Origin of the sequence: Bacillus sp. cl96, from assembly GCF_900100505.1 — a bacterium.
Taxonomy (GTDB): domain Bacteria; phylum Bacillota; class Bacilli; order Bacillales; family Bacillaceae_G; genus Bacillus_A; species Bacillus_A cereus.
Window position 1 is genome coordinate 514,889 of sequence record NZ_FNDM01000001.1, and the last position, 57,671, is coordinate 572,559.

Consider the following 57,671-nt stretch of genomic DNA (forward strand, 5'->3'; position numbering starts at 1 on the left):
GGATTTGATTTTCGTCAATATGCTCGCACATCTATTTATAGAAGGATTTGTAATCGAATGCAGCTCTCTAATATCCCAACCATTTCAAAATTGATTGAAAAAGTAATTCACGAGGAAGGGGTTTTAGAACAGTTATTAAATGATTTCTCGATTAATGTAACTGAGATGTTCCGTAACCCTGCCTTTTTTAAAGCGCTTAGAGAGCATGTTATTCCTGAATTGAAAAAGCAACCTGAAATTAGAATTTGGCATGCTGGATGCGCAACTGGTGAAGAAGTATTATCAATGTCCATCTTACTTCACGAAGAAGGATTAAGTGAAAAGTCGGTTATTTACGCAACAGATATGAATACAAATGTGTTAGAAAAAGCAAAACAAGGTATCCTCCCGTTAAATAAAATGCAAACTTATACGAAAAACTATTTACAAGCTGGCGGTACACAAGCGTTTTCTAACTATTATTCAACAGATAATCGTTTTGCTTATTTTAATCCATCACTTTTACAAAACATTATTTTTGCACAGCATAATTTAGTAACCGATCAATCTTTTAACGAGTTTCATATTATACTTTGTCGTAACGTTTTAATTTACTTTACAAGTAAACTTCAAAATCAAGTGCAGCAACTATTTTATGAAAGCTTAGGTCACAATGGATTTCTATGTTTAGGAAATAAAGAAACTCTTCGTTTTTCAAATATAATGCCGCATTATACGCAATTTAATCCTAGTGAACAAATTTATCAAAAAATACAATAAAAAGCGTATGAAATCCTCTGTTTGGATTTCATACGCTTTTTATTTCGCATTCGTTTGTATCATAATGAGACACATATCATCTGATTGCGCTTTCTTTTGTTCTTCCTTATAAAACCCTTCTATCTCGCCTTCTAAATCTCCCCATTTTCTTTCTGTAAAAGTACGTAATTTCTCTTCAGACTCAAATTCATCATTTGCAATTGCTTCAAGAACACCATCTGTAAACAATAGTATTTGAGCGTTCTTCTCAAAAGGTATAACTGTCTTTTTAACTTTTATTTCATCAAAAAATCCTACCGCACAACTCCCGCGATCTAGTTCAACTACATTTGTTTCATCAACTAAAACATATCCAGAAGGATGCCCTGCATTTACATATTCAACTGTTCTATCTTCTGTATTAACAACTAAGTATATGGCCGTAAAATAATAGGGAATATTATCATTTTCATTATGTAAAAGGGTCATATATTTATTTAATTCTTTAATAACGAGTTCTGGATCAATTAAACATTTAATTGTTTCACGTAATACAGACGAAATAAACATACAAACTAATGAAGCAGATACACCATGTCCCATCACATCTAATAATATAATACCGTAGCGATTTTCATCGATTTTATACCAATAATACATATCTCCAGCTAGTTTAAATGAAGGTAAGTAACTTGCTTCAATTTTTATATGATCTTCTCTTAATGGGCTACTTAATAAGTTTCTTTGTACTTGCGTAGCTAAATCTAGTTCATTCCGAAGATTTTCTTCTTGTTCTTTATGCCAATTTAATTCTGATTTCAAGCGTAACGCTACACGCATACGTGCTAATAATTCAACTTTATTTATAGGTTTCGTAATATAATCCATTGCCCCCATATCAAGAGCTTCGGCCAATTTATTTGCATCCTCTAAAGCTGTAACAAAAATAATAGGAATATCTTTAAACTTCTCCTCTTTTTGTAATCGCCTACAAACTTCAAGTCCATCAATTTCAGGCATCATAATATCTAATAGTATTAAATCAATTTCATTATACCTGGAAGAATCTTCTCCAAATTGAATGTATTCGAAAAGCTCTTGTGCAGAATTCAGCGATACAAGATCCTGATATCCGGCTTGTTTTAAAATTTTTTCAATTACAAAGATGTTAACCGGATTATCATCGACAATTAAAATGGACACAAGTTATTTCCCCTTTTCTTATTTAAAATGTAAATCTATTATCATTTTCTATTTTTCTAGTATTGCATACTCAGTTACAAAATGAAAATTTCCTACTCTAACATAATTTTTATACAGCAAAAGAACAAACCCCCAGAAATGAGAGTTTGTTCTTTCATTCTATAAATTTCCACTATTAATTTAATACCATTGCTTTATCATTTAAAAGACGATCTAATTCTTCCATATGATTTGTTTCATCGGCAATCATATCTTCTAGTTTTACAACTAACTCTGTCATATTTAATTTCGCTGCCTGTTCTTTTCGCTTTTCATAACGCTTAATTGTTTCATATTCTGACTTCCTAGCTTCTTCTAACATTTCTCTAACGTCTTCTACTTGTTTCACTCGTAAAGGGATCGTAGTAGGTGTACCACCTAGCGTCTTAATTTTCTCCGCTAAATATAGGGCATGTCCTTGTTCATCACTAATTTCAGATTCAAAGAAAGGCTTTAACACTTGTCTATATATACCAGAAACTGTAGCTGCACTATGGTTATACATAATAATTGCTGCGTATTCTCCTGCTAAATCTTCATTCAATCCTTCGATTAGTTCTTTCACATCGTGTGACATTTTCATATCTCCTCCTATACTTAATAAGTACCCCTTTTCTCATGTTTTAAACATCATTATTTTAAATTTTTTATGTATCTAAAAATGCGGCTTGCTTCAATTTACTTATCGCTTGTCTTTTAATACGAGAAACGTGCATTTGTGAAATACCTAACCGTTCCCCTGTATCTTTTTGATTTAAATTTTCTCCAAATATATAATGAATAACACTCTTTTCCGTATCATTTAATACGTTAAAAATATCCTTTAAAACGAGACGCCTTTCTGTCTCTTCATATCCTTGCTCTACTTCACCTACAGATTCAATTCTCGCTACCGAACTTCCATCAGATGAATTTTCAACTACATCATCTAAGGAAGATACTCGATAATTATTTTTAGCATCCATAATCTCTAGAACTTCCTCTTCCGATAGTCCTAAATGATTTGCAATTTCTATTATCTTCGGTGAACGTTGCAGATGATCTGTTAACTCCTCTATCGCAAGTTTAATTTTTCCGCCTAAATCTTTAATCCGCCTTGGAACGTGAATGCCCCAAGTTTTATCACGTAAATACTTCTTTATTTCGCCTACTATTGTAGGTATTGCAAAAGGCTCAAAGGCATTCCCTATCGAATAATCATACCTTCTTATTGCGCCTAAGAGCCCTAACATGCCTACTTGTATAATATCCTCATGCATCGGTCCGCCTTTTGAATAGCGATATGCAATGGAATAGACAAGATTTTTATAATGCTCAACTAACCTTTCCTGCGCTTCATCACATTGGTTTTGTTGGAAGTCTGCAATTAGTTTAATAACGTCTTCTTTAGTAAGATTCGTAGGTTGAGATTGGATTTCCATCATTCTCCACCTGCTCTCTTTGTATATATTTTGTCATTAAAACTGTCATGCCCTCATCATGCATGATTTGTATATCATCCATTAACGTATTAATTAAATATAAACCTAAACCATTTTCCGGCAAATGTTCTACTGGTTTACTAATATCATACGGACCAACTTTCCTTTTTAAGTTATTAAAATCAAAGCTAACCCCATTATCCGCAACCATAATTTCTAATCGATTTTCATATAGTCCAAAGACAATTGCAATTTCTCCAACGTCTTCTTTATATGCATGTTGTACAATATTTGTACATGCTTCACTAATAGCAATTTTCATATCTTCTATATCGTCATAAGCAAAGCCCATTCGATTCGCAACACCAGCCATTGTTAAACGAATAATAGCCACATATTCTGCCTTTGCAGGAATTTTCATTTCTATCTTTTCAAATCTCTCCATCATCCCTAGTCACCTTCTTTCTACTTTTTCAAAATCAGAATTCAAATTTAATATTTCCGTTAATCCTGTAATATCGAATAATCTTTTTAATCTTTTAGATACACCGATAAACTCTAGTTTCCCATCATTTTTCTTAACCGCTTTTAATAGCGCTATAAAAACACCTAAACCGGTGCTATCCATATAATCTACGTTATGAAAATCTACTACAATATGAACCTCTTTTTCGCTTGTAATAGGCATAATCTTATTTTTTAAATCTGATGCCGTATATGCATCAATTTCACCATTAAGTTGTACCATATAACCTACATCATTTTGCAAAATATTTATTGCCAAATTCATCATTTCCGCCCCCTTATCTCGAACTAATACTATGTTAATTACCCATAAAAATTAGTTTTAAACATATTTTTTTATTTTTATTATAAATAAATTTTCTACAGCTTTCTCGGCTTAACACGTAAAAAATACTACCAAATGTTTAAACCTTATAAATTTGTGTATATATAATGTATAAACATTATTTTTAGGGGGATCTATCTATGGAAGAGCACAGCTTTAAAAAGGGAGATTTTGTTCAATTTTCTTATCGACACGATCATGCTACAAAATTAGTTGGTTCCATTATTAATATACTAACGAATACAATTGTAGTGGATATAGGTAATAACGAGGACTTATCTCATATAGAACCAAGGCAGGTCGTAAGAATAAATAATTGTAAAAAAGTAACGATGGTTTAATACATAATAGAAATTGTAATTTCAATGAGCGGGGGCCTTCATCCCCCGCTTATTCCTATGTAGATTACATTAAAAAAGCATCCAAATTAGTTTAATTGGATGCTTTTTTATGTATATTTATCACTCTATTAACCTTATAGCTATATATAAAAAACTTAAGATTACTATTCATGATCATACTTACGCTTTCCGCAGCATTCTAGAGAAAAATGTTACGATTAAAATAAAGACGATTGCACCTAATAACGCTGGAAGAACAAAGATGCCTCCCCATTCAGGACCCCAATGACCAAATAATGCACTACCTACCCAAGATCCGATTAATCCGGCAATTACATTACCAACTATACCTAAAGGAAAGTCTTTTCCCGTAATCATTCCAGCTAACGCACCAATAAGTCCACCTACAATACACGTAATAATAAGTCCCACAATTAACCCTCCTATATTCGTTTTATATTGTGTTTATCAAGCTTTGGTATGTAACCAAAGCTTGATAAACATGTATTATTCTTTATTATCCAACCCATCACTTATCTTTCGTTTCACTTTTCCGACTTTTTCTTTTATCGTTCCCTTCGTCTTGTCCCACTTCCCTTCATTTTTCAACTTTCTATCTTCTGTAACCTCACCAATTCCTTCTTTTACTTGTCCCTTTGTCTTTTCCACTTTACCCGTAATTTGTTCTTTTAGTCCGTTCTCACTCATATTTCCCATCTCCTTTTCGTAATAGATTTATAGATTTACAGGATACAAATTTAAATAGAATACATGCATCTTCTTTCTTGTAACCATTCACCGACTCTTTCTAAATCTTTAACGAATAACAAGATTTTTCCTTCATCTAGCTTTTCTTCGTAGAAGTTCGCTTCTTCCTCATTAAGCCCTAACTCCTGCATCTTATTTCTTAACTGATCTCCCGTTTTTTGAAAGACGTTAATAATACTTGTCCCAAGTCCCTCCTCTTGTATACCAATTGTATTCAAGTCTGCATTGTCTGCGATTCTATCTGTCCTTTCTTTCTCGTGTGTTAATACGTAAATATCTTTTTGGTCTATCCCTTTCTTCACTAGATCATTCGCCGCATTCATGACCTCTTTCTCCGTAATAAATTCATATACAAAAGGTTTACTATACTTCGTTTCCATCTTTAACTTCCTCCTTTAAAATGAATTATTTGTTATATTATATGTAGTACACCTATTTTCGAAATGTTAAACATAAAATATGAAAAAAATTATGTGAATTTTAATTTTAATAGAAAATGAACAACATCATTTACCACTTTAAAACATCTTCTCCTTACAATAACTACCTAAATTAACAGAAAATTGTTATAATTAATCTTAAGGAGGGATACTATGAAAAAAATCATATCTATATGCGCACTAACCGCTCTATCTTTCACTTTAATAGGTTGTACAAGCACCTCAGCTACAGATAAAGCTTCACAAGTTAAGCAAGAACATGCACAATATACCTTTCAATTAAACTCCGCAAATATTTCAGACATTGAAATACTGAAAACAACAAATCATACTACTTCCAAATCTCAAACAGATAACGAAGAAATGATACAATCTATCGTTTCAGCAGTTCAAAATGGAACACCTACAACAATTACTTTAGATCAAAAAAAGAGAGAATCTGCACATTCTACTATTACCGTTACATATAAAGATGACTCCAAAGAAGAGTTTCTTGTTTGGGTTGATAATAAGGAACAAATTACAATTGCTAAAGATGAGAAGAAAGATAAGGTAGAAGGTGTGATAGTAAATATTAAAGATGCTAAAATGATGAAGGATTTCTTTTAAAATTCTAGTTAACGTTAAAAAAAGAGTAGGATTACACCCTACTCTTTTGTTTAATCATGCTCAATAAATAGACCTTTATAAAATCTATTTAAGGTCTAATTTTGCTAAATCATGTTGTAAAACATTATTTCCTTCTTGTGGGTTAAATACGATTGCACTAAGACCAAAAACATTTGTAACAACATCTCTATCTTTCGGACGAATGATTCTTACTTCATAAGCAAAGAGTGCTGGAGGAAGAGCTGCTGAACGAAAAGTAACATATCGATTAGGTGGCAATGTTTGTGTTGAAGGGTCTATTAATGGTAACAATACCGGAGAACCCGATGACCAATCAAACATTTCAACTGTTACTCTACGAGTATCATCTGGATCAACATTCATAGCTTCAACAGTAAGAAATAACGTAGCGGAATGTCTACGTAATACACCCGTTGATAAAGTTTCATTATGATGTTCAAAGCATTTTTTTGGAGGGTGACCATAGCCATAACTCATACCAATTCCCCCCTTTCATTTACAATTAAGGACAAGTATTCCTTATAATATATAATGCTAGTATTCTTTTATTGAAAGGTATAAAAGCGGATTTCTATCTATATTTTTGGATATTTTATTTTTCATTTATTCGCTCTTAAATAATAAAGTGAAACTTTATTCCAAACAATATCGCTATTGCACCAAAGTAAAACAAACTGGACAACCTAGATTTCAAACTGTAAGATTAGATGTTGGTGAAATTGGGCAGCAAAGCATATATAGAAAATAGGTGTTAATGTTGAAAATCAATAAAAAATTTGAACCATTAATTTTTAATATCTTTATGATTTTAGGCATATCTAGCATTATCTCTTTCGTCATGGTTTCAATGAATGTTGGATATACAGCTTTATTTCTCAAATCATGGATGAAAACATGGGGAATTGCTTTCGTACTTGCATTTTTAGCTTCTAAATTATTACCCTTTGTAGTTAAAAAGATAATGAAAATCTTCACTTTTGTTGAGAATGATGCTTAAGAATAAAGTGATGTACTGCGTAGGTTCATTCCAATTAAAAGAGTTTATTATCACAAAAACTTAACCTAGTAAAATGTTTCAAATCGAAGGAAGACACCTTAAAGGTTGTCTTTTCTTTATAAGTAAAAAAAGCCCGCCTATTTCCGTAGGCGGGCTTTATCTTTATTACACAATACGAAAGTATACTCTCTTTTTCACTGAAATTTTATGTAATTATACATATTCATGAAAATAGCAGAATTAAAATATGCCAAAATAAAAAATGAGCTAAATCCCCTAAATAGCTATATAGAGATGAAGTTGTTATGACAACATATTTTCCACTTTCAACTTAGTTATCATTAGAATGTTTTTCTACAAAATCAAGGATCCTAGCATTAACTTCGTTAGAGAACTCACCATTGATTGCGTGAGATGCATTTTTCCAATTAACTATATCAATATCTTTAACGTATTTTTTTCCAGTTTCAACTGCTTTTACCGAATTGTGCATTGTACTTTTTTCAGCTATAAGTGCAAGCACTGGAATATCAATATTTTTTAAGTCTTCTTTACTAAATAAATCAGGCGCTGGCGTTTTCAGTTTATAGTTACGCATACCCGACTCGATTAACTTAGCGATAGGCTCATCGTCACTTGCTTCTGCTCCTCCAGAAACATAGCTTAACATCTTTTCTCTTAAAAACTTAGGGACAATAGGAACAGAAGCTGGAATAGATGCCAGAATCATTTTTATGGATATTTGCGCAAATACAAAGACTGGATCTAATAAACTAGCCGTAGCAATATGCTCAGGATTATATCTGGCCAAGTTCATTGTTGTCCACCCTCCAATGGAGACACCTACGATATGCACTCTTTCTAAACCTAATCCTTCAATTACTTCATTTAACCATTCTGCTTGTTGTTTTTGATTTTCAATCACCTTCGTTTGCACACTCATCCCAGGTTCACCTAGTAAATCTATCGTATAAACAGGCCTTTTTTCTCTTAGACCTTCTAAATTAGGTACCCACATTGGAGTAGATGCACCACGTCCAGGGAGTAAGAGTATTGGTTCCTTATGTTTGTTTTCCTCTTTAGTAAAATAATAAGCACGAATTGTGCCATATTTCGTTTTTATATTTTTCGTATCGTTAGGTTTTGGAAGGAGTGCCATTGATTCATCGTAGGCAATTTGAAAGTCTTCCTTTCCTTTTTCAGATGTAAAGTGACCAACCTTATTATCATGTCTCTTCATTTGAATGCCTCCTTTCTACAAATATATGGATGAACTTTATCTATATATTCATGGTAATTATCCATTGAATTTTTATCTTCTTTAAGGCAAGACTCTCATTTAGAAAAAAGAAAATCGTACGTTTAGATACAATTTGGCAACAAACTAACTGTTTTTTGTACATTAATAGACAACTACTGCAAGAATTATAGTTTTTATGTTTTCATTTATCTTTTTAATCAGATGAATGCTTTTTTAGTACATAATAAAGTGAAACTTTAATCAGTGGGGGGTTCATCGACCACTGATTATTAGCTCACACCAATCGGGCTTTTACGGTCAGCCCGCCCCCCACCTAACTTCTTTGCTTCCGCTGAATTTTGAGGTGGGGGTCTTACTACCCGTTAATGCGAGATAAAAAATATAAAAAAATATCCAGAAAAACTGTCACAAAATCCGTTTTTCTGGTTTCTCTATAATACAGGTATCAAATTGAAAGTGAGGTTTAAACGAACATGTTAACCATAGAAAATGAAGAAAGTCATGCTTCTAATATGACCTTTGAAGATTTATTTAAGCAGTACTATGCTTATGCTGTGAAACAGATTATATGGATTGTTAAAGATCAATCTATCGCTGAAGAGTTAGCACAAGAAGTATTTTTACAATTATATCGTAGCGATTGGAAAGGAATTAAAAATATACCTGGATGGTTGATTAAATCTTCTACTTATGTAGCTTATAACCATTTTCGATTTGAAAAAAGGCAGCAAGCGAAGATTGATAAGGAAATACAATACCATGAAGTACAAAATGTATCATCATTAGACGATGATTGGATAAGAAAAGAAGAAATTACAAAGGTCCAAACGACACTAAATAAAATGAATGATCGAGAACGAACCCTTTTACTAATGAAATTCTCTGGTTTTCAATATAAAGAAATTGCAGAAGTACTTCAAATTGAAATATCTTCTATAGGAACATTATTAGTCCGAGCCAAAATGAAATTCCGCAAGATTTATAAACAAATAGAGGAGGCATAACAAATGAAATGTTATGATATCGGGTTTATTCAAACATATATTGATGGAGAACTTTCTCATGATATAAGAAAGGAATTTACAAAGCACCTAGATACATGTGAAGCATGCCAAGATTTATTAGTAGAAATTAGTAAATTAAATCAATGGGAAAACGTAATGCTAGATGAAGAATCTGCAAATTCACCACAAGAAATCAAAATTGATATAGAACAAGCATGGAAAACATTTGAAAGTCGTTCCAAGTTAGACAACGTTTCTAATATAAATTACAAAAAACAACAAAAGAAAGGCATCTTTACAAACATGAGTAAAAAATCAAAATGTTTCATTTATACAGCAGTAGCTGCAGCTGCACTTTTCACAACAGCAATGATTCCACAAGTACAAGTGGCGGCTACAAATGTCGCTTCATATTTTTCTGATGCAATTACAAATGATAAAGTTGTAAATGAAGGAATAAAAGATGAAAATGGTATCACACAAGATATGATGAAGAATGGTAAATATATTCCTATTGATGAAAAAATTACAGATCAAGGTATTACTGTACATCTCAAAGAATTATTTATCGCAGATTCACGTATATCAGTTCATTATAGAATGGAAAAAGCTGACGGAAGTTTAGTACCATTTGAATTTGATACATCAGGATTAGATCTCCAAAGTGATGGTATAATTAATGGACAACAAGAGGAAAACCCTGAGATTAAACATGATGGGAGACTATCATTTATCCATGATGCAGATGATCGTCTTCCTTTTGAACTTGTGGCAGCAGGTCAAAAGTTAGATAAAATAGGCATCCGTGATAATGATAGACCCGAAGGTGTTGCTACATTTGTTATAACTAATGAAGAAAAAGACGTTTTTAAACAGCCTCTTACTTTAGACGTAAATATAACTAGAATTGGAAAAGTAAATGGATCTTGGAAAGCTCAAATTCCAATTGATACTTCACATTTGAAAAATAATATGAATTAACATGAAAAAAAGAATAGAACAATATGTATCTAATTCTCAGTTTATATGTTTTCTTGTTTTCGTTACATTTATTTCGTATATAGTTTTTACTCTATCTTTTATTTATGATTTAAGACCATTATAAGAAAAAGCCCTCTAAAAAAGTAGGAAAATAAATAACCGGTTTCTTAACGTATAAGGAATCGGTTATTTTGTATTTAAAATGCGTCTAAACGTACAAATTTCTTTTTATAAAAAAGAATAGACACCCTAAGGTGCCTTCCTCCGACTCGAACCATCTTAATTTTAATAATATGTATTGGACTCCCGTCCAACTATTATTTTACCACGTTAAGTTGTTTTGTTTATTGAGAAATACAATGTTTTATTTATGCTAATCTTCTGTATTAGTTCATTTTGTAGTCCGTGCAGCGGTTAACAAGAAAATAATAGCATTGATGACACCTAAAAGTCCCTGCTTAATCCACATAGATAATGCAGCATTTGTGCCAATGGCTAGAAAAATAAGCATTACTGTGTATCTATTGAATCTCAGTATAGACAACCTCCCGATGGGACTATATTTAAGGAAATTTCATTATTTTTTTGTTCCGTAAAACATTGTACTTCCTAGTGAAGAGAAATTCAGTTTTACTTCTATAACTCGCCCTGTTTCCACTCTTTATTATGGATATCTAATCCTTCTTGACCAAAGAAATGGAGAATAAATTCTTTTTCATCACTATCAATTTTTTTAGCTAGTTTAGATCCCTCCATACTTTGCTTTTTTCCTGAACTTAAATAATGAATTTCTTCAAAGTCTTTAACTACAGATTCGAACTCTCCATCATACCATTTGTTCAGAATAGATTCATATTTTGGTCTTTCATCATTATTAATAACATTTAAGTTGTTTTTTAAGTATTGAATGTTTTCTTTCGTCATTTGAAATCGCCCTACATCACGGGTACCGGAAACATGAAGATTATTCCCATTGAATGTGAGTTTTTGTAAAGACATATGTATCATCATATCATTTATAGTTTGCTCGTTTTGGATTTCACCAATCGACTGTGCCGCTTTAGAGAGCTCATCTTCACTTACTACATAACTATCTTTTTGCTGCTTTTGAATGGTTTGAACTTTCGGTTTTTCCTGAACCTTTTCTTCTTGTTTAGGTTTTGATTCAGTTGTAGTCTTCTCATTTGAGCTACAAGCAGCCATTCCCATAAGCAATGTACCGCATGTTAAAGCCATTAGTAACTTTCGGTTCATTTTTTTCCGCCTATCTGCATTAGTTATTTTAAACAGTTTTTTAATGTAAGATTTCTCATCTCATAGTAGCAAAGAATGTATCTATATATTGTCATGTTTTGTCGAAGAATAATAAAAAAGCAACCTAGATCCCATAGGATCTAGGTTGCTTTTAATACGTAAACGTAATCGTCACTAAAGAATACCCTTCTTTCGCATTGTAAGGCTCCGCTTTATAAGAAACTCGATTTGCCCCTTGCGGATAATCGATTTCACCAATTGCCTTTTTCACATCTTGCAGTGCACCATTCATTGATTGCTTGTATAGCACTTCAATTTTCTCTGGTTTTGCACTATAGCGTTGCTGCATTTTATTTTTTAATTCGGTATAGTTATTTGCGATATATTCATTTCCTAAATAGTTTAACTTTGTATCTTTTAATATTTGTTGATATGCAGGCGTTTTCGTACTACCTGCCGCAATTTTGTTTGTCAGTGTACTATAATAATTCGTTGTAGCTTGCGGGTAGTCTCCGCGGTTCCACTCATGATTTCTTGCGATTTGTTCATCTGATAAATTGAAATACGAATACGTTACGCGGCCCTGCTCATCTGGAACCGGATCATCAAATGTTGTATCAAGATGATACCATTTGTTTTCGATTTTCACTAAATTCCAAGCATGAGGTTGTCCGTCCCCAGTTCCTGTCACGAAATGATTTTCAATTCCTGCTTCTTTTAATAATTGATACGTTAATAGTGCGTAACCTTGGCAAACCGCAGAACGATTTACAAGTGCTTCATATGCTGTGTAAGCTTTATAAGACGTATCATAAGAAACATGTTTTACTACGTAATCATGAATCGCCTTCACTTTTTCGTGATCATCCATTCCAACTTGAGTAATAGAAGAAACGATTGCTTTCGCTTGTTTCATGACATATTCCGTCTGTTCTTTCGTTTCACGATATGTAATCTTAAGCGTAAATGTATAATTTCCAGGTGATCCAGAAAGTCCATATGAAACATTCGATCTATTATTATTTGTATACTCATTTTTACTTGCAACTTCTTTATATGCGTTAAAAAGTGTATTCATCACTTCGTTTGTATTATTGTTTTTCGTTTTATATGGAAGTGTAATATTTGTCTCGTATGTATTAATACGCTTTTGTACTTCCTCTTTAAACGCTGTTAATAATGCAGCATCTCCTGTATCTTTCACATCGGCATTTTTATATTTTAAAGTTTTATATAAAAACTGCGCATACTGTTCACGTGTTACTGTGCCATACGGTTCAAAATTCCCGTTCCCTGTGCCATCTGCGATTCCATTTGACTGCACTGCACTAATTGCGTTTTCTGCCCAAAATGGATTTGGAACATCCTTAAAGGTATGTTTTTGTTTTGCCGCAAGATGGAAAGCATTTGTAAGAATTTGTGCCATTTCCGCACGACTCACAGAAGCTTTCGGTCTAAATTGGCCATTTTCATCACCTTTAAAAACTCCTAAATTCGTTAAAGTTAATACCTCTTCTGGAAACATTGTAGAACTTTGATTAATATCACCGTAAGGATTTTTAAACGTAGACCCATCCTTTAATACGTAACGAGTTCCATCATTACTAAACGAACCGCCTTGTTTATTCGGTACTAACACTCGATAAATTAAAGCCGCAACTTGCTCCCTTGTCGCAACATCTCCAAAACCAAATATCCCATTCCCATAACCGGAAATAATATTTTTACTCGCTAAATCTTTAATCGCAGGATATGACCAATGTGATGTCGGCACATCAGAAAAAACACCCACTTCAGCAGCCTTCACACCACTGCCATTTGTATATAACAACGCACCACCAATCAGTGATAATGATGTAATTGATTTTAATAGTTTTGTATACATAATGTCTTCTCCCAATACGTTCTCTATTTTTGTTGGTTTATGTCGAAAAATCTAAAAATATGACAAAATATATTATACAATTAAAAGTTTTTGAGGGATATATTGAATTTTAAAATATGCAAAAATTCATATTGTTATAAGGATTCATAGTGATATTATGTTATTTTACTTGCGAATATATAAATAAAAAAACGCTCATCTGAGCGTTTCATCTATATACTTATTAGTTACTTCTTCTTCACTTAGAACTCTTCTTCGGTAATCATCCTTCGATCTAACAACTCTTTATACTTCAATATTTCTTCAGCCCCACGGCTCTCCATGCGTATATTGTATAACACTTGTTGTATTGACCTTTGATTGGTCCGTTGAAACATTTACTCCATTTAGAGATAATTCTATTGAATTTTTCACTACTAATCACAAAAATATCTTATAATCTTTATATAACAAATTAATGTATTAGGAGTAGATAAAATGCCAGTTACACTCGAACTTATTCTTTTCATTCTTATAGCAATTAGTGCTGTTGGCTATTTAATAAAAGAATTTCAAAAAACTAGGAAACGAACACTTGGAATTTCACTAGAATTTTTAGTTCTTTTCTGGTCAATATGGAGAATATCAACTATCATAATCTAATTTATAAAACATAAATTCCTTCGAATGAAGTGAAACTCTAATCAGCGGGGGGGGTTTATAGGATAAATTTACCGGTATTTTTACCACAACATTCATGTTAAAATCCCTTGTGAGTACGACATAACTCGACCTTATGAAGCTCCGCAGCTTTTATCGCGGAGCTTTTTTTATTTAAAATAACTATTTTGTTCATTTTTTTGATACATTTACGAAACATTCATATGTTACGTTATATAAGTCCTTTTTTAAATCTTATTCATTCTAGCAAAAAGTCCTAGTCCCCCTAGGGCTTTTTTGCATTCAAACAATGAGTTGTATTTTTTCTCAATAATCGAAACTACTTAACATAGTAAAATAATAATCGGACTGGCATTCAATACCATATTACAATGGATCAAATCGCAAAAAGGCACCTTAGGGTGTCTTTTTTATAGAGAATCAGTTTAAAAACTAAAAATAAAAGAACCTCAATAAATGAGGTTCAAAAAATCTACTATTTTAAATTACCTTCGTAAAAAGCAACTCCATGTTGAACATGTTTTAAATACCACGTAATCGTCCCGCCACAAACATTTTCATTAAAACTATTAGCATATACTCCATTTGAGTAATAAAGAGTTCTTTTGAATTTACCATTAGAATACTCATAAGGAATGGAGCAGGCTGCTTGCTTCGGAGAGCTCACAGCTTTTTGTGTATCAGCTGAAGCTGCACCCATTCCTCCTGTTAATGCAATACCTGTTGCTAACGCTCCTACTACTAATTTCTTGAACATAATAAATCCCCCTTTAATAGTTTTTATAGATTACAACTTAAATGTATCACCTTTGTAATTTATGTAAATATCTTGAATATGTAGAAATATTTATTTAATTATTAGTAATATTAGGATTTTATTTTATCAAATGGAAAATAGAGGAATTAGAGAAGCATGTGAAAATACAGATAGGTTTATATTAAACGAATGTGGTCCAAGTCGGCGTAAGGCACCTTAGGGTGTCTTTTTTGTACATAAAAAAATCTCACCATCTTATAGAAACGATAAGCCCTTTAAAACAATAATTGCAACTATATTAATTTTACATTACATTAAGGTTAGAGAATGTTCTTATATTAATAAAGTGCTAAATAGTAGGTGGCAAAATGGAATTTAACGATTTGGGTATTACCATTAAAGAACTTAGAATTAAAAAAAATATATCACAATCCGAATTATGTCATGGAATATGTTCACAAAGTCAAATTAGCAAGATTGAAAAAGGTATGATTTATCCATCTAGTATATTGTTATATCAATTATCAGAAAGACTTGGTATTGATCCGAATAACATATTTGCACTAACTCAAAACAAAAGATTAAAATATGTAGAAAACGTAAAATACGTAATAAAAGATTGCTTAAAGCAAAAACAATATAAAGAACTTTATGAAATAGTAAAAAAAGAGAAAAACTTAAATAATTTTCAAACAAAAGATGAGAAACAATTTCTAATGTGGCATGAAGCAATTGCTATATTTATGGTGGATAAATCAATAAAAACTGCTTTAGATTTTTTAAATAATGCATTAAAACTGACTTTAACTAATTCTGATTTTTTATCAGAAAGAGAAATAGATATTATGCAAACAATGGCTATATTTTATGCAGAAAATAAAGAATATGAAAAAAGTATTAATATATTCAAAAGATGTTTAACTAATTTTAATAAATTAGATTTTCCTAGAGATAAAGAAATTAAATTAAAACTCATGTTAAATTTAGCAAAATGTTTCGACTTCACATATCAACATGAAGAGGCAATAAAGTATATTGATAAGGGTATCAAATTAGCAATTAATCTAAATACTTTATACTTACTAGGTGAACTATTCTATTTAAAAGGTCAGTGTTTATTAAAAATGAAACAACATAATGTAGAAGATGTTATTTATAACTGGAAAAAAGCATTATTTATATTTGAACTAACAGAAAAAGAATATTATACAAAAATGCTACCAGATGAACTTATTGAATTACAAAATAAAAAACACTCATAATTTCGTAAAAACTACTTACAAATCCTACAGAAAAAATTCTTATAGCTTTTAAACTTAGATCGATAATATTAAAATTAATTTAAGTCGGCGAAAGGCACCTTTTGGTGTCTTTTCTTTATTTTTACAAGGACCTGCTCAATTAATTCTTAAGAACATACTGAGAAGCATTGTTTTATTTATCTCATTTTCATTCATGCTATATATAAAATTCTTTAATAAATCCACCTCAAACATACTTATATGCATAGGAGTATGTTTGAGGTGGAACTTCTTCAAATACTAGTTCCTTTTATAAACCGTTTTTTGATGTAGATGACATTATTCTCAATACAATAGAATGAATTATGGGAACATATTTAGCAATATATATCAAAAAATAATATTAAAAACCCCCTCCACCTTAAGGTAGAAGGGATCTTCTAATTTCTATTTCAAACTACCCGAAATCTCCGTAAAGGTACCCCAAGCGCATGTGCACCTGCATCTGAATATCCTAAACTTCTTTCACCAACTACCGCTCCTCTGCCGAATGATCTTTCACCGATAGATTATATGCCTTGAAGTGCTGTTTGCAACATTTCAATTCAGATATACGACAGTAAAGAATACATCATCACTGTGTCAGCAAGCAAAAGTGTATTCTGCATTTCTGAAAACAGTAGATGGCAGATTATGACCTACTGAATCTGCTAAGAAAGAATATACAAGAACATCCTTAACATCCTCTCTATTTCCACTAATGATGACATCAAGGAAATCTTCTACTTGGAATTCTGGAGTAAACAACACAATCTTAGTTGTTCTGTTTGGTTCTAAAGAAACAAAAGTACGAGAGATTTCAACTAATTCATTTTGAGTTGGGAAAAAGGTGTTTCGACTTCTCTTAACAGTTACCGTTACATTACTAGTATGACAGCGTGAATCATTGTTTAACATAATGTTGAGAGCAGTTGGAATAATCCCATTTTCAGAAACTGGAACTCGAAACACTCCAGTAGATTTATGAGCCATATAATCACATCCTTCCAAAATAAAATATATTTACAATATATTAAATGCAAAAAACGTTCATTTTGATATGGACAAATTACATGATTAATATATCTATAATAACCCTCGGTATTACTAAGCCAATGTTTTAAAAGATTAACAAATATCGCGAGAACCAATCGAATGTATATTAAAAGTAAAAAGAATAAGTTGTCTAAAAGACCCCCTATTTTGAGCCAATAATGAGACATTATGTTAATCTTATATGTATAGTTGCACAAAATTGAGAAACTTAAGGAGACAGATAAATTTTATGAGAAAATTATCTATATTACTTACTTTCATTCTAGTATTAGTCAGTGTTACGGCTGCTTGCACACAAGATAAAACAGATAGTGCCGTTGAAAATGGTCCAATAGAAGAACCAACCGCAAAAAATGAAAATGAAGAATTAATAAATTTTGAAGAAAAAGAAGATATGAGCCGCTTGGAACAAGGTATTTTATTAGTTGGTGAGAGTGTTAAGGGAGGCTATTACTTGACCGCTGTTCAAAGTGCCTATTTAAATGCTAGCAACGATTCCGTAGTTGTTAATGTCTCTGTAAAAAATGTACGAGGTCAAACGATTGGACTATCAGAATTAAAATATAACTTAAAAGATGAAAAAGACGGAAAGATCTATAAAGGAAAGGTGCTTGATCAAAACCCTTCTGATATACAAGTTAAACCAAATGAAACGGTAGAATTGAAAATAGCTTTTGAAGTACCACGTACCGCAGATGAATATATGTTTTATATTGAAAGCTCTTTAGACCCTCTACAAACATACTGGAAAATTGATAAGCTGCAATCACAAACAAACTAAGTCTAAAATAAGCAAAAAACAATGAAAAATTTAATATAGATACAAATGAATACTATATAAACGTAAGACCATCGATTTAATGAATCGTTGGTCTTTTTCAAAAAATGCCCCATTAAAAACTAAGAGATAAAAAAGAACTAATCTCGAGAAGAGATTAGCTCAATATATCCAAAGCTATTATGGTACATAGTTTTATGAGCAAACGTTATATAATGTTGTATGGGATACATAACCTGTCATCCCTTTATATGTAACTTTTAACCACTGTTTAGAATTACTGTAATGACCTTGAACATATTCACCAGTTACCCATGTTCCAGTAATTTTCGTACCATCATTAAATGTATGTAAGACAGGTGAATCGACAGTATAACCACTGCGCATCTTTGCACCATATACACCTACCGTACCTCCCTTTGCACAAGCTGCTACTACATTTTGATTTTCAGTAGCATTCGTAGCCGCGAAAGCAGAGCCGTTAAATGTAAATAAAGTAAATATAAAAGCTGTTAGTACTGTACAAATAGATAAACGACGTAACAAAATAAATTCCCCCTTTTTTTATAATTTACTTCTTCACAAATGATTATCTTAAATATTCTAACTATTTTCAATATATTAATGTTGAGAAATATTAGTTGTATTTTTGAAATAAGATTTTATCAAAAATAGTAACAAACTCATATTTTACTGAGAAAGAACCGAAAGAAGTCTTCTACATATCAACTATATAAAAATCCCTCCACCTTAAGGCAGAGGGACTTTCCAATTACTATTTCAAACTACCTGCAATCTCCGTAAAGATAACCCCAAGTGCATGTGCACCTGCATCTGGATATCCTAAGCTTCTTTCGCCAACTGTACCAGCGCGGCCCATGCGAGCTACGATTTCTTTCGTGTACTCTGCTCCTTTGACCGCTGCTTCTGCTCCTTTTTCAAAGGCAGTTTTTACGTCTACTTCGTTTGAGGCGCTATCTAACCAAGAGTCTACACATGGAGCAAGTGCGTCAACAAGTGTTTTGTCACCAACTACTGCTCCTCTGCCGAATGATCTTTCACCGATCGATTGTATGCCTTGCAATGCTGCTTGCAGCATTTCAGCGAATTCTTTCACTGTTAACTCACGTTTTTCGCCCGCAGCTTTACTAGCAGCGCGGAATGCACCGCCCCAAATTGGACCAGATGCGCCGCCGCAATGTTCCATAATAATCATCGAACAGCCATCAAGGAATGATCCGATCGTTACGTTTTCTTGTTCTACAATAGAGTGCCACTCACGTTTTAATTGCTTAAATCCTTTTGCCACACTCATTCCGAAGTCGCCATCACCAGCATGCGTATCTAGCTCACAGAACGGTACTTCATTTTTAATAATAATATCGCTCATTTTATCAACGAGATAAATCATGTTGTTTAATGTAATAACATTATCTTTAATAACAGCGTGCTCTTCCGCAGTTTCTAGTTCAAATGAAACTTCCTTCTCTTCTGTCTCTTCAAGTACATTTACGTACTCTACACTTTCAACTGGACCGTCTACTTTAAACGCTGGTGTATTACATTCTTTTGATAGTAATGTTTTTAGCTCTTCATCTAACTTCATTACCGTTAAAGACATACCAGCCATATCAATACTTGTCATATAGTTACCGACGAATACTCTATTAATTTTAATGTTTCTTGCAGCTAGTTCTCTCGTAACTGCGTTGTTAAATAAGTAAAGTTCTTGCAGTGGTGTTCCGCCAAAACCGTTAACTAGAATTGCGATTTCCTCGCCATCTTTTACTCCTAAATCTTTTACAAGGTCATTTGTCATACGGTTCGCTAGTTCATCTGCTGACAGCATTTTTTCACGCTTAATTCCTGGTTCGCCGTGAATACCTACACCGTATTCCATTTCATCTTCCGCAAGTGTGAAAGTAGGTGATCCACTCGCTGGAACTGTACAAGACGTTAATGCTAAACCGATTGTGCGCACGTTAGCCGCTGCTTTTTCTGCTACAGCTTTCACCGCTCCTAAATCCATACCTGCTTCCGCTGCTGCGCCGGCAATTTTATGAACTAAAATAACGCCCGCAACGCCGCGGCGTCCTACTGTGTACAGGCTATCTTCTACCGCAATATCATCGTCCACCTTTACGTAGTCGACTTCAATTCCATCTTCCGTCGCTAAATGCGCACCGTTTTTGAAATTCATAATATCGCCGCTATAATTTTTAATAATTAATAACGTACCTTTTTTACTAGCTGTCTCTTTAATCGCTTGGTATACCTGAATTTGTGAAGGTGACGCAAACACATCTCCGCACACTGCCGCATCTAACATTCCTTTTCCGACTAATCCTGCATGTGCCGGCTCGTGACCACTACCGCCTCCACTAATTAACGTTACTTTATTTTCGTTCATTTCTTTCTTCTTAATCACTTTATATTTTTTCAAAAGCTCAAGCTCTGGATGAGCCATAACCATTCCGTTGCACATTTCCATTACTAATGTTTCTGGTTTGTTTATAATCTTTTTCATTGTAGTTCTCCCTCAATTCCTTTAATATATTGTGATATATTTGAAATCTTCTTCTTACTAACCATGTTAAAATGAAAGCGTTTTATAGTAAACGGACAAAATGGACAATCTGTCTAAAGACACCGCTCTCATTTATAGATAGGATTTTCATATTAATAACATTCTAGGGATGATTCAGATGACCTCTTCTATAATTTCTAAAAAGATAATCGCGAACTCATTGAAGTATTTAATGGAAACAGAGTCGTTTCATAAAATATCAGTGAGCGATATTATGTTACACTGTCAAATGCGTAGGCAAACTTTTTATTATCATTTTAAAGATAAATTTGAACTATTAAGCTGGATTTATAGAGAAGAAACGAAGGAAAACATTATCGACTTTCTCGATTATGAAACGTGGGAAAACATTTTCGATTTATTATTTGATTACTTTTATGAAAATCAAAAATTTTACCGAAATGCTTTTAAAGTCATTGAGCAAAACTCGTTTAATCACTATTTATTTGAGCATACGAAAAACTTATATATGAAGATTATCGATGAACTATCTGTGAGCTGTGGATTCAGCCTTTCTGATGAGACAAAAAATACGATTGCCTCCTTTTATAGTCACGGCTTCGTTGGAACGATAAAAGATTGGATTGAAAGTAAGTGCGAAGTAGATCCTTCCATTATGTCTTCTCTTATGAAAAATATGATAAACAATCAATTACTACTATTACTGGAGCAATCAGCAAAGTAATTAAAGGGTGGCAAAAGCAATGAAAAAGATTATGAATGATGTACAAAATATCGTTCAAGATATGCTGCACGGCTTTTATTTTGAACATAACGACAAAGTAAATTACGATGAAACGAATAACATCATTTATGTAAAAGATATCGAAAAAATGAAGCAAGACGTCGCTATTATAAGTGGCGGTGGTAGCGGACATGAACCTGCTGATATTGGCTATGTAGGAAAAGGTATGCTTACAGCGGCAGTAAACGGAAGCATCTTCACTCCGCCTACAGTGGAACAAATTGCGGCGGCAACTCGCCTTATGCCAAAAGATAAAAGTATACTATTCATTATTAAAAACTTTAAAGATGACGTTGAGAACTTTCTTGCGGCAAAGCAGATCGCTAAAGAAGAAGGAAGAAAAATTGACCACATCATCGTAAATGACGACGTTTCAATTGAAGATGATGCTTCTTTTAATAAAAGAAGACGCGGCGTCGCTGGTACTGTTTTCATTCAAAAAATACTTGGTGCGGCCGCTCTTGAAGGCCATTCTCTAGAAGAACTAACAACACTTGGCCGCTCTATCACTAAAAACTTACACACATTAGGAGTTGCTCTTTCCCCTGTCAACGATCCAGTAAAAGGAAAAGCTTCATTCACATTAAATGACGATGAAGTGTTTTATGGCGTAGGCATTCACGGAGAAAAAGGTTACCGTAAAGAAGCACTATCCTCTTCTGAAATATTAGCGATCGAACTAATGAACAAACTAAAAAGCATTTATCGCTGGAGAAAAGGAGACAACTTCGCTATCCTCATTAATGGACTCGGCGCAACTCCATTAATGGAACAATACATTTTCGCAAACGACATTCGCCGTTTGTGTGAACTTGAAGGATTGCAAGTGACATTCGTAAAGGTTGGTACACTGTTAACTTCTTTAGATATGAAGGGTGTTTCGCTTAGTTTGCTTAAGGTAGAGGATTTTGATTGGGTGAAGTGGTTGAAGGCGGATGTTAGAGTGGGTAATTGGTAAGTAAAAATTATGATGATAAAAGCCTTTAACTATAACAAGTTAAAGGCTTTTTGCAAATTGAAATATCGTACGGGCATTAACAAGAAATTCGTAATTGCCTCACTGAATGATGACAGGTCTTCCAAATAAAGCTGGATGATAAATTAACATCGCTCCTACAAATGAACATACTAAACAAAAAATAGCCTCGTATTTTATAACTAGAGAAGAGCTGGTATCAAGCTTTTCCCCCTCTCTTTTAAATATCATTTTTAAAGCTCTATATAATAAATACCCAATAATCGCCCCGAGGGTGTTCGTAAATAAATCATCAATATCTGTAATTCTATTATTTAACAATTGATTTAACTCAATTGCCAATGAAAAAAAGAATCCTGCACATACCGTGTTTTTTATTTTTCTAAAATACGGCCAAATCATCGGTAATAAAAAACCGAGCGGCATAAACAGTACGATGTTCAAAAGATACGTAGTACTACCTGCCGTATCAAATAGAGTCAAGTTGATTTGATTTACACGAATCCACGTTTCGTATCTACTTATATCCCATACAGTCGCGATTTGCGTCACCTTATACACAAGCGAAAGGTAAAATAGAAAAACATACACCCATAGAAAATGCCGAATAGATATATTGTTTTTCACTTTAAAATAACATCCAATTTGAAATACAATACAAAACATAATTGTAAAAAAATACGTATACAAATAACTCATCAAAACTTCTGTATGCATGTGGAATCCCCTAACTTTACATTTTCATCTATTATTTAGAACATAGTTTAAGAACCAGTACTTTGTTCATATATTTAATCTTTTACTTTGTCTTCGAATATAGGGAATATATTAAAAATATAAAATCCCCACTTCTTCATTTTCAGTCTCCTCCTTGATGTAACTTGTTTATAGGATAGGAAAAACTTTTAAAATAAAAAGTGGGGGAAATATAAAATTTTCCTTAAATTTTATGTTAGATTTTATTATTACTCTAATTACTAATCCGCTATTCGTTGTTAGGCAACAGTATGCTTAAACTTAGGTTTCACTTTATCCCTTCTCATCCCTCATACTGTAATACCCTAAATTAATAATAACCAAGAAATACCCACCCATAATTCCAGCAGCGAATGTCCACATGAATTCATGGTGTTCAATTTCATACATAATAATCGCGCCGAGTATTGCGGCTGCGAACCGATTTATCATTCCAAGCATCGGTGCTTTTGCTTTTTTTACAATGCTATCTCCGAACTTTTCAATACGCCTTCCTAAAATCCAGGCGCAGTACATACTCACCAAAAGGCCAATGCTTATCCCTACGAACTGTGCTGAAAAAGGTGTCACAAGCCATCCCAATAACATTATGCCTAGCAAACAATACATTTGTATGTTGAATGATCTTAATGCCATACGAATCATGTTATTCTCCTTTATCTTTCTCATTGTAATCTCGTATCATCAATCCAATCTTCCAGGCTTCAAGCTTTCAGCTATATCTTTTTTAAAATGAGGGAATTTGATTTTGCTTACCATTAAATAAGCGAGTACGCATGTACCAAACGCCACGGAAACTGGATTCTTTAAAAAACATAAAATGAGGAGACACATTGCCGCAAATGGAATCGGCATGCCGATAAAGGTTGGGAGTTTGCTTTGCTTTGTGTTAAATCTTGCAAGCCGAAGCATGCCGCAAATACTGTAAGCAAGCGCGCATATCATCCCGATAGACTGCAAATCTTTTAACGAGGCACTATATGCCAGAATAGACGGTGCCACACCAAAAGTAACTAAATCCGCAAATGAGTCCAACTCTCCACCAATTTCCGAAACAGAATCAAGTTTCCGAGCGACCATACCATCTAAAAAGTCAAACAACATACCTGTAATAATAAAAACTGCTCCCAAATAAATATCGTGAACGAAAACAGCGTAAATAGCTAAAAGCCCACATACAAAATTTGCTATCGTAATCATATTTGGTATGAAACTCATAATACACTTCTCCTCCTTTCTACTAATTGCTTCATCTACGTTCTTACTCATTACAATCAAGATCTTTCTGTTTTTCTTCCAATATGACTTTATTTATTTTCGTTAACGTATCTGTCATTTGCTCTAGGGCGTTTATATCGATTTTAGAAAAATATTTCTCAATTAATACATCATCTAACTCCGACAACCGCTCTATATACTTACTACCGTTTGGACCAAGTGTAAGAAAATACTCCCGTTTATTATTAGGGTTTACTTGTTTTGAAATCATCTTCTGTTTCTCCAATTTAGATAAAACTTGACTAACGGCACTTTTTGATATATTAAAAGTAGTCGCAATGTGATTTGCTGTCGTGTTTTCATTTAAATTAATATGAAATAGCATGCTCTCTTGCTGTCCTGTAAGACCGAACTCATCTTTTAACTCCTGGAATAGTAAAATGTAGAATTCATTATAAGCTCGGTTCATTTCATTAATTACTTCTTTATACGTTCTAGTCATAGCGTTATTCCTCCATGCTTTTATTTCGTTTTGTTTAATAGTTAAGTTTACTTAACTTAACTATATTATACCGTTATGTTCGTGTAAAGGGAAATATAACTCTACACTTTACTCACAATGATACAAAAAAGAAGACACTCTTCTAAAACAAGTTAAGTCCCTTCTTCCTCACTGCTGCCTTCATCCAAATACCCAATTAATCGTTCTGAATAATCAAAAAGAAAATCAATTAAATTCCATATAGACCCATTACTGGTTAAAATGTTATAATGGAATCACCCTACATAGTTACTCATAGCCAGACTGAGGAACTAGCGTCTTATTAAGTAATGCGCATAACTAAAATAAAAAAGACACTTTACGGTGTCTTTTTTATTTATATTCCTAGGAATTATCTCTTTTATAAACAGACTCTATCAAACAGTAAAGGAGACAAACAGATGGAACATCCTGTTGCAAGAGAATTACGTTTTATACGGGTATGTCTTATCATTTTGATTATTGTCATTGCATTCTGGGATCGTGAGAAAACTGTGGAAATTACTGATCACGGTAGCGATCCTATTTTAAACACCAGCAATATGACCCAAGTTGGTGAGAATACATTTGCATACAAAGATGAATCGAATCAAATTAAAATATTTAAGTTTAATCCAGATACAAATGAAATAAAATTAATAAAAGAGTTTTATGCTAACGAATATTAATTACATGAATTAAATAATTCAAATCTGTAGAAGACACTTTAAAGTGTCTTTTCTTTATGAACTACAAAGTATGAAGTTCAAAGCCTTTAGCCATAATTACGACTAAAGGCTTTTTGTATGTAAGTAAATGAAAAAGGAGCTAATTTTATGGAACATAATAAAAATGGAGTGCTTGCTTTAATTGTTTTATTTGTAGGACTAGCATTTTTTGTTATCGGTATGGTTTATCATTTATGGGGAACGGTTTAAAAATAAATAATAATTCATTTAAGAAAAAGTACTCGTATGAGTACTTTTTTAATGTCATATAAAAACATTCCAAACTTACTTACATGCATACAATTATCAAAGATAGTTATATAATTGAGAAGGTTTTAAATTATCAATCTATATTTATGTTGATTAGGAAAGGAGCTAAAAATGTTAGAAATCATTTTTGTTGCTGCATTACTTTTATCTAGTATCATTCCCATCTTTATCAAAAGAGGTTTGACGAAAAAAAATGGAGTCATTTTACTAATAAATTATACATTATTACTTGCCACCATCATTGTAATTGGTGCAAACTGGCGCATGATTCCCGCCTATTTCTTATTGTTCGTTTTAACATTACAAGTTTTTTTGAAACCAAAAACTACAGCCGTTTCTAAAAAGTTAGTGATGAAAGTTTTAAAAGGTTTAGGAATTATCGTAACTGCTATCGTAATGTTTACATTACCTTTACTTTTTCCGATCATAACACTCCCAGAGCCTACTGGAAAATATACAGTAGGCACGAAAGCTTTTCATTTAATTGATACAAATCGAAAAGAAACAACTGTACCAAATAATCATGGAAATCGTGAATTAATGATACAAGTATACTATCCTGCCGCAAAAGGATCAGGGAATCCTTCTGCCTATTTTGAGAACATAAACGAACTGGGTGAACAATTGGCAGTAACAAACGGTGCTCCGTATATCGTAACGACACATTTAGGGCTGACAAAAACACATTCTTATCAAAATGCTAAGCCACTTCAAGCTAAAGAAAAATTCCCCCTCCTTTTATTCGGCCATGGGATGGGATTATATGGTCAACAAAATACATTCCAGTTAGAGGAATTAGCTAGTCAAGGCTATGTAGTAATCGCTCTTAATTTCACGGGATATGCAGCAACAACGATTTTCCCTAACGGAAACCGTGTAGACTCTATACCAATTGAAAATACACCTACGGCCTTAAATACCATAGTTCAAAAATGGGAACAGGATACTACTTTTGTTTTAAACGAAGTAATAAAAGGTAATTTCGATAAAAGTTTTAAAACGATTGCAGACTTAATTAACTATGACAAAATTGGAATGTTCGGTCACTCTTTTGGCGGAGCAACTGCCGCACAGATGCTAGTAAAGGATACGCGTATTAAAGCTGCAATTGATATGGATGGCGGATTGTTTGGCGACCCAATGCCTAAAGACGGTCCTCAGAAACCATTCATGTTGATGAATGCTGAGGCGACGATTCATTATATGAAAGAAGCCGAGAATCAAAAGACAACCGGAATCCAAAATGAATTATTGGAAATATCCTATTTAAGAAATAAAACGATTGAAAAACCGGGCGTGTACACAGTGGTAATTCCAAAAACAAACCATACCAGTTTTACAGATTTAGCAGCATTTTCACCTATTATTAATGAACCAGACGAAGATGTAGCCGCAAATTATACACTCATTAATAAACTAGTAACTAGCTTCTTTGATCAAAATTTAAAAGGGATAAACGAAAATCATTTAGAAGAAATTCAGAAGCAATATCCTGAACTTCGGCTCATGAAACACTAATAATCATTCATTTCCCTAGTCATGTAACCCCTCACTACGCTTGAGGGGTTTCTACTTTAACACAATTATAAAAAAGGCCTCATTACTGGGGCTCTCAAAAAATAATACGAATAAATGAATTAAAACAAATAATAGATAACTAAAATAGGAGTCGACAATCGTTATTTTCTTCTTATTTCTAAAGCAATATGGATATATCTTCTTAACTTCATTTGGATTGTACAAGCAAAAGAAGACATCTTAATTGATGTCTTCTTTTTTTATAGTTTTATGAATTTTTTTGAGCAGCTGCTCTCCAATCACGAAAAGATGTTGGGCGTCCAGAAAAAGCTCTTTGCTTTGTAACAGATGGTTTTTCTTCAGGAGTCATTGTTTTTTCTTTAAGAGTCGCTGGTTTTTCTTTAAGCGTCACTGATTTTTCTTCAAGAATAGTCACAGTTGTTTGCATTTTCTCTAACTGTTCTTTCAACAATTGTTGTTCAATCTTTAAATCCGTAAGTAAACGTAAAATCATCTCAGAATTAGCCATAAGATCCTCCTTCCCCCAATACACAGAATAAAATACAATATGTAGAAGACAAAATTCCGGTGACAAAAATAAGATCGTCAACTCTTTTTAACTTCCAAAATCCTTTTATTTTTTAAGGACCTGCTCCATTCACCCTTAAAAACATAAATTAAATTAAATCCATTAATAAATGGTCTTTATGGAAGGAGGAGTTAATATGGGCTATGGAGGTAGTTGTGGTGGAGGCTGTGGTTTCGGCGGCGGATTTGCCTTACTTGTTGTGCTCTTCATCTTATTAATCATCGTTGGCGCTAGCTGTTGGGGCGGCGGATTCGGCTGCTAAGGAGAGGCACTCTTGAGAGTGTCTTTTTTTGATATGTGGCTCGTATACATATTGTTCAAATCTATATATTTTTTAAAAATATAGATTTAAAGCATATTTCTCAATGAATAAAACAATTTAACATGGTAAAATAATAGTTGGATGGGAGTCCAATATATTATTAAAATTAAGATGGTTCAAGTCGAAGGAAGGCACCTTAGGGTGTCTTTTCTTTATGACTTCTATCATCAACAAAGGGTGATACAAACTATTACATATGTTTGTACCACCCTTTATTGATGCGTTTAGACTTCACAGTTGTTGAAGTTTTAGACTTCTCCCTTAGTGTACCCATATTATTAGAACATCCTGTAATCTGTAGACAAAATGTAGCTAATAAAAACAATATTAATAATTTCTTCAATAAATCCTCCTACATGCATAAAACACGATATATTACAAAACAAACATAACATCAACCCTTTATAAAAACAATATAATCCTCGGTCCTTAAGCTATCTCTTAACATAGGAGTACCGCTACATATTCATCAAGCTAAGATTTTAAAATATCCTTTACTTAAGGAATTTGTAAGTATCAAGTAAGAAAAACGAGAGCTTTGTTTCGTATAATCAAAATATAAAGTGAAGGAAGAAAGATTATTTCTGGGATTAATATGCATGTGACAAGAGAAGAAAGCTACGTTTTTTTAGAATAATAATATGAGTATGTCCAAGTTTTGGAGATTGCTTGCAAATATTTTGAAGTTTTCGCACCAGAATTCTAATTACCATACCTGTTTTGTACCATCACGTATTGGAGGTTAAAACATGAATAAAAAAAAGAAAATACAAAGATCAGTACTTACCTTTCCCCTACTCTTTTCTTTAGGCGTTTCATCTTTCCCGCTTACAACAACTATTCACGCAGATACACGCGAAGAACAATCTGCTGAAACGAAACTAGTCTCTTTAACGGAGCGTACATCATTATTTTTTGAATATCTCCAGCAAGGTAAGTATGCAGAGGCGCTACAGTTGACGTCTACTGCTTTTCAATCCAAGTTTACAGCAACCACATTACAAAACTGGTGGACACAAAGTGGCTGGAGCGGGATAAAAAGCATGGGAACCCCCGTGATAAAAGAACGAAACTTGGTCCATCAGACGGTAGAAATTCCAGCAGCTACCGAAGGAACTACCATACCGCTACTCCTTAAATTCACACCTGGCGGGAAAGTAGATGAAATTGGAGAAAGGCCACCCGAAGAATCTTATACCATCCCACATCCTAGCTATGATCAACCTGACTCCTATCAAGAACGTGAAATCGTCATTGGAAATTCTACCTATCCGTTACCAGCGACATTAACAGTTCCGAAGCATCAGCGTGGTGAAAAGGTACCCGTCGTTGTTCTTGTGCATGGTGCTGGCATCCATGATCGCGATGCTACCTATTTGGGAACAAAAATCTTACGAGACCTTGCGGTGGGCCTTTCATCCAACGGAATTGCAGTGTTGCGCTATGAAAAACGTACCTTAGAACATGCATTAAAGATGAGTGCAGAACCTGTTACATTAGACCGTGATACTACAGATGATGCCATATATGCAGCAAAGTCAGCAGCGCAGCAGGAAGGCATTGATCCAAATAATATTTTCATTCTCGGACATAGCCAAGGAGCTGGCACAATGCCGCGTATACTGAGCAAAGCGCCTTCCTCACTTGTTCGAGGAAGTATCTTACTCGCACCACCTGCACGCCCTTTGACTGACATTGCCATTGATCAGTATGAATACCTTGGGGCATCAAAGGAAGAAATCGATGAACTAAAAAGACAGGCTGCTTTTATTCAGGACCCTACTTTCAATCCTGACCATCCTCCAGCTGGCTACAATTTTGGGTCACCTCATTTTATGTATGATGTTTCTAGGTGGCGTCCAGTTGAAGAGGCAAAATCACGAAAAGAGCCTTTACTCATTCTGCAAGGAGCACGTGATTATCAAGTAACAGTAAAAAATGAATATACAAAATGGCAAGAAGGGCTTGCAAACCGCAGGAATGTTCAGTTCAAAAAATACCCGAAATTGAATCATTTCTTCACGGAGGGTGACGGGGAATTAAGTCTTCCTAGTGAATATGAAATCCCTGCTAATATTCCCGAGTACGTCATCCAGGACATTATTACATGGGTTAACGAGACAAAAAAATAAGAAAACATCAAAAGCCTTCATGCAATTATCATTGCGTGAAGGCTTTTTGAAACTAGTGATTCAGAGATAGCTATTATAATGCATCAAAACGAAAATTATATTTTTCTACGTACTAAATAAAACGCTAAGGAACCCATAATAACAGGTGCAACGAAGTCAAAGAAATATGAAAAAGAAAAATTAAAAAGAAAAAGAAATGGTATAAGTGTATAGATAACTGCTAGTCCTATAAATAAAGGAATTCCAAATTGAAACTCTCGACATCGTTTAATTTTCCTATATAAAACTTCCCCAATTAGACAAGCTATAAGAGCTGGTATACTACCATAAGTGACGATAGTTTTTATGAACCCCTGTAAAACGTCTGGGTGAATAAAGCTAGGATTAAAAATATATGAAATTAAGAACCATCCAAAAATAAAAGCAAATAGACTTGCAGCATAACTAACTACAAATTTTATCAAAGTAAGCAACGTAATCATCCCCATAATTCCCTAATATTATCTTCATTGTATCATTTTCTCTTAAAAAGACTCCAAAAGGATATACTTGCCCTTCAGTTGTCTTTTTTAACGCTTGTTCAAGACGTATTTTTTGATGTTATGTTGTATAAAAAACTTTTGGGAGCAACCTGTTCGAAAAATTGATAAAGAATAAGCGATTGAAGGATGAAAACAGAAGACTACAAGGAAAACTGTATGAACAAATATAATGAAACAAGGCTCTTACTTTGTAGCGGTATCCACGAAGTAAGAGCCTTGTTTTTTCTACTCATTTTTTATATCAGCCTTGATTTTCCGATGGAAAGGCACAGAAAATCTACTACAGAAGGTGTGATACCTCTAGGATTAACAAATTCTTTAAATTTCTGTATATCCCTCTACTTTTGGAATGTGCCTCTAATTCAGCGCGAACTTGTATTGTATCCGGATCCATTTTTTCTAAAGCATGTTCAGAATATTTACGAACATTGATTTCAAGTTTTTAAAACTCATTTATTGTAACTGTAAAATGTGGCTTGAATTTTACTTCGATTGTTTTGTTTTCTTCTGTACCTAGAATGTATAGTGAATCATTACGAGTATATATTTCTTTCACTGATTCCATCTTGGTTTCTATGATACGTTTGTCTTCGTATAGCATTATTAATTCAACTGTTGCATCATAATAGAACATATTCATAACCAGTTCAAATCCAAGTTTATCAATTTTACTATATCGATACGCACCTGCACCTGGAATATAGTAATCTTCTGGTTCGCTTTCGAAAATTTCTAGTAACTCATACTTATCATGTTTAATATCCAATATTCCTCAACCTTTTTTTCATAGATTACTTACTATGCTATTCATTCTATTCTTTTTTCTTTGCGGGAACAACTGTGATAACATCACCTTTATCATTTATAACTACGTAGCCTTCGTTTCTAACGTATTTCCAAGTACCAGGAGTGTCTCCTGGTTTGCGAGTGCCTGTTTTTATAATATCTTCAACTACATTTGGAGTCATTCCCCGAGGATCAACTTTTTTAATTCTTCCATGTATTTATCTGATCCGAATGCATACCCTTTTCTTTCAGCTCGCTCACGTGCTCGTTTTGTAAGCTCCGCTCGAACTTGAACGGTATCAGGTACCATTCTTTCAAGTGCATGTTCAGAGTACTTACGTCCATCAATGACGCCGCCAGCATTCCGAAAAAATCACGCTAAGCAAAAAATATAATAAGCTGTCGATATAGACAGCCCTTTACATAATTATCGTTATTGGAATCAAAATAAGCTTACACATCCAAGCTGTTGATGATAGCTAATATTTGATGATCTGTCCATTTGCCATTAATCCTTATATTTTCTTTCGCTATACCTTCTTTTTTTAATCCCACTTTTTCTAATACACGAATAGATGCTAAATTAGCAAGCATCGCTCCTGCTTCAATTCTATGTAGCTGTAATTCCCTAAAAGCAAAATCTACAACAAGTTGAAGAGCCTCTGTTGTATAGCCCTTTGTATTATGCTCCTTATCCAAAGTAAAACCCATATAACAACTTTGGAGGTCTCCCCTAACAATTTGAGTTAATGAAATGTCTCCGATAAGTTTATCATTTTCTCTTAAAAAGATTCCAAAAGGATATACTTGCCCTTCAGCTGTCTTTTTTAACGCTTGTTCAAGACGTATTTTTTGATGTTCTTCTGTATAAAAAACTTCTGGGAGCAATGGACAAACTCGCTGAAAAAATTCGCGATTTCTAATATGTAAGTTAGCTAACTCGTTAGCATCATCAGTTTTATAAAGCCGAATATAAATGTGCTTTCCTACTAGTTTCATAACATCCCTCCAACCTTTTTATATGTCTAATGAGGAAAAAGTATACCGTATACTATATACAGTTGGATAATATCAGGAAGCATTTTGCACGAAAGAAAAGACACTCTATATGAGTGTCTTTTCCAATAGTTTTTAGCAGAAGCAAGAAGCTCCAACGATGATTAATAAAATGAATAACACAACTAATAAAGCAAAGCCTCCCGAGAAGCCACAACCGCCACAACTACCACCATAACCCATAATAGTTCCTCCTTTAGATAAGAGGGGAAAACTAAGGTTCACTCATGTATTTTAATGGATTCGTTTCATCTTATGTTTTTCCGCATTGATTGAGCAGGTCCTTTCGAAAACTATTCACATATTAACTATATTTTAAAAAATGAATAATTTAACTATATCAATAAATAGATTAATTAATATAATGTATTAATTCTAAAAGAAGGGAGGAATAGCCATGCAAGTAGTTTGTTTTAAAATAGTAAGTGGTCAGTATTTCTTATTTGTAGAAGGCATTCAAATTCCTGTACCAATTCCAGCAGTTGCTGCAGCTTTATTAATTGGTTTAGGAGTAATTCCACTTTGTTCTTAATGTAAGGAATTCGGATCATTCCTATCTTTCCATTAGAAAAGCCTCAAGTATATGAATACTTGAGGCTTTCTTTATATTAAAGAAAAAACACCTTACAACGCTTGAAGATCTTCTGATTTAACTAATGCAGCCGTTACATCATCACCGAAAGTATTGAGACAGAATACTTGCTCGTCTACCGTATCCATTACTGTAGCTTCACCTATCTTGCCACCTTGAAGTTTAATAAAATAGTTATGTTCTTCTAAAATTTTACTAAAATCTCTATTTGCCCATCTTTCAGTAATTGCTAATAGCTCTTCTTTGTTCTTGAAATTGTTTCCGTTTAGAATGTTTCTTACTTTCTCTGCATTCTTTTTGGACATAGGGGTTGCTCCCTTTCCTTCACACGCTTTTACTTTTTGATGAGTCATGCTATGCATAGCTGAAATCACTTCTTCTTCAGTAGAAGTTACTGTAATGTGAAGTTGTGCATTTGAGCCTTTCACTTCTGCTTCATTCGATAGTGTGTCTTCTTTATTAACCTCTGCAAAAACATGGTCCTCACTCCCAAGCGGGACTTCAGCAAACTGTAACATTCCATAAGTCATACCAGTTGCAAGTACTACTCCCCCTATAATAGATGCTAGCCAATACGTTAGCTTCTTGTCCATCTTCATTTCCCCTGTCTTCGTTTAAATATATTAACTAAAGAATATCATATTTAATTCCTTTTTATTGAAGAGTCTCTAATTTTTACTACAAAAAAGGATAAATCTTTTAATATAAATATAACAACTTCATAATCATGACTATTCTCATAACAGAATCTATATACGATGTCACTAAATCATCTGGTGAACTATTAGTTATTAGTACGGCTTTGCATCGTTATTCTCAAAAAGGATAATTATTGTACATACCAATTCTTATGTATGAAGACACCCAAAACAAGTGTTACAAAAAAATATAAAAAAGACATCTTTTCTAGGGAAAGATGTCTTTTTTATATAAACCTTAATGTTCGTTCTGTAAAACCCTCGCTGCCTTTACTCCTTCTTTCTCTTCTTTTAAGAATAACGATACGATAAATGCAACAATAATAAAGATTAACCCAAGTGCAAATGCACCTTGGAACCCTGACGTTAAACCGTTTAACTTCTCTACTGGATCCAGTGGATTTGCGGAGCTTTCCATATACTTAGTTGTTCCTGAAGACATTTTCGAAATAAAGATAGCTGTACCAATTGCACCAGCTACTTGTTGCAACGTACTAAATAGTGCTGTTCCGTGCGGATATAAATCTGGTGTTAATTGATTTAAACCGTATGTTTGTGCTGTCATGACAAACATGAGTCCAACCATTAATACGCTATGCATGACAATAATTTGTACCATTGATGTATCAGGAGTAATGCCTTTAAATAAGAACATTGCAATTCCTACTAAGACAATGCCGGGAACGATAATAACTTTCGGACTAAATTTATCAAATAGTTTACCTGCGATTGGTCCCATTATGGCGCTAATAACACTTCCCGGAAGCATGATAATTCCTGATTTAAAAGCTGTAACGAGTAAAACGGTTTGCAAGAACATCGGTAATAAAGTCATCGTTGAAAATAACGACATCATCACAATGACAATTAATCCAACTGATAATGTAAACATCGGAACTTTAAATGCTCGTAATTCTAAAATTGGATTCTCAATTTTCAATTGTCGAACGGCAAAAATACATAATGAGATAAGCCCAACAATTAAAGTGCCATACACTTTTGCATCGGACCATCCTAAATCACCCGATGCACTAAAGCTATACACAAGCCCGCCAAATCCTAATGTCGATAAAAGGATAGATGGGTAATCTACTTTTGGCCTTGTTAACTCTGAAACATTTTGAATGTACTTCATCCCAATCATAATGGAAATGATCACGATAGGAATAACAATATAGAATAACCAGCGCCAATTTAATGAATCCACAATTACTCCAGATAATGTAGGGCCAATTGCCGGAGCTGCCATCATCACGAGTGCGATTAATCCCATTGTCGCACCACGTTTTTCAGGTGGACAAATGATTAAAATCGTATTCATTAATAACGGTGTAATTAACCCCGTCGCTACAGCTTGGACGATACGGCCAATTAATAAAACGGAAAATGTCGGTGCGAATCCCGCAATTAATGTACCGACTAAAAACGTTACCATAGCGATCAAAAACATTTGTCTCGTTGTGAGCCATTGCTGAAGTAACGCTGTAATTGGAACTAAAACCCCAACTACTAACATGTATGCTGTAGAAAGCCATTGAATCGTTGAAGCCGTTACGTCAAATTCTTTCATTAATACCGTTAACGCATTTCCAAGTAATGTTTCATTTAATAATGCAACCATTGCACCTAAAAGTAATGCAATTAAAATGGGGGTATGTTTCAAATTAGAAGTATCAAATTTGCCACTTGCTGGGCTCTTAGTTGTCATATTCATTTACAGATTCTCCTCCTGTTTCTTACTTAAAAAACTTTAAATACACCGGAACACATGTAACATAATATACATATGTAGATTAAAAAGGGAGAATCAATTTTCAGCCACTGTATATTTAATCTACAAAAAAGGAGAATTGTAGATGAACGATAATGAAAAACAACTTGATTTACGTATTAGACGTACACATAAATTACTGTGGGATTCCTTATTTGAATTAATGACGCAATCAAAACAGAAATATAGTACGATTACGATTAACCAAATATGTGACCGTGCAATGGTACACCGAACAACCTTTTATAAACACTTTGAAGATAAAGATGCTTTATTAGCATTTGGATTTAAACGATATAGCAAGATGATTGCTGAAATACCGGTTTCAGATCGATTAAGTAAACCATTTCAAGTAATGGAACAATTTCTACACCATGAAGAAATCGGTAAAATATTAGAAACGCAAATGTCTGATGAACAATTTATTAACCGAACACAATATTTAAGTCACGAAACGAGAAAACAAGAAATAGAAGCGTTAAATCAACTGCACAAAAATCATACGATGCCCAATGATTTAATCATTGAATTTTATTCAGGGGCAATCACCTCATTAAGCGCATGGTGGTTTAAAAATAAAAAAAGCGTTTCTGCTGCTGAAATGGATAGGTATCTCCACCAACTTATTAACCGGGATATTTTTCAGTTTGAAGAGGAATAAGACTGCACCTTTTCAATCATGCAATCAAATTGACCATAAAATAGGAATATGATATATTTTCGGTAGAGTACTATATAAGTATGACATCCACTAAAATGGCATATAATAAAAGAAGAGATGCGCTAACATCTCTTCCCTAACTGCTACCGTATGGGTGGTAGTTATTATAAGCTATTTCTTTTTACGAAACCCACCCTTCTGCTTCCTACGGCGCGGAGTGGGTTTTTTGTTGTCCTTATCTAGAAGTTGCTTCCGCAAAAAATACGCTGAAACTTCGCGCACAGTCGCTTTGACAAACTCTTTTACAAGATCAAACAAAAAGTCCATATTATCACCTCCTTTCCTTCCAAATAGAAAGAAGGGATAACCACCCACCCTCACAATATGCAGTTGACTTTATTTTATCAAATAATTGTAAAGATATTATGTGAACAAAATAAAAGGAGGTGAAAAAGATGGCAAGATCTTTCATTATAAAGAACAAATGTAGTTTGAATGGTGAAACAACAACACCAGTAATTGTAACAATTAAATCATGGCAAAGGTTAGTAGACGCTTTAGAAGGTAAGTATTACAATTTTAAAGATACTTACCTAGAAGACATTGTGAAGTTAATGTCCTACGAAGAACGAATTGCAGATGAAGAGGGATTTGTTGCAAAAGCAAAGCCATCTGTTTCACTGAAAATGAAAAAAATTGTAGATGAAATAAGTGCATTTGATAAAAACGAAGGCAGAAAACATAAGCTATACGGTATTACAAATGCTGATTTAGAAGTATTTCTATTTCTTCATAAAAAATGTAATACATATGGTGAGCTTTCACATGTATCGATCCACATGCTTAAGGGTTACAGCAGTTTCCAATAAAATATTACTTGTTTTAAAAATGTGAAACGTTATAGCTATATGATGGCTACAACTTTCACTTTAAAACTTACAACACCCTATATGTACCAGGGGTTACAGCAGTTTTCAATAAAATATTACTTGTTTTAAAAACATGAAACGTTATAGCTATATGATGGCTACAACTTTCACTTTAAAACTTACAACACCCTATATGTACCAGGGGTTACAGCAGTTTTCAATAAAATATTACTTGTTTTAAAAACATGAAACGTTATAGCTATATGATGGCTACAACGTTCAAATGAAAAATGTTAAAAGGAATTTCCTCCTAATATCTTCTTATATTTTATGTAATCTACATATTTGACCTTTTCTACGTCCTTTGATTACTTACTGCACATAGTCATACAGATTTTTCGCTAACAACAAACAAGTTACTGTAATGAAAAGGGCGCGAACATACCCGCTGCCTTTTTTTATAGCAAATTTGGAGCCGGCGATTCCTCCAGCAATTTGAGCAATCCCCATTATAAAACCATACACATAGTTTACTTGCCCTACATACATAAACATCAACAATGCACCAACGTTACTTCCTAAATTAAGAAACTTCGCAGTACCTGCTGCTTTTAAAAAATCATACCCAATAAATAAAAGAGAAAACATTAAAAATGAACCTGTACCAGGACCTAAAAATCCATCATAAAAACCAATAGCAAAAATAAAAAAGGTAAAAATAATGACGTGTCGGCCAGACAATTTTTTATGAGTGGAAATACTTCCCCAATCCTTCTTGAATATCGTATAAATAGCGACCACACCAAGCATGATCAGCATTAATGGCTTCAATACTTCTGGATTCATTAAATGAACGGTCCATGCCCCTATTATGGAACCTATGAAAGTGATTGGAAATAATTTAAACGCCGATTTCAAATTAAGATTACCAGAACGATAAAACACAATATTACTAGTTGCACTTCCCATTGTCGATGCCAATTTATTCGTGGCTACTGCACTTGCTGGATTCAATCCTGTAAATAATAAAGCTGGTAAGGCGATTAATCCACCACCACCTACAACTGAATCAATAAATGCAGCTACAAATCCAAAAACAATCAAAATCATTAATACAGATGGGTCTAAATAAAAATCCATACTAGTAGCCTCCCCTTTAGTCACTATTGTAATAGTAACTATCAATTTGCTAAATGTAAAGAGTTATTGTAACGTTGAAATATAAAAGCAAACATCGGAGGACGAAAAAAGTGGACTACATAGTGCAACAGCTTAAAAAAATTGGTTTCAATGAATATGAAGCTAAATCTTATGTATCTCTTGTTAAACAAGGGCCTGTCACAGCCTACCAAGTGAGTAAAGATTCGGGTGTCCCAAGAGCGCGAATTTATGAGATTTTAGGTAACCTTGTAGAAAAAGGCATTGTCATGAAAGAAGAAATAAATGACACCACTCGCTATTCACCTCTACCTGTTGAAATCTTTTTACAGAAGGCGCAATCAGAATGGCAGTCTACATATGAAGGAATAAGTGATTCATTAAAAAAACTAGAAACTTCCGAGGAAAAAACGGATAATCGAGTCATTACTTTAAAAGACAATCAAACAATCATTAGCTATTCTCAGGCATTAATAAAAAAAGCAGAACGACGTATTGTCATTTCAATGTGGGATGAGATGTATGAAGCATTAAAAGAAGATCTATCTGAAGTAGCTGATAAAGTTACAATACAAGGTATTACCCTACATGTTGAAAATCCCATTAAAAATCTAGAAGCCCATCGCATAACACCTTATACAGAAACCTTGTCTACAGAACATTGGTTTATTGTATCGATAGATTCTAAAGAAATGATTTATGGACCATCACTTGCAGAGCGTAATATTGCTTTTTATACAGATGACCCCGTCCATATATACTTATTAGAGGATTATGTATGGCATGATGTGTTAGTAAATCGACTTGTCCGACGTAACCAAGATGATTTGCAGCAGTGGATTACGGCAGAGAGAAAGACTTTCTTTATGGGGAAATAAGAAGCATATTCAAGAGCAAATAAAAAATTTTGCGTATTAAACCTAACAACTTCTCCGTACAAAAATAGCCGACTATTATATAGTAAATATTCGGCTATTTTTGTATAAATTTATACAGACGCTGCCATTACCCCAGCGATTAATGAGATAAACGCTTCTCCCACTCTTTTACCTTTTCAATTGTTACATCTAATTTTTTAGCTATTTCTTCTACACTCATTCCTTTAAAGAGCATTCCAGCTGCCGAAAGTGCTTTATCAATTTCTTCTTGCTTCTCTTGCTCATATAAACGACCTACTTTTGTCATCCGTAACCACTCCTTTACCTTTTTATATGCCTTCTTCTATTTTATCATCCAATCTCCACAAACCGCCCAAACTCCTTCAAAAACCTCAGCTTAAAACTCCCCACAGGCCCATTCCGGTGCTTCGCCACATGAATCTCCGTCATCTCTTTCTGCACTGTTTCCTTATCGTAATAATCCTCTCGATACATAAGCATAATGACATCCGCATCTTGCTCAATTTGTCCGGTCTCTCTTAAATCTGATAAAAGCGGACGCTTATCTTGCCGCGACTCTACAGAACGAGATAACTGTGACAGTGCTACTACACAAACATTTAATTCACGTGCTAATAACTTAAGCTTACGAGAAATCTCACTAATCTCTTGAAATCGATTGCCCTTATGCTTCGGATCGCCCGTAATGAGCTGCAAATAATCTACAATGACTAAAAGCTTTTTATCACCGTGTTTCCGCTTTAACTTACGGGTTTGCATCCAAATATCTTGTACCGTAACGCCTGCATTATCGTAAATCTCAAATGGCAACTCACCAATCTCCGCAAACGCCTTACTTACCTTCTCCCAATCTTCCATCGCAAAACGATGCTTCGGATTTTTCAGCCTGCCTCCTGACACTTCACCTACACAAGAAGCCATCCTTTTTAACAATTGCTTACTACTCATTTCTAACGAAAACAATCCAACTGCCGCTCCAGACTTCGCCGCATGTAGTCCAACATTAAGCGCAAACGCAGTCTTCCCCATAGAAGGACGCGCACCAAGAACGACAAAATCACCTTCCTGAAGTCCACACGTCATTTTATTTAACGATGTATAACCAGACTCAATACCAGTAATCTCTTTCACATCTTGATGAAGCTCCTCATACAAATCAACTAACGCATCCTTCAAATCAAACTCACATACAGAGTCTTTTTCCTCTAACTCACAAAGTGCCGTAATCGTCTCACCAATAATTTCCTCATTCTTCTCCGCAATAAGGCGCTCTCCCATCTTGTGCCCGAGAACACCCGCCTGATACATTTTCCAAGCACCTCGAACAAGCCCCTCATAATAAGAGAAATTGCTAGTAGTAGGCACACCATCCATTAACCCTATAAAATACTCCATTCCCCCGATACCCTCTAAAAACTTCGGATCTACCCGAGAAATGAACGTCACAAGATCAATCGGTTGCCCCTCTCCTTCCATCTTTCGCATTAACTGAAATATAGACTTATGTACTGGCATAGAAAAATACTGCTCCGTCAAACGGCACTCCTTAATAAGCTCTCCATCAATTAATAGAGAACCTAGCACCGTCTTTTCCGCCTCCACATTTTGAATACTCATGGCCGCCACCCGCGCTCCGCTAAAAAGCGCTGCAACTCTTCCTCAGATGGCGCATTCTTCTCCCACTCCTCACACCTCGCCAAAAACTCCTCCGTCTCCCCCGTACTAACAGACGACTCCTTCTTCCGAAACTTAGCCGTATCTGCCTCAACCTCACACACTTTCGTAAACCCTTTCCCGTGCCAGCCTCTCAAAATGCCCTTCACATAAGCAACCGTCCGCTTATTATTCTCAAACGCAATTTGAAGCGCCTTCAACACAAGCTCCTCTGACAAATCTTCCATCCACGCACTCAGTTCCTCCACCGCAAAAGGAGACAAACTACCGAAATGTTGCTCATAAAAAGAAAACACACGACTTCCCGTTTCTTCCTCTATAACCTCTTCTTCCACCTCTGTCTCCTCACAAACTGGCTCAACATCATCTACAGCCAAATCACTCGGCATACCGAAATGCGCTAAAAGCATTGGAACATTCAGCTCCTCCTCTACGCACTTCTGAAGAAACATATGTATAAACTCCTTATTCTTCACACCCTTAAGCTCACGAAGCACACACTTCTCCACATTCGTATTCGTCACAGGATTATAACGAAGCCAATTCAAAACGAATAACTCCCGCGTATCCGCATCATAAAGAATCTTCCCATAATCAATGAAGCGCTGCACAAGCTTATCAACAGTCTCCCGATTATAACCCGTCTCCATCTCAGCTAACCGCTTCGGAAAAGGAAAAATCCCACACTGCGTCGTCTTCGAACAAGTTAACAAATAAACATAAAAATACCGCTCCTCCGGCGTCAAATCCAAAACAAAATCATCCTGCCAAAAATTCACCTGCACATTACGATAGACCGCCATCAAAGTTCCTCCCGTCCCCATTCAAAATGTAAAAGCCCCTTTGTAATATATATAGGCGGGAGGGCCGGGTTTTTGGCGTGTTATTTCAAAATTTTTTTTGACTACTACTACGGTGTTTGTTGGTGTTTTTGTTTTGTTATGTTTTTTCTTAGTGATTTATTACTTGGTAGGGGCTTGGAAGGGGCTTAGGAGGGGTTAGTTATCGGTTACTTCAATTAGAAAGACTCGATCTGAGAAGCCACCTCTTTCTTTTGCTTTCTTTTTACGGATGTTGTTGATTTCTTCTAGTGTTGTGCCTTCGTGTTCGGCTAGGGCGTTTATTAGTTCTAGTAGGTCGGATAGTTCTTCTAGTTTATCGGGTTTTGTTTTTGCTTCGATATATTCTGTTAGTTCTTCTTGTGTTTTCTTGCAGAGTTCTTCTATATATTCATCTTCGTTTAGGATTCTTGTTGTGGGTGTTTTTCCGTTGGATTTTATTATTTGTGGGATTTTGTTTCTGATTAGTTTGTTGTAGGTTGGCATGGGATTTTTCCTCCGTTTGGTTTTTCTTCTATTATAATGGAAAAGCAGTTTAACTAGGTGTTAAACTGCTGGATTGCTTCTTTTATATAGTTTTCTTCTTTGGTTGTAAAGAGGGTTGGGAATTCAGATAGTGAGAAGTTTGATTTTTGGATTATATTCTCTATATCACTTTGAGGTATATCAAGATAGTTCGTTACTCCTTCTATTAAATTGAAAAATTCCTTCAAAGTAACTTGAACGTCATGATGACTCGGATCCTTCTCTTCTTCCTTATACTTTTTCAACTTCCCTATCACATCCATAAAACGCCGATCAAACTTTTCTTTTAATTCCTTATTATTATAAAACGCTTGAATACTCTCCGTTGAAAAGTGTTCCTCTAACCATTCTTTATTTTCTTTCTCCCATATGAAGGTTTGCAAAAACGAAGAAAACAAAGCGACATCCACTCGTTCTTCCTTTTGAAACTTCTTCGTCATCTCATCCATATGCGAAAGCACCTTCGCAATTCTTTCTTGCTCTGCCAAAAGCAATTCCCTTTGAAAATGCATTTGCCTTAAAAATTCTTCCGTCTCTATATCACGCTGCAATATAATATTTTGAATTTCCCCCAGCGAAAAACCAAGATGCTTAAACGATTGAATTTGCTGCAGCACATACAAATCATCTTTCGTATATAACCGATGCCCACCCTCAGTATAATCGCTCGGCTTTAATAAATTAATCTTGTCATAATAACGAAGCGTCCGCACCGTAACATCTCCAACACTTGCAAACTCACTAATCATCCACGCCATATCCTCACCTACTCCGACAACTTATCTTTCACATACTGAAGCATATGAGAAAAACTCATCTCATTCTGCCGACAATATTGAAACAAACCCACAGCAAGCAGTAAAAAAGGAACATGCCCTCTATAACGATTTTCATACTCGCTAATACCATCATAAAAGTACTCATACTTTCTTTTTCGTAAAACAATATAAATCGCAATAAACAACACTGCAACCATAACAAAAAATTGCTTCTCCTTTATCTCCACTTCTTTTTTCATCACCTATTCTCCTTCCACTATATACTTATCTTCTTTAAATAACGGAATTCGAATGAAATAACAATATGGTTCATCGCGTATTACTTTCCACGCAACAATGAGCACTTGAATTACCTCAAAAATAAATACAATCCAAAACAAAACATCACTAATACGCGAACTAATATTAAATAGAAGAAAAATTAACAAGTGAAAGTTGAACGCCTTTCGGTAATGATATTTGTACACTTCATTTTTACGTGCCAGTGTGATGTACATGAGTATTGGTGAAAAGATTCCAATTGCGGCTGAAAGTAGTAGCATAATGATGGTGTTTCTTTTTTCTTTTGTGGTGGTTTTCATGAGTGGTTTGGTCCCCCTTTTTTATTTTGTCTTCTTTAGATTAGGGGGTGACGTTGGGGGAGGTGCAAGGGATACGTGTATCTTTTAAATAGACAGGCAACGCATATTTTTATACCCTAACATATATATAAATAAATTAAATATCTATCTAAATTTATACATAACACCATTTCATCAATAACCGCCCTTTTTAATCTTTCCTCTAGCTTTTTCTATATTCACCTTTCTTTTTCAAGCAATATAACATTTTCATCCTTTATAGAACTCATAATTTACTTTCCATACATGAGAAACTAGCCCTCTCCTTAGTAAATTTGCATAAGTCCTTTAAATGTAATTTAATTTTTATTCTTCTAAAAAAGAAAAAGCTCTAATTCAATCAAGTGAATAGAGCCTCTTTTCATTACCCATATAAAATATATTATACTTGCACAAATCCTCAAAAATAACTTAATCTTACTTCCCCTTAAGTTATGTATCTATCCCTAATATTGTTACAGATTATAGTTATATACTTTACTCAAATTCTACTTTGTGTTCCCATTCTATGTCCTCAAAATCAATATTATTATGAGAAATGGATATTGGGGGAAGTTCTATTACCGAATCTTCATTAAATTTATTTATTTCTATTTTTCCGTATTCAACATATGTTGTTCCTTCGCTTGTTCTAAAATAGCAATAAACCTCAATTTCATCATAGTTAGAAATATTCACTTCCATCTCTGTATGATTCTCTTCTAATGGATTTTCAAAATCAATAAAATAAATATTATAGTTATACCCCGTCGGATAAAACGGACTAGAAAACATACCTATATTATTTCTAGGAGAAGGGTTGAGTTTATCTCCAATTCGAATTATTCCTGTAATACTTTCTTTAAATGATTCTGCTTCATCTATGACTATAACTTTCTTTTGAAATTGGCTTGTATATGCAAATTTCACTTTCTCCTCTTTTGGAAAGTAAGGAGTACATAAAAGATCCATAGCCTTAATACTTTTCTCTTTTTTTGTTTTATCATAGCTGATTCCATAGAGAAGTGGTAGTATCTCTACATTAGTAATTGGTAAATTTACATTAAGATTACCCAATAAAATATTATTTTCTTTCTTGAAAATTAAGCTACTAGAACCTGCACATAAGTCTTTAGTTTTTATTTTACTTAACTTATTCCCATTTAATATATTCTTTGGGACGTCTAAATTCCCTGTAATTCTAACACTAATTAATGTAAACATTAAAGAGGTAAAAAGCGTAAGTAACACTACACCAGCAAACGTTATCTCAGCTATGTCTTCTCCTAAAAAATAACCAATACTAAGCCAAATTCTAATTGTAGCAAGTAAAAAAAGAACTGTAAGAATTATCGCCCAGTTATTAAAGTTAATAAATATTGGTTTAAATCTTAGTAAAACGGGCTCACTTAGTAGCCTTTCATATAAAGTAAATTTACTTTTCAAATTCGATTTATTATAAGCCTTTTCATCTCCATTAATAATGTCTTCCATTTCCCATGAAAGTGTTTTACACTTTTGGATTATTTGTTGCTTGTTCAATGAAATAAATATAGTCACAAGAGCACTGACTGTTAATAATCCTGCTGCAATAGCAACTGCAAATGTTAAATTTTGATTAAGACTATCATTACTAAACTCGCCAACAAGTAATTTACCAAAATTATATATGTTTCCCATAAATCCCCCACAAAGATATACTTTATCTCGCCTTATTTGTTATTTTTTCTACTTAATATAAAAAACTTATATTAACAACTAAAAATTAATATACTAAACTCCCTTTGTACTAAATACAAATTTGAAAACCAAATGGAGAATTTCCTCACGAATAACACTTATTCCATTACAATACTAGAAAATTTCATAAGCACTATTTGATTCTTCCTTTTATCAATTTAATCGGGTAATTTTTCTAAAGTTTAACCCCCTCTATCTAACAAGACCTAATAAAATTAACTTTATTGCCCCGTAAATATTAACAAAACTAATAAATGAAAAAATAAATGGTAAGAATATTTTTATTCCATCCCCTATTAAATCCTCTACTACATTCATAAATTTTAAAATAATTATATATACACATTATAATACTGTATTCTTTATTAACTTCTTTCTATTTTAAAAATATTTTATTTCATCACTCCTTTATCATATAAACAAGATAATTAAATAAAAAAACTGTTTCTATACTTTTATATTTACTGTAGATAATGAGAAGTAAAATTTCTTTATTTAATCTAGAATATCCTTAAATTTATCCTTTTCTCTTATATATATTGATTGCTATTCATGTTGAACCATACTATTTTAGAGTGTATTAAGAAAGAAGGATTTCAATTTTAATTATATTTTCTGCAATTTGAATGTTAATAAATTTTTCTTTGACTAATATACTTTCATTTTTAGTGTGTTATAAATATGTAATTAGCATTCTTAGAGTAAATTGTTTCTTCATTATCATTTTAAAATTCTTTTTATACTAAAAAATAATTCCTATTAACTTGAAATGTTAAGCTATTTAATACTTACAAAAATCCCTATTCTAAATTCGAAGAAATTAATATTTCTCATTTCACAAAAAATGGGTACTGATGTAGTTATAACAGCCTTATTTGTTTGTAAATAATACTTTAGTGACTATTAATTCCTTGTTATCATCCTAATAACTAAAAATTCTATATACAAAATACTTATATCTTCTCTTCCTTACATTATTTTTACTATTAATTAGAACCTACTCTTAATTTACTTTTTCTTTAATATAGAATCTACTTTTCTCTACTAACTCATAACACTCTTAAAAATTACAAAATCCTAGTAATTTCACTAGGATTTCTTTTATCTATCATTTATCCAGATACGCTCGCCTCTCACTACTTTTAAGAGAAGAATATTTTCTAAAGTGTATCTAAAGTTCCTAACTACCAATAACAACAATTTATAACATTTTATCCTCCCTATTTCCCCAAAAACTATAAAACCTTTTTGAAATTTATTTTCGTTTGAAACAACTGATTTATTTAGGTATTAAATAATATGATTAATATTATAGCTAATATTTTCAATTTCATAAGCTATTTCCGAGTTACTAAATATAAATTTATAAGGATCTTGAATAACGACCGGAGGAGAATCAAATTTAGAGTCAACAAGATACAAAAAATAATTCTCTCTTAATTTCTTAGATTGTGCTATTTCATTTCTGCTTATAAAAAATCTATTGACATACCCTGAATAACATTTAACCTCAATAAATTTATCATACTCATCACTTTTATCATCTATAAAAGACATTATGTCATATCCAATATTATTATCGTCAAGCGCGACATGTTTAATTTCACGTAAAGAATTAAACCTACTACGTTCTAGTTTTAAAACATACTTTTCAGCTTGCTCTCCTAACTCATTTTGCTTTTCTAATTGCTTTAAGAATTGCTCCTTGCTAATTTTCCGTGAGAATTTTTGCAAGTAATCTGAAAAAACACCATCAATCCGATAAAATTGCTTTATTTGAGATTTCATTATAGATTCTGAGAGTAATAATAAATTTCGAAGTGCATAGAACTCTTGATTAATTTTAATATAAAAATCGAAATCAATCCTATGTAATTCACATACCTTATTTTTGATTAATAAATTTAAAATATCTTTTATTATAGAGCTATGACTATACTCAGTGTCTATAACTTTATACTTCGTAATCTCATTTTCTTCAATTATGAAAAGATATCCTAGCACCTCAAATAACCTTAAGGTATCCCCTAGATTCATATTTATCACTATGTCATTTGAAAAATATGTATGCAATTCTTGAAAAGATCTATACTCTGACTTTAAAACATTTAGCACCAATATACATTTATGCAAATCAGCATATGCCCGACAGTTAACGATTTTTGCTAACATAGTTTTCAATCAACGCCTTAATATCACTTTTATCAATCTCTTCATCCAATACTTGGAATAAGGGTATGTCAGAGTTTTCAGTTACACGAATCATTAAATTTTCTTTTTCAATCAGCCTATCATCAATCACTTCATCAATCGAATTTTCGGTTATTAGATAATAATAATTTGTTATAGTGTTCATACCTAATCCATAACGATGTATCCTATCTTTAGATTGAACGTATCTCGCCCCATCAAAGTTTCGTTCTAAATAAATTGCATTGTGGCAAGCTTTATGTAAAGAAATAGATTCTGCTACAGCAAAAGGATTCGCAATGATAACCTTGAACTCAGACTCATCACTATGGAACTCCCTAATTATTTTCTCCCTAGTTTCCACAGCCTCATCTAAACCTTCTGATTCTACCTTAGTTTTTCCATATAAAATTTTACACTCTATTCCGTTTTCTAGAAGATAATCCGAAAATCTTTCAACAGTATCTATATAAATAGCCCAAACAATTACCTTTTCATCTCTTCTAATTAAATCCTGAATTAACTTTAAAGCAGCATCAAATTTAGGAGGAACTGAATTTGTCCGCTCATAGTTAATCAAGGTATTAATTAATTCTTCATCAAATGTTTTTGGGGAATAATCTATGCCTGAAATCCCTTCTTGAATTGGCTTTAATAATAAATATGGGTTACTTGCTGCTTGCATTAGCCTAATTATTTTAGCTTTTTTAAACTCATCTACTAGACCTACGTCATTATCAACTAAATCTTTAATAGTCTTTTGTTCTAGGGTCTCATAGATTAATTTTTGAGTACTATCCATGGGTACCACAATAGGTGGATTTTCCACTTTATCAGGCAAACCTAAATCTTTCTTTTTGATTCTCACAAAATAAGGAGAGATATCATCAATTAACAGCTGTATTCTAGGGTCTCGAGGATTCTCTGTCATATCATCCAATTGATTTAAACTATAATTTATTAATTCTTTATTAGGCCAAATAAATTTAAATAAATTATATAAGTCCCTATATCCGTTAGGAGCAGGAGTTCCAGTTAAAATCACCCTACCTTTAGCTAACGGAGCCAAATCTAATATAGTTTCAGCTATACTACCTCCATCTGTATTTTTTATTTTATGCGCTTCATCAAGTACGATCATTACATCATTATTTTTTAAAAAGAACTCTAAATTTTTCTTTTGATTAATAATACCTTGATACGAAATTAAAGTTAATTCAGCAGTATCTCTACTAAAAAAATATCTTTTTCTTAATTCACTTGAAAGATTCCCCCCCGAAAGCCTTTTTACTTCAGGTGCTCTTCCAAAACAATCTTTAAATTCATTTTCCCATGGGCCAAAGGAACTTAGTGGTCCTATCACAAGTACTTTATTTACAAATTGTTTATGTGTTATATCTAGTGAATTTAAATAACTATATGCTCCATAGACTATACTTGTTTTACCGGCTCCCGGAACTGAAAAATTACAAGCATTCTGAGAAAAAGCTAAGTGATATGCAGCCAACAGCTGCAATGGATATAAAGTACGTACCAAATTTCCATTTAGCGATTCACAGAATTTTCGAAATTCACCTTCATTTACATTTCTATTCCAAATATCTTTTGCTTTATTTGAGAACTCTTTAAAATCCATTTCTTCCTTATACAAATTAACTAATGTATGGTCTGCTTCTGTATCTAAAAGTAAACTAATTTGTTTTTTAGATAAATAATCACTTAATTCAGAAATAACATTCTCATTATTTTTCGGGATTTCAAGACCTTTTTCAGTCTCAATTGCATCAAAAGCCCTCTTCAAATGGAATATGATACGTTTATTGAGCTTTTTAGTATCTTCACCCGATAGTAAATAACTTTCTTTAAGAGAATTAATTTTTAAATTTTCCATATTATTCACACCGTTTGATTTAGCTGTTTCTTAACCGTTTTAGAAAGGTTATAAGCTAAATTATTTATTTCTTTAATTGTTGCTAATACATCTTCACTATATAAACTTTCCTGATGTTCATCAATTTCTAACAACGCATTTTTAGCTCGTTCTAACAGTGTTAATGGTTTGTCAGCTTGTTGAATATTATCTAACTTACTTTTACTGTATTTTAAATTTTCTTTTATTGGTTTAATAACTTTCTTTGTCCATTCTTCATCACGTTCAGTTAAGCTATCAATTATTTCTTCATCATTATTCGCTCTCGATAAAAACACATCAATAGGATCTTCTTCGATTTCTTCAACATTTTCAAAATGTTTATCTCTAAATTCTTGCCACAGTTTTTTGGAAGCAAAAAAGCTTTGAGGAACCGTTGATTTCCCATTTTTAGCTATATTTCTAAATTCTTTCCCTTCATATTGTGCACGAATGTAATCAAAACTAATTTGCAGCATTTCAGAAATATCATCATCTTGAGGATTCCAGTTCGTTTTTGCGTTTCCACTTCGATTTCTATATGCTTTTTCATAATTATTTAAATCTACAAACTGTCCCTCTCGTTTATCTAACATTGCATACATATTATTATAACCATAGTAATCTAGGTACTGATCCATTAACTCTAAAATATCCAAATACTTCTGGATATTTTTAGAACTTCCTTCTCCCATCATATCCGCTATATCTTCAATTGAATATCCTACTTCTTTTAACTGCTGGCATTTTAAATATTTCTCAGTAGCGTTATAATCAAGTTTTTCCTCACGCCCCATTTGATACATAGTTTCGAGCTGAAGAATTTCTTTTTGCCCAACATTATCATCAAGGATAATAGCATTAAAGTAACTGCAAGGTCTTACATCATAATTTTTACTATATTCCTCTTTATTATTATTTATTTTATTTAAAAGAGAGGCTCTTCGATTCCCATCAATTATATAGCCATTTTTAGTGACAATTCCATATTCTTGCTGACCAATTTTCAAAAGACTCTTTAAAGTTTTCTTGTTTCTATCATGCTTCGAATCCCACAAAAATTGTTCGATAATAGAAATATCATTCTGATTTTCAGGATTTAACTTATGAGAAGTTACTTCAAACGTTTTTACTTTCGTACCTATTCTTCCGTTATAAGGGTTATAAACCAAATACTCCAAAGGTATTTGGTAAACATTAAATCTTCTTTCTTGTCCCTTATAAAATAGCTTTACACCGGTCATAATTGGTTGACTTTTTTTGATTTCGTTTAGTTTCTCTATTCTTAAATCTTCACTTAATGCCTTTGTTTTAGATGCCATCTTCAATCCCCTTTAAAATATTTTCTAACAGATAATATGACGTAACAATTTTCATAGAAATTTCTTTACCTATTTCCTTGATAAACACAAATCTATCAAATTGGTTATTAGATTCTACAAATTCCTTAATAGCTTGTAATAATTCATCCGGTCCAACGCCATCTCTATCTTCAACGGTTTTACAATATTGAATTTGGATATTTTCGAAAGAATAAGTTTCTCTAATATACTTTTTTATAAATTTAGTGATTTTTAATATTTCCTCTTGCTCATATAAACATAAATTCACAAAAATATTCTCGTATACTTTGGCATTTTTGCCCTGAGAATAATGAATTTTTGTTTTCCAATGAACAACCCCATCAGAAAATTGGTTTTCTAAACCAACTCTGTAAGATTTCTCTATAATATATGGTACATGATAACTATACTTGGATTCAAACTTTTTTGGTTTTTCTTTCTTTAAATCAAAAACAGTCCCATTTAAATTTGTAAAAAGTATATCCTTATTAAATTTTTTTCGAACTGAAAATCTATCGTTAGACATTTGATAATTTAGGTTTTGACGAATAACCTTTGCTATTTCGTAAGAGAATTTTGGAGTTACTGCATTGCCAATCATTCTATATTTTACAGAATCACTATCCCCGTAAAATCGAAAATCAATTGGGAATGACATTAATGTCGCTACTTCTCGAATAGTTGGGAATCTGTACCTGTTTTCAGAATCTTCTAAATTAAATATCATAGATTCCCTAGAAGATCCAGACAAGGTGGCCATAATTGTTCTCGCAGGCTTATCCTTATTCTCAGGAAATGCCATTTTCCCCATATAGCCCTTATCCTGTTTTTGGCGTTTAGCTTTTATCCATTCAAAATAAGGCACTTCTTTAACATAATGATGATCTGTTAATTCTTTACTAAGCATTTCAATTCCATAGATAGGATCCTTAACTATTTCAGAAGAATTAGAGTAGCTTAGAGGAGTTGGCTTACCTAACGCCTTTTGAACTTCTCCTAAAGTAATTATATCCTTCTCTCCATTTAATTCTTGTAAATCTGGATACAGGCCACATATAGAACGCTTTCGATTTGTAGGAACCCCAAAGTATTTCATATTAAATATTCTTTTTTGGGGAACATTTAATATGAAATCTCCTAATTCAGGCCAACTTAACTCCTCAGCTGTATAATTATCTTCTACAAATCCTAAAGAGTTTTCTACATTTTCCATAACCCAATATTTTAATTTGCTATTGGGCTTGCTCATCTTTCTTGCAACAATCCGTAGAAAAGCCTCAATTAATTTTATTCCCTCAGTCTTATCGGCTTTTCCTGATTTATTCGAGTTTGAAAAAGCAATACATGGCGGAGAACCAATTATAACCTCTGTATCTGGTATCCATTTCTCAAATTCTTCGTTATCTAACATGGATATTTCATAAATATCCCCCTTAAAAGCAATCTGCTTACCATTCCCATGGTTTTGATTATGTGTCAGAATTGCAGGTGCCCAAATGTCATAAGCTCTAACTATTTCAAAACCAGCTCTCTCAAATCCTTCTGAAAATCCTCCAGCACCGCAAAATAAATCAATAACTTTCAATTGTACTTCTCCTTCTTATTAAAAATATTTATTACTAAACCATTAGTTTATTTCAGCTCAATTAACCCTTTTTCACAAAATCGTTAATTATCATATAAAAATAAAAAACATTCTATATTTTGACGATAGAGATAACTCATATATTTCCCTATCCTATAACTGTTGATAACATACTTTATAACTTTTTTACATAAAAAAAAATCGTTCTTTTTAAAATAATCAAGTCTTTATGACCAACTTAATCGAAAAGAACGATTCTTTTTTGCTTTTAAATTATACCAAAGACTAACTCACTTTACCAATTTTCATGAGAGCCAACATGCTATGTAAAATTTATAACAATAATATATTTTTATATGTAACACACCATAACAAACATAGACAAATAACAAGTGAAATTATCAATATACATTGCTTCCCTTTAACCACTAAATTATTAGTCTTAATTAAAGAACATAATGAATGAATAATTATTACAAAACATCAGAAATTCACTTTAATTTTTAAGGAAACTAATCTTTTTTCAACTAATCAAGCTCAATTTTTTCTTCATCCTAATGCTAATACCCCAAAAGGAACTAACATTATATGGTGCACTACTTTCCTCTTGCATTCCTCAATTCATCATACATTTTATTTTCCTTATCGAGAAAGAATTTTATTCCTCCACTCCCCTTATAAAAACTCTCCCAACCCCGCTCCCTCAAAATCCCCTTCCAACTATCACTCTCCACCATCCTCTTAATCACACCATCCCAATAAGCAACCTCTTCCTCCGTCATATCTTTCGGGCCCATAATTCCTTTCCAGTGCTGGAATATGACGTCGATTCCTTGTTCTTTCCATGTTGGGATTTCTTGGAGTCGGTCTAGTCGTTTTGGTGCGGATACGGCTAGTATTTTTATTTTGCCGGCTTTGTATTGTTTTTCGGCTTCGGATAGGGTCATGGTTGCGGCGCTGATTTGTTTGTTCGTTAGGGCGTTTATGATTTTTTCTTTGTTTTCGTAGACGAAGAATTGTAGTTCGGCTGGATTTATGCCGAAGGCTTTGCTTACTTGTACGAAGGATAGGTGATCGTCGTTTCCTAGGCCGGGGGCAACGCCGATTTTGAAGTTTTTCTTGTTTTGTTTTAGTTGTTCCATTAGTTCGTTTGCGTTATCTATGGTGCTGTCTTTTGATACGACAACGACTTCCCAGTCCGATGCTAATGTTGCGAGCGGGGTGAAGTCTTTATATGTTAGTTTACTGTGGCCTAGTAGGTTGTTCGTTATGAGTAAGCTTGAGTTAATCGCCAGTACGTGACCACCTTTTTGTTTCGTATATTTCCATCCGACATCACCGCTGCCACCTACTTTGTTTGTGACAGTGATTGGTTTTGTGAAGATTTTTTCTTCCGTTAGTATTTTTTGCATCGCCCGTGCTGTTAAGTCCCATCCTGCTCCTTGAACGTTTGGTGCAACGATTTCTAATTTGTCGATGTTCACTTTATTCGTATGGGATTTTTCCGAGGAACAACCAGCTATTACTCCTGTCATGATCCATATACATAGTAATAATCGTTTTTTCATAGTCCTCTTCCTATTCGGTACTTTCGTTCTGGTCGTCCGATAATGCCGTATGTGTACTCTACTGTGCATTCGCCGGTCGCTACTAAGTATTCTAAATATCTTCTTGCGGTTGTTCTGGAGGCCCCCATTTGTTCTCCCATTTCTTCTATTGTAATGCCCTCTTCAAATCCTTTTATAATTCCTTTCACTTTTTGCAGTGTTAGCGGATCAACACCTGTCGGTAAGTTTTTCATTTCTTGTGTTTGTGAAGTACCGAAAAAGTTATCGATTAGCGCTTGATTTACTTCATTGTTACTATGTAATAGTTGCTTCTTTCTTTTATAGTCTTCAATTGTGCGAACAAATTTTTCTAACGTGACCGGTTTTATAAGGTAGTTGCTTACGCCGTTTCGAATCGCTTTTTCTAGCATATGGTTTTCATTCGCCGCCGTTACCATAATGACGTCAACACTTGGAAAGTCAGCATGGATTTTTGGTAATAAGTCGGTTCCGATCCCATCTGGTAAGTAATTATCTAATAGAAGCAAATCGATTTCTTCTCTTTGTAGTAATTCCATCGTTTCTTTCGCATTCAATGCTTTTCCAATCACTTTTACGTTCTTTATTTTCGATAAAAACTCTTCTTGAATTTGCGCGACGCGGAAATCATCTTCTGCAATTGCAACCTTCAACATATGCCCATCCCCCTGTTTGTTATGTACTTTCTCTCAATGTTTTCGGAAGGTAAATTGTAAAAATAGCTCCCCCGTTTTTCTCGTTTTGAATTTCAATTGTTCCCCCTAGTAGATCTACCATTTCTTTCACGTTTGCTAGTCCGTAACCACGATTATTTCCTTTCGTTGAAAATCCTTTTTGAAAAATGGTCGTTATTTTTTCTGCCGGTATCCCTATTCCGCTATCTATCACTTCAAATACAATATCGTGTCCAATATCCGTAACAAAGAAGGAAACACTCTTTTCCTCTCGTTCATTCACCGCATCAAATGCATTATCGATTATATTTCCAAGTATCGTAATAAGATGCGACACTTTTATATGTTCTGGTAACGGATGAAGCGCGCTATCTCCTTCAATATGAAAATCGATTTTCTTCTCAGACGCTGTTCCGATTTTTCCTAATAAAATAGCTTGTACTTTCGCATCGTGAATTTGATGAAATAAAATATGGTTTTGGCTTTGATGAATATTAGATTCTTGCTGGATAAATTCAATTGCTTCTTTGTAATGCCCTAACTGAAGTAATCCTGATAAAACGAAAAGTTTATTTGTAAATTCATGCGTTTGAGCACGTAAGTCCTCTGAATACTTTCTTACCTCAGATATCGTATTCACTAAGTTTTGCAGTTCTGTTTTATCTCTAAAACTACATACAACGCCTACCGTACTATTATTTTCGAGTATCGGCGTCATGTTTAAAATAAACACTTTATCTTGAAACGCGATTTCTTGATCGCTTTCTAACACTCTCTCCATATGAAATTCCGGTAAAACTTTTGAAATGTGCTGCTGCATATAATCATCATTTACATGAAGCATTTCTTCTGCTGAGGTGTTCATCATCGTAATAAAACCGTTTTGATCAATGGCGATAATCCCTTCTTTTATAGATAGTAGTATCGCGCTTCGTTCCCGGTATAGCGCTGCGATTTCATTCGGCTCTAAACCGAGTGTATCTTTACGAATACTACGTGCTAAAAGAATGCCACCCACAATTCCAGCTAGTAATACAGCTAAGGAAAAGAGTATAATTTCTTTCGTTCTGCTTAATATGTTAGATTCGATACCTTTTATTAAAAACTCTACTGTCACAACGCCTACGACTTGATCGTAGTCTCCGTTATGAACAATAATAGGTGCCTTTGCCATTAAGGCTGGACCACTTGTACCATTTCCTTCGAGTGTATAATAACCACCAAAAGTAAGTGCCTCATAGTTATACGGGTTGTTACTCTTTGTACCAATCAACTCCGAATTAGAATGTGAATACATAACCCCATAGCGATCTTCCACAATTACATAATCCGCACCAGCTTGCTCACGAACTTGTTCCGCAATGGATTGGATAGTACTTTTATGTTCGTTATTTTGAAAAGCCTCTTTTATAGCTGGCATAAAAGAAAGAGATTTAGCTGTTTGCAGTGCTAACTGTTCCACTTGGTGCTTCGTATCAACGGACTGAATGTAAACAAATATTCCCGCTAACAGGAGAACGACAAATAAAATTAACGTAATAATTAAGCTTACTATTTTCGTTTGCAATGACACTTTGCGTGATTTCTTCATACTTCATATCCTTTGATAAAATATTCTAAACTATCAATCTCCTTTTTCTATTATTATGACAAAACGAATAAGGAAGCAACTATTAAAACTCTCCATGTACATAAAGTACAAAAAGAATAAAACTGTCACAATATTGAGATTTAATTCTACAGACAGTACAATTCAACTATAATGAACACGCTTTCATAATTATCATTTTATTTATAAGCAAGAGGAGGAATTATTATGGCTCAAGCAAAATCTAATCGAGTCGCCGGCAATATTTTCAAAGGTTCTGTCGGCAATTTAATTGAATGGTACGACTGGTACGTTTACTCTGCTTTTGCTGTTTATTTTTCAGCAGAGTTCTTTCCTAAAGGCGATCCAACGAGTCAGTTACTAAACACAGCGGCTATTTTCGCAGTTGGATTTTTAATGCGCCCTATCGGAAGTTTATTAATGGGACGCTATGCAGATCGGCACGGACGCCGGGCGGCATTAACCCTCTCCATTACGGTTATGGCCGGTGGTTCTTTAATTATTGCCTGTACACCGAGTTACGAAAGTATCGGTATTATGGCGCCAATTATTTTAGTTCTTGCCCGTTTACTACAAGGATTATCACTTGGTGGAGAGTACGGAACTTCCGCAACGTATTTATCTGAAATGGCTAGTAGTGGACGCCGTGGTTTTTATTCAAGTTTCCAATATGTAACGCTCGTTGCTGGACAGATGGTTGCGTTAGGCGTTCAAATTGTTCTTCAGCAATTACTAAGCGAACCAGATATGAAAGCTTGGGGATGGCGTATTCCATTCATTATTGGAGCGATGGGCGCAGTAGCTGTATTATGGCTTCGCCGCACGATGGATGAGTCGGAGCAGTTCTCAAACATAAAATCACAAAAACGTGAAAGCGCAGGAA

Annotated in this window: 62 protein-coding genes and 4 pseudogenes (2 of these 66 running past the window's edge); 19 read left to right on the forward strand and 47 right to left on the reverse strand. The window is 33.5% G+C overall.

What is annotated here, in order from left to right:
- Positions 1 to 759 carry the 3' portion of a CheR family methyltransferase gene (locus tag BLT20_RS02810; RefSeq protein ID WP_000429044.1) on the forward strand. Its footprint begins 99 nt before the window's first position, so the window shows 759 of its 858 coding nt (coding positions 100–858); its start codon lies off the left edge, out of view; it ends in the stop codon at positions 757 to 759.
- Positions 760 to 798: 39 nt separating this feature from the next.
- On the opposite strand, the gene BLT20_RS02815 is transcribed toward BLT20_RS02810, so the two are convergent.
- The 5 genes from BLT20_RS02815 to rsbV all read right to left on the reverse strand — a co-directional run bounded on the left by BLT20_RS02815 (position 799) and on the right by rsbV (position 4,194).
- Positions 799 to 1,941 carry a fused response regulator/phosphatase gene (locus tag BLT20_RS02815; protein ID WP_000025533.1) on the reverse strand — a complete coding sequence of 381 codons (1,143 nt, stop codon included), beginning with the start codon at positions 1,939 to 1,941 and terminating at the stop codon, positions 799 to 801.
- Positions 1,942 to 2,116: 175 nt separating this feature from the next.
- The gene (locus BLT20_RS02820) at positions 2,117 to 2,557 is read right to left on the reverse strand and encodes a ferritin-like domain-containing protein (RefSeq protein ID WP_000017743.1); all 441 of its coding nucleotides are present in this window, start codon (positions 2,555 to 2,557) and stop codon (positions 2,117 to 2,119) included.
- 70 nt (positions 2,558 to 2,627) lie between these two features.
- The gene (sigB, locus tag BLT20_RS02825) at positions 2,628 to 3,404 is read right to left on the reverse strand and encodes an RNA polymerase sigma factor SigB (protein WP_002183358.1); all 777 of its coding nucleotides are present in this window, start codon (positions 3,402 to 3,404) and stop codon (positions 2,628 to 2,630) included.
- Positions 3,367 to 3,849, reverse strand: a complete 483-nt coding sequence (rsbW, locus tag BLT20_RS02830) for an anti-sigma B factor RsbW (RefSeq protein WP_000970576.1) — start codon at positions 3,847 to 3,849, stop codon at positions 3,367 to 3,369. The genes sigB and rsbW overlap by 38 nt, the downstream gene beginning before the upstream one ends.
- Before the next feature lie 6 nt (positions 3,850 to 3,855).
- Positions 3,856 to 4,194, reverse strand: coding sequence for an anti sigma b factor antagonist RsbV (gene rsbV, locus BLT20_RS02835; RefSeq protein ID WP_002025412.1), 339 nt, complete (start codon positions 4,192 to 4,194; stop codon positions 3,856 to 3,858).
- Positions 4,195 to 4,391: 197 nt separating this feature from the next.
- Between rsbV and BLT20_RS02840 the strand changes: the two genes are divergently transcribed.
- Positions 4,392 to 4,592 (forward strand): hypothetical protein, encoded by a 201-nt coding sequence (locus BLT20_RS02840; RefSeq protein ID WP_000391018.1) that lies wholly within the window; start codon positions 4,392 to 4,394, stop codon positions 4,590 to 4,592.
- A 180-nt stretch (positions 4,593 to 4,772) separates the two neighbouring features.
- Here BLT20_RS02840 and BLT20_RS02845 read toward each other — a convergent pair whose 3' ends face one another.
- The 3 genes from BLT20_RS02845 to BLT20_RS02855 form a co-directional block, all read right to left on the reverse strand.
- Positions 4,773 to 5,024 (reverse strand): GlsB/YeaQ/YmgE family stress response membrane protein, encoded by a 252-nt coding sequence (locus BLT20_RS02845; RefSeq protein WP_000522903.1) that lies wholly within the window; start codon positions 5,022 to 5,024, stop codon positions 4,773 to 4,775.
- Positions 5,025 to 5,099: 75 nt separating this feature from the next.
- Entirely contained in the window at positions 5,100 to 5,300 is a 201-nt protein-coding gene (locus BLT20_RS02850; RefSeq protein ID WP_001293466.1) for a CsbD family protein, read from the reverse strand.
- A 50-nt stretch (positions 5,301 to 5,350) separates the two neighbouring features.
- Complete coding sequence (locus BLT20_RS02855) at positions 5,351 to 5,740, reverse strand: YflT domain-containing protein (protein WP_000448804.1); 390 nt, start codon at positions 5,738 to 5,740, stop codon at positions 5,351 to 5,353.
- A 213-nt stretch (positions 5,741 to 5,953) separates the two neighbouring features.
- Between BLT20_RS02855 and BLT20_RS02860 the strand changes: the two genes are divergently transcribed.
- Positions 5,954 to 6,409 carry a hypothetical protein gene (locus BLT20_RS02860; RefSeq protein ID WP_000720856.1) on the forward strand — a complete coding sequence of 152 codons (456 nt, stop codon included), beginning with the start codon at positions 5,954 to 5,956 and terminating at the stop codon, positions 6,407 to 6,409.
- An 84-nt stretch (positions 6,410 to 6,493) separates the two neighbouring features.
- Here the strand turns inward: BLT20_RS02860 and BLT20_RS02865 are convergent, their stop codons facing one another.
- Positions 6,494 to 6,907, reverse strand: a complete 414-nt coding sequence (locus tag BLT20_RS02865) for a hypothetical protein (protein ID WP_000120217.1) — start codon at positions 6,905 to 6,907, stop codon at positions 6,494 to 6,496.
- 280 nt (positions 6,908 to 7,187) lie between these two features.
- Between BLT20_RS02865 and BLT20_RS02870 the strand changes: the two genes are divergently transcribed.
- Complete coding sequence (locus tag BLT20_RS02870) at positions 7,188 to 7,427, forward strand: DUF2798 domain-containing protein (protein ID WP_000700224.1); 240 nt, start codon at positions 7,188 to 7,190, stop codon at positions 7,425 to 7,427.
- 331 nt (positions 7,428 to 7,758) lie between these two features.
- On the opposite strand, the gene BLT20_RS02875 is transcribed toward BLT20_RS02870, so the two are convergent.
- Complete coding sequence (locus BLT20_RS02875) at positions 7,759 to 8,667, reverse strand: alpha/beta fold hydrolase (protein ID WP_000820345.1); 909 nt, start codon at positions 8,665 to 8,667, stop codon at positions 7,759 to 7,761.
- Positions 8,668 to 9,161: 494 nt separating this feature from the next.
- Here BLT20_RS02875 and BLT20_RS02880 point away from each other — a divergent pair, with 494 nt between their 5' ends.
- Positions 9,162 to 9,692: an RNA polymerase sigma factor SigX gene (locus tag BLT20_RS02880; protein WP_000955512.1), complete on the forward strand. Its 531-nt coding sequence runs from the start codon at positions 9,162 to 9,164 to the stop codon at positions 9,690 to 9,692.
- A gap of 3 nt (positions 9,693 to 9,695) precedes the next feature.
- Positions 9,696 to 10,673, forward strand: a complete 978-nt coding sequence (locus BLT20_RS02885; protein WP_000650419.1) for a DUF4179 domain-containing protein — start codon at positions 9,696 to 9,698, stop codon at positions 10,671 to 10,673.
- Positions 10,674 to 11,309: 636 nt separating this feature from the next.
- Here BLT20_RS02885 and BLT20_RS02890 read toward each other — a convergent pair.
- From BLT20_RS02890 to BLT20_RS02905, 3 genes are all read right to left on the reverse strand, one after another.
- The gene (locus tag BLT20_RS02890; RefSeq protein WP_001080424.1) at positions 11,310 to 11,927 is read right to left on the reverse strand and encodes a DUF6241 domain-containing protein; all 618 of its coding nucleotides are present in this window, start codon (positions 11,925 to 11,927) and stop codon (positions 11,310 to 11,312) included.
- 151 nt (positions 11,928 to 12,078) lie between these two features.
- Complete coding sequence (locus BLT20_RS02895) at positions 12,079 to 13,812, reverse strand: S-layer homology domain-containing protein (protein ID WP_000288216.1); 1,734 nt, start codon at positions 13,810 to 13,812, stop codon at positions 12,079 to 12,081.
- A gap of 1,135 nt (positions 13,813 to 14,947) precedes the next feature.
- On the reverse strand, positions 14,948 to 15,229 hold the full coding sequence (locus BLT20_RS02905; RefSeq protein ID WP_000473820.1) for a hypothetical protein: 282 nt from the start codon (positions 15,227 to 15,229) through the stop codon (positions 14,948 to 14,950).
- A gap of 368 nt (positions 15,230 to 15,597) precedes the next feature.
- Between BLT20_RS02905 and BLT20_RS02910 the strand changes: the two genes are divergently transcribed.
- Positions 15,598 to 16,491, forward strand: coding sequence for a helix-turn-helix domain-containing protein (locus tag BLT20_RS02910; RefSeq protein WP_000395468.1), 894 nt, complete (start codon positions 15,598 to 15,600; stop codon positions 16,489 to 16,491).
- Positions 16,492 to 16,917: 426 nt separating this feature from the next.
- Here the strand turns inward: BLT20_RS02910 and BLT20_RS31285 are convergent.
- Together BLT20_RS31285 and BLT20_RS02925 are read right to left on the reverse strand one after the other, a co-directional pair.
- Positions 16,918 to 17,018 (reverse strand): annotated as a pseudogene (locus BLT20_RS31285) (dihydroxyacetone kinase); the annotation flags it as partial.
- Positions 17,019 to 17,112: 94 nt separating this feature from the next.
- Positions 17,113 to 17,502 carry a hypothetical protein gene (locus tag BLT20_RS02925; RefSeq protein ID WP_000940664.1) on the reverse strand — a complete coding sequence of 130 codons (390 nt, stop codon included), beginning with the start codon at positions 17,500 to 17,502 and terminating at the stop codon, positions 17,113 to 17,115.
- Positions 17,503 to 17,794: 292 nt separating this feature from the next.
- Here BLT20_RS02925 and BLT20_RS02930 point away from each other — a divergent pair, with 292 nt between their 5' ends.
- The gene (locus BLT20_RS02930) at positions 17,795 to 18,346 is read left to right on the forward strand and encodes a DUF4352 domain-containing protein (RefSeq protein ID WP_001228902.1); all 552 of its coding nucleotides are present in this window, start codon (positions 17,795 to 17,797) and stop codon (positions 18,344 to 18,346) included.
- A 192-nt stretch (positions 18,347 to 18,538) separates the two neighbouring features.
- Here the strand turns inward: BLT20_RS02930 and BLT20_RS02935 are convergent, their stop codons facing one another.
- Both BLT20_RS02935 and dhaK read right to left on the reverse strand, forming a co-directional pair.
- Positions 18,539 to 18,889: an SH3 domain-containing protein gene (locus BLT20_RS02935; protein WP_000946193.1), complete on the reverse strand. Its 351-nt coding sequence runs from the start codon at positions 18,887 to 18,889 to the stop codon at positions 18,539 to 18,541.
- A 229-nt stretch (positions 18,890 to 19,118) separates the two neighbouring features.
- Complete coding sequence (gene dhaK, locus BLT20_RS02940; RefSeq protein ID WP_000720737.1) at positions 19,119 to 20,870, reverse strand: dihydroxyacetone kinase subunit DhaK; 1,752 nt, start codon at positions 20,868 to 20,870, stop codon at positions 19,119 to 19,121.
- Positions 20,871 to 21,048: 178 nt separating this feature from the next.
- Between dhaK and dhaS the strand changes: the two genes are divergently transcribed.
- The gene (gene dhaS, locus BLT20_RS02945) at positions 21,049 to 21,615 is read left to right on the forward strand and encodes a dihydroxyacetone kinase transcriptional activator DhaS (RefSeq protein WP_000204220.1); all 567 of its coding nucleotides are present in this window, start codon (positions 21,049 to 21,051) and stop codon (positions 21,613 to 21,615) included.
- A gap of 19 nt (positions 21,616 to 21,634) precedes the next feature.
- Positions 21,635 to 22,633 carry a DhaKLM operon coactivator DhaQ gene (gene dhaQ / locus BLT20_RS02950; protein WP_000723361.1) on the forward strand — a complete coding sequence of 333 codons (999 nt, stop codon included), beginning with the start codon at positions 21,635 to 21,637 and terminating at the stop codon, positions 22,631 to 22,633.
- Positions 22,634 to 22,732: 99 nt separating this feature from the next.
- Here dhaQ and BLT20_RS02955 read toward each other — a convergent pair whose 3' ends face one another.
- The 4 genes from BLT20_RS02955 to BLT20_RS02970 all read right to left on the reverse strand — a co-directional run bounded on the left by BLT20_RS02955 (position 22,733) and on the right by BLT20_RS02970 (position 25,127).
- A complete protein-coding gene (locus BLT20_RS02955; protein WP_000556724.1) occupies positions 22,733 to 23,368 on the reverse strand; it encodes a VanZ family protein in 636 nt (211 codons plus the stop codon).
- A 312-nt stretch (positions 23,369 to 23,680) separates the two neighbouring features.
- Entirely contained in the window at positions 23,681 to 24,052 is a 372-nt protein-coding gene (locus tag BLT20_RS02960) for an ATP synthase subunit I (RefSeq protein WP_000620595.1), read from the reverse strand.
- A gap of 39 nt (positions 24,053 to 24,091) precedes the next feature.
- On the reverse strand, positions 24,092 to 24,625 hold the full coding sequence (pssA, locus tag BLT20_RS02965; RefSeq protein WP_000008335.1) for a CDP-diacylglycerol--serine O-phosphatidyltransferase: 534 nt from the start codon (positions 24,623 to 24,625) through the stop codon (positions 24,092 to 24,094).
- 43 nt (positions 24,626 to 24,668) lie between these two features.
- The gene (locus tag BLT20_RS02970) at positions 24,669 to 25,127 is read right to left on the reverse strand and encodes a MarR family winged helix-turn-helix transcriptional regulator (protein WP_000198939.1); all 459 of its coding nucleotides are present in this window, start codon (positions 25,125 to 25,127) and stop codon (positions 24,669 to 24,671) included.
- Between the two features lie 440 nt (positions 25,128 to 25,567).
- Between BLT20_RS02970 and BLT20_RS02975 the strand changes: the two genes are divergently transcribed.
- Positions 25,568 to 25,834: a YmzC family protein gene (locus BLT20_RS02975; protein WP_000400965.1), complete on the forward strand. Its 267-nt coding sequence runs from the start codon at positions 25,568 to 25,570 to the stop codon at positions 25,832 to 25,834.
- 420 nt (positions 25,835 to 26,254) lie between these two features.
- Positions 26,255 to 27,661, forward strand: coding sequence for an alpha/beta hydrolase family protein (locus tag BLT20_RS02985; protein WP_000889687.1), 1,407 nt, complete (start codon positions 26,255 to 26,257; stop codon positions 27,659 to 27,661).
- Between the two features lie 268 nt (positions 27,662 to 27,929).
- On the opposite strand, the gene BLT20_RS02990 is transcribed toward BLT20_RS02985, so the two are convergent.
- The gene (locus tag BLT20_RS02990; RefSeq protein ID WP_000013698.1) at positions 27,930 to 28,190 is read right to left on the reverse strand and encodes a hypothetical protein; all 261 of its coding nucleotides are present in this window, start codon (positions 28,188 to 28,190) and stop codon (positions 27,930 to 27,932) included.
- Between the two features lie 196 nt (positions 28,191 to 28,386).
- Between BLT20_RS02990 and BLT20_RS02995 the strand changes: the two genes are divergently transcribed.
- Positions 28,387 to 28,512: a YjcZ family sporulation protein gene (locus tag BLT20_RS02995; protein ID WP_000540377.1), complete on the forward strand. Its 126-nt coding sequence runs from the start codon at positions 28,387 to 28,389 to the stop codon at positions 28,510 to 28,512.
- Between the two features lie 809 nt (positions 28,513 to 29,321).
- Positions 29,322 to 30,704: an alpha/beta hydrolase gene (locus BLT20_RS03005; RefSeq protein WP_001035279.1), complete on the forward strand. Its 1,383-nt coding sequence runs from the start codon at positions 29,322 to 29,324 to the stop codon at positions 30,702 to 30,704.
- A gap of 95 nt (positions 30,705 to 30,799) precedes the next feature.
- On the opposite strand, the gene BLT20_RS03010 is transcribed toward BLT20_RS03005, so the two are convergent.
- From BLT20_RS03010 to BLT20_RS03030, 6 genes and pseudogenes are all read right to left on the reverse strand, one after another.
- On the reverse strand, positions 30,800 to 31,192 hold the full coding sequence (locus BLT20_RS03010) for a hypothetical protein (protein ID WP_002025420.1): 393 nt from the start codon (positions 31,190 to 31,192) through the stop codon (positions 30,800 to 30,802).
- A gap of 19 nt (positions 31,193 to 31,211) precedes the next feature.
- Positions 31,212 to 31,367, reverse strand: a pseudogene (locus BLT20_RS30740) (N-acetyltransferase); the annotation flags it as partial.
- A gap of 321 nt (positions 31,368 to 31,688) precedes the next feature.
- Entirely contained in the window at positions 31,689 to 32,012 is a 324-nt protein-coding gene (locus tag BLT20_RS03015; protein ID WP_000351759.1) for a hypothetical protein, read from the reverse strand.
- Positions 32,013 to 32,058: 46 nt separating this feature from the next.
- Positions 32,059 to 32,390, reverse strand: a pseudogene (locus tag BLT20_RS03020) (hypothetical protein); the annotation flags it as partial.
- Positions 32,391 to 32,485: 95 nt separating this feature from the next.
- Positions 32,486 to 33,031, reverse strand: coding sequence for a GNAT family N-acetyltransferase (locus tag BLT20_RS03025; RefSeq protein ID WP_000779768.1), 546 nt, complete (start codon positions 33,029 to 33,031; stop codon positions 32,486 to 32,488).
- A 132-nt stretch (positions 33,032 to 33,163) separates the two neighbouring features.
- Complete coding sequence (locus BLT20_RS03030) at positions 33,164 to 33,271, reverse strand: YjcZ family sporulation protein (protein WP_000540375.1); 108 nt, start codon at positions 33,269 to 33,271, stop codon at positions 33,164 to 33,166.
- 214 nt (positions 33,272 to 33,485) lie between these two features.
- On the opposite strand from BLT20_RS03030, the gene BLT20_RS30890 reads away from it, so the two are divergent.
- Positions 33,486 to 33,620, forward strand: a complete 135-nt coding sequence (locus BLT20_RS30890) for a hypothetical protein (protein ID WP_001198456.1) — start codon at positions 33,486 to 33,488, stop codon at positions 33,618 to 33,620.
- A 92-nt stretch (positions 33,621 to 33,712) separates the two neighbouring features.
- Here the strand turns inward: BLT20_RS30890 and BLT20_RS03035 are convergent, their stop codons facing one another.
- Complete coding sequence (locus tag BLT20_RS03035) at positions 33,713 to 34,273, reverse strand: PRK06770 family protein (protein WP_000358708.1); 561 nt, start codon at positions 34,271 to 34,273, stop codon at positions 33,713 to 33,715.
- Between the two features lie 343 nt (positions 34,274 to 34,616).
- Positions 34,617 to 36,092 (reverse strand): MDR family MFS transporter, encoded by a 1,476-nt coding sequence (locus BLT20_RS03040; RefSeq protein WP_001057512.1) that lies wholly within the window; start codon positions 36,090 to 36,092, stop codon positions 34,617 to 34,619.
- A gap of 142 nt (positions 36,093 to 36,234) precedes the next feature.
- Between BLT20_RS03040 and BLT20_RS03045 the strand changes: the two genes are divergently transcribed.
- The gene (locus BLT20_RS03045) at positions 36,235 to 36,810 is read left to right on the forward strand and encodes a TetR/AcrR family transcriptional regulator (protein WP_000999305.1); all 576 of its coding nucleotides are present in this window, start codon (positions 36,235 to 36,237) and stop codon (positions 36,808 to 36,810) included.
- A gap of 171 nt (positions 36,811 to 36,981) precedes the next feature.
- Here the strand turns inward: BLT20_RS03045 and BLT20_RS30440 are convergent, their stop codons facing one another.
- A complete protein-coding gene (locus BLT20_RS30440; protein WP_000346676.1) occupies positions 36,982 to 37,137 on the reverse strand; it encodes a hypothetical protein in 156 nt (51 codons plus the stop codon).
- 128 nt (positions 37,138 to 37,265) lie between these two features.
- Here BLT20_RS30440 and BLT20_RS03055 point away from each other — a divergent pair.
- A pseudogene (locus BLT20_RS03055) lies at positions 37,266 to 37,655 on the forward strand (hypothetical protein); the annotation flags it as partial.
- Between the two features lie 396 nt (positions 37,656 to 38,051).
- Here BLT20_RS03055 and BLT20_RS03060 read toward each other — a convergent pair.
- Entirely contained in the window at positions 38,052 to 38,819 is a 768-nt protein-coding gene (locus BLT20_RS03060; RefSeq protein WP_000348465.1) for a TSUP family transporter, read from the reverse strand.
- A gap of 110 nt (positions 38,820 to 38,929) precedes the next feature.
- On the opposite strand from BLT20_RS03060, the gene BLT20_RS03065 reads away from it, so the two are divergent.
- A complete protein-coding gene (locus BLT20_RS03065; protein ID WP_000384611.1) occupies positions 38,930 to 39,715 on the forward strand; it encodes a TrmB family transcriptional regulator in 786 nt (261 codons plus the stop codon).
- Positions 39,716 to 39,854: 139 nt separating this feature from the next.
- On the opposite strand, the gene BLT20_RS30445 is transcribed toward BLT20_RS03065, so the two are convergent.
- From BLT20_RS30445 to BLT20_RS03140, 15 genes are all read right to left on the reverse strand, one after another.
- Positions 39,855 to 40,022, reverse strand: coding sequence for a hypothetical protein (locus tag BLT20_RS30445; protein WP_000169783.1), 168 nt, complete (start codon positions 40,020 to 40,022; stop codon positions 39,855 to 39,857).
- A gap of 44 nt (positions 40,023 to 40,066) precedes the next feature.
- Positions 40,067 to 41,353: a replicative DNA helicase gene (gene dnaB, locus BLT20_RS03075; protein ID WP_000027308.1), complete on the reverse strand. Its 1,287-nt coding sequence runs from the start codon at positions 41,351 to 41,353 to the stop codon at positions 40,067 to 40,069.
- Complete coding sequence (locus tag BLT20_RS03080) at positions 41,350 to 42,213, reverse strand: DnaD domain-containing protein (RefSeq protein WP_000312051.1); 864 nt, start codon at positions 42,211 to 42,213, stop codon at positions 41,350 to 41,352. Before BLT20_RS03080 ends, dnaB begins: the two co-directional genes overlap by 4 nt.
- Before the next feature lie 195 nt (positions 42,214 to 42,408).
- Positions 42,409 to 42,735 (reverse strand): nucleoside triphosphate pyrophosphohydrolase, encoded by a 327-nt coding sequence (locus BLT20_RS03085; RefSeq protein ID WP_001143672.1) that lies wholly within the window; start codon positions 42,733 to 42,735, stop codon positions 42,409 to 42,411.
- A gap of 53 nt (positions 42,736 to 42,788) precedes the next feature.
- Positions 42,789 to 43,532, reverse strand: coding sequence for a MerR family transcriptional regulator (locus BLT20_RS03090; protein WP_000312436.1), 744 nt, complete (start codon positions 43,530 to 43,532; stop codon positions 42,789 to 42,791).
- An 8-nt stretch (positions 43,533 to 43,540) separates the two neighbouring features.
- Positions 43,541 to 43,792 (reverse strand): hypothetical protein, encoded by a 252-nt coding sequence (locus BLT20_RS03095; protein ID WP_000712444.1) that lies wholly within the window; start codon positions 43,790 to 43,792, stop codon positions 43,541 to 43,543.
- Positions 43,793 to 43,795: 3 nt separating this feature from the next.
- Complete coding sequence (locus BLT20_RS03100; RefSeq protein ID WP_000859122.1) at positions 43,796 to 44,134, reverse strand: magnetosome magnetite crystal formation protein family; 339 nt, start codon at positions 44,132 to 44,134, stop codon at positions 43,796 to 43,798.
- 516 nt (positions 44,135 to 44,650) lie between these two features.
- A complete protein-coding gene (locus BLT20_RS03105; RefSeq protein WP_000526936.1) occupies positions 44,651 to 45,832 on the reverse strand; it encodes a hypothetical protein in 1,182 nt (393 codons plus the stop codon).
- A 1,350-nt stretch (positions 45,833 to 47,182) separates the two neighbouring features.
- Positions 47,183 to 48,064: a protein NO VEIN domain-containing protein gene (locus tag BLT20_RS03110; RefSeq protein ID WP_000879939.1), complete on the reverse strand. Its 882-nt coding sequence runs from the start codon at positions 48,062 to 48,064 to the stop codon at positions 47,183 to 47,185.
- Positions 48,045 to 49,973, reverse strand: coding sequence for a DEAD/DEAH box helicase (locus BLT20_RS03115; RefSeq protein WP_000429253.1), 1,929 nt, complete (start codon positions 49,971 to 49,973; stop codon positions 48,045 to 48,047). Before BLT20_RS03115 ends, BLT20_RS03110 begins: the two co-directional genes overlap by 20 nt.
- Positions 49,974 to 49,978: 5 nt before the next feature.
- Positions 49,979 to 51,313, reverse strand: coding sequence for a hypothetical protein (locus BLT20_RS03120; protein WP_000157331.1), 1,335 nt, complete (start codon positions 51,311 to 51,313; stop codon positions 49,979 to 49,981).
- Positions 51,303 to 52,919 carry a DNA cytosine methyltransferase gene (locus BLT20_RS03125; protein WP_000862953.1) on the reverse strand — a complete coding sequence of 539 codons (1,617 nt, stop codon included), beginning with the start codon at positions 52,917 to 52,919 and terminating at the stop codon, positions 51,303 to 51,305. Before BLT20_RS03125 ends, BLT20_RS03120 begins: the two co-directional genes overlap by 11 nt.
- Before the next feature lie 596 nt (positions 52,920 to 53,515).
- On the reverse strand, positions 53,516 to 54,487 hold the full coding sequence (locus BLT20_RS03130) for a tripartite tricarboxylate transporter substrate binding protein (RefSeq protein ID WP_000746623.1): 972 nt from the start codon (positions 54,485 to 54,487) through the stop codon (positions 53,516 to 53,518).
- Positions 54,484 to 55,161, reverse strand: coding sequence for a response regulator (locus tag BLT20_RS03135; RefSeq protein WP_000921568.1), 678 nt, complete (start codon positions 55,159 to 55,161; stop codon positions 54,484 to 54,486). Before BLT20_RS03135 ends, BLT20_RS03130 begins: the two co-directional genes overlap by 4 nt.
- 19 nt (positions 55,162 to 55,180) lie before the next feature.
- Positions 55,181 to 56,770, reverse strand: coding sequence for an ATP-binding protein (locus BLT20_RS03140; protein WP_000749652.1), 1,590 nt, complete (start codon positions 56,768 to 56,770; stop codon positions 55,181 to 55,183).
- A 225-nt stretch (positions 56,771 to 56,995) separates the two neighbouring features.
- On the opposite strand from BLT20_RS03140, the gene BLT20_RS03145 reads away from it, so the two are divergent.
- A protein-coding gene (locus tag BLT20_RS03145; RefSeq protein ID WP_000035830.1) for an MFS transporter crosses the window boundary here: on the forward strand, positions 56,996 to 57,671 show its 5' portion. 647 nt of this gene lie beyond the right edge of the window; the window shows 676 of its 1,323 coding nt (coding positions 1–676); it begins with the start codon at positions 56,996 to 56,998; the stop codon falls past the right edge of the window.

Coding starts and splice junctions, on each gene's coding strand:
- BLT20_RS02820 (WP_000017743.1), bottom strand. CDS start 2,557: ATGTCACACGATGTGAAAGAACTAATCGAAGGATTGAATGAAGATTTA.
- sigB (WP_002183358.1), bottom strand. CDS start 3,404: ATGATGGAAATCCAATCTCAACCTACGAATCTTACTAAAGAAGACGTT.
- rsbW (WP_000970576.1), bottom strand. CDS start 3,849: ATGATGGAGAGATTTGAAAAGATAGAAATGAAAATTCCTGCAAAGGCA.
- rsbV (WP_002025412.1), bottom strand. CDS start 4,194: ATGATGAATTTGGCAATAAATATTTTGCAAAATGATGTAGGTTATATG.
- BLT20_RS02840 (WP_000391018.1), top strand. CDS start 4,392: ATGGAAGAGCACAGCTTTAAAAAGGGAGATTTTGTTCAATTTTCTTAT.
- BLT20_RS02850 (WP_001293466.1), bottom strand. CDS start 5,300: ATGAGTGAGAACGGACTAAAAGAACAAATTACGGGTAAAGTGGAAAAG.
- BLT20_RS02855 (WP_000448804.1), bottom strand. CDS start 5,740: ATGGAAACGAAGTATAGTAAACCTTTTGTATATGAATTTATTACGGAG.
- BLT20_RS02860 (WP_000720856.1), top strand. CDS start 5,954: ATGAAAAAAATCATATCTATATGCGCACTAACCGCTCTATCTTTCACT.
- BLT20_RS02865 (WP_000120217.1), bottom strand. CDS start 6,907: ATGAGTTATGGCTATGGTCACCCTCCAAAAAAATGCTTTGAACATCAT.
- BLT20_RS02875 (WP_000820345.1), bottom strand. CDS start 8,667: ATGAAGAGACATGATAATAAGGTTGGTCACTTTACATCTGAAAAAGGA.
- BLT20_RS02880 (WP_000955512.1), top strand. CDS start 9,162: ATGTTAACCATAGAAAATGAAGAAAGTCATGCTTCTAATATGACCTTT.
- BLT20_RS02885 (WP_000650419.1), top strand. CDS start 9,696: ATGAAATGTTATGATATCGGGTTTATTCAAACATATATTGATGGAGAA.
- BLT20_RS02890 (WP_001080424.1), bottom strand. CDS start 11,927: ATGAACCGAAAGTTACTAATGGCTTTAACATGCGGTACATTGCTTATG.
- BLT20_RS02895 (WP_000288216.1), bottom strand. CDS start 13,812: ATGTATACAAAACTATTAAAATCAATTACATCATTATCACTGATTGGT.
- BLT20_RS02905 (WP_000473820.1), bottom strand. CDS start 15,229: ATGTTCAAGAAATTAGTAGTAGGAGCGTTAGCAACAGGTATTGCATTA.
- BLT20_RS02910 (WP_000395468.1), top strand. CDS start 15,598: ATGGAATTTAACGATTTGGGTATTACCATTAAAGAACTTAGAATTAAA.
- BLT20_RS02925 (WP_000940664.1), bottom strand. CDS start 17,502: ATGGCTCATAAATCTACTGGAGTGTTTCGAGTTCCAGTTTCTGAAAAT.
- BLT20_RS02930 (WP_001228902.1), top strand. CDS start 17,795: ATGAGAAAATTATCTATATTACTTACTTTCATTCTAGTATTAGTCAGT.
- dhaK (WP_000720737.1), bottom strand. CDS start 20,870: ATGAAAAAGATTATAAACAAACCAGAAACATTAGTAATGGAAATGTGC.
- dhaS (WP_000204220.1), top strand. CDS start 21,049: ATGACCTCTTCTATAATTTCTAAAAAGATAATCGCGAACTCATTGAAG.
- dhaQ (WP_000723361.1), top strand. CDS start 21,635: ATGAAAAAGATTATGAATGATGTACAAAATATCGTTCAAGATATGCTG.
- BLT20_RS02955 (WP_000556724.1), bottom strand. CDS start 23,368: ATGCATACAGAAGTTTTGATGAGTTATTTGTATACGTATTTTTTTACA.
- BLT20_RS02960 (WP_000620595.1), bottom strand. CDS start 24,052: ATGATTCGTATGGCATTAAGATCATTCAACATACAAATGTATTGTTTG.
- pssA (WP_000008335.1), bottom strand. CDS start 24,625: ATGAGTTTCATACCAAATATGATTACGATAGCAAATTTTGTATGTGGG.
- BLT20_RS02970 (WP_000198939.1), bottom strand. CDS start 25,127: ATGACTAGAACGTATAAAGAAGTAATTAATGAAATGAACCGAGCTTAT.
- BLT20_RS02975 (WP_000400965.1), top strand. CDS start 25,568: ATGGAACATCCTGTTGCAAGAGAATTACGTTTTATACGGGTATGTCTT.
- BLT20_RS02985 (WP_000889687.1), top strand. CDS start 26,255: ATGTTAGAAATCATTTTTGTTGCTGCATTACTTTTATCTAGTATCATT.
- BLT20_RS02990 (WP_000013698.1), bottom strand. CDS start 28,190: ATGGCTAATTCTGAGATGATTTTACGTTTACTTACGGATTTAAAGATT.
- BLT20_RS02995 (WP_000540377.1), top strand. CDS start 28,387: ATGGGCTATGGAGGTAGTTGTGGTGGAGGCTGTGGTTTCGGCGGCGGA.
- BLT20_RS03005 (WP_001035279.1), top strand. CDS start 29,322: ATGAATAAAAAAAAGAAAATACAAAGATCAGTACTTACCTTTCCCCTA.
- BLT20_RS03010 (WP_002025420.1), bottom strand. CDS start 31,192: ATGGGGATGATTACGTTGCTTACTTTGATAAAATTTGTAGTTAGTTAT.
- BLT20_RS03025 (WP_000779768.1), bottom strand. CDS start 33,031: ATGAAACTAGTAGGAAAGCACATTTATATTCGGCTTTATAAAACTGAT.
- BLT20_RS03030 (WP_000540375.1), bottom strand. CDS start 33,271: ATGGGTTATGGTGGTAGTTGTGGCGGTTGTGGCTTCTCGGGAGGCTTT.
- BLT20_RS30890 (WP_001198456.1), top strand. CDS start 33,486: ATGCAAGTAGTTTGTTTTAAAATAGTAAGTGGTCAGTATTTCTTATTT.
- BLT20_RS03035 (WP_000358708.1), bottom strand. CDS start 34,273: ATGGACAAGAAGCTAACGTATTGGCTAGCATCTATTATAGGGGGAGTA.
- BLT20_RS03040 (WP_001057512.1), bottom strand. CDS start 36,092: ATGAATATGACAACTAAGAGCCCAGCAAGTGGCAAATTTGATACTTCT.
- BLT20_RS03045 (WP_000999305.1), top strand. CDS start 36,235: ATGAACGATAATGAAAAACAACTTGATTTACGTATTAGACGTACACAT.
- BLT20_RS30440 (WP_000346676.1), bottom strand. CDS start 37,137: ATGGACTTTTTGTTTGATCTTGTAAAAGAGTTTGTCAAAGCGACTGTG.
- BLT20_RS03060 (WP_000348465.1), bottom strand. CDS start 38,819: ATGGATTTTTATTTAGACCCATCTGTATTAATGATTTTGATTGTTTTT.
- BLT20_RS30445 (WP_000169783.1), bottom strand. CDS start 40,022: ATGACAAAAGTAGGTCGTTTATATGAGCAAGAGAAGCAAGAAGAAATT.
- dnaB (WP_000027308.1), bottom strand. CDS start 41,353: ATGAGTATTCAAAATGTGGAGGCGGAAAAGACGGTGCTAGGTTCTCTA.
- BLT20_RS03080 (WP_000312051.1), bottom strand. CDS start 42,213: ATGGCGGTCTATCGTAATGTGCAGGTGAATTTTTGGCAGGATGATTTT.
- BLT20_RS03085 (WP_001143672.1), bottom strand. CDS start 42,735: ATGCCAACCTACAACAAACTAATCAGAAACAAAATCCCACAAATAATA.
- BLT20_RS03090 (WP_000312436.1), bottom strand. CDS start 43,532: ATGGCGTGGATGATTAGTGAGTTTGCAAGTGTTGGAGATGTTACGGTG.
- BLT20_RS03095 (WP_000712444.1), bottom strand. CDS start 43,792: ATGAAAAAAGAAGTGGAGATAAAGGAGAAGCAATTTTTTGTTATGGTT.
- BLT20_RS03100 (WP_000859122.1), bottom strand. CDS start 44,134: ATGAAAACCACCACAAAAGAAAAAAGAAACACCATCATTATGCTACTA.
- BLT20_RS03105 (WP_000526936.1), bottom strand. CDS start 45,832: ATGGGAAACATATATAATTTTGGTAAATTACTTGTTGGCGAGTTTAGT.
- BLT20_RS03110 (WP_000879939.1), bottom strand. CDS start 48,064: ATGTTAGCAAAAATCGTTAACTGTCGGGCATATGCTGATTTGCATAAA.
- BLT20_RS03115 (WP_000429253.1), bottom strand. CDS start 49,973: ATGGAAAATTTAAAAATTAATTCTCTTAAAGAAAGTTATTTACTATCG.
- BLT20_RS03120 (WP_000157331.1), bottom strand. CDS start 51,313: ATGGCATCTAAAACAAAGGCATTAAGTGAAGATTTAAGAATAGAGAAA.
- BLT20_RS03130 (WP_000746623.1), bottom strand. CDS start 54,487: ATGAAAAAACGATTATTACTATGTATATGGATCATGACAGGAGTAATA.
- BLT20_RS03135 (WP_000921568.1), bottom strand. CDS start 55,161: ATGTTGAAGGTTGCAATTGCAGAAGATGATTTCCGCGTCGCGCAAATT.
- BLT20_RS03140 (WP_000749652.1), bottom strand. CDS start 56,770: ATGAAGAAATCACGCAAAGTGTCATTGCAAACGAAAATAGTAAGCTTA.